Below are 56,919 nucleotides of genomic sequence, written 5' to 3' on the forward strand. Positions count from 1 at the left end.
CAAAGTCATCCTGCGCCTGCTTGTTCTGGTCCTGGCTCATATGGCGTGCCTGTTGGTTGTCCCGGTAATCGATGAGCTTAGCGTAGTCATGCGGCCCCTGAATCAACAGGACATGTTGGCCGGGCTCCGGGCCGCCTGTACAGTGCCGGCTCGTATTTTAAAAGAGTCTGATGATGGGCCATTCTGCCGGCAACCGTCGCCTGATCATGATGATGATGGCGCTGATCGTACTGACCCCCATGGGGGTCGATATCTTTTTGCCTTCGCTGCCCATGCTGGCGCAGGATTTTGCGCTGGATACGGCCGGCATCAAATGGTCCATCACCCTGTATCTCATCAGCATGGGGGCGGGGCAGCTGGTGGCCGGTCCGCTGGTGGATGCCCTCGGACGACGCCCCATGGCGATGGCAGGGGCGCTCGTTTATGGTCTGGCCGCAGGGCTGTGTCTGGTGGCCGATCAGATCACGCTCTTTTATATCGGGCGCCTGATGCAGGGATTTGGCGCCTCGCTTGCCACCGTGGTGGCATTTTCGTGCGTGCGTGATCGTTTTGAAGGCGAACGTCGGGCGGGTATTTACAGTTTTTTGAATGCGGCAGTCTGTGTGGTACCGGCGCTCGCCCCCTTGCTGGGAAGTGTGCTGGCCGCCTTCTGGCACTGGCGCGCCAGTTTTGTGTTCATGGTGGCGTTTGCTCTGGGCGTGACCCTGTTTTGTCTCTGGGGCCTTGAGGAGACCAGACCGCCAGGCCGACGGAAAAATCATTGGTCGCGTTATGGCCATGATGTTTTAGCCATTCTGCGCGATGGGCATTTTGTCTTTCATGCCATGATTGCCATGACCGGAATGACGGTCATTCTGATCTATGTCACCACGGCCCCCATATTACTGATTGACCAGGCCGGATTGAGTGAGCTCGCCTTCGGCGGCTGGTTTGGCGCCGTGGCCGCCATCAATGTGCTTTCCTATTTTCTGGCTCCCCGGCTGATCGCTCGTCTGGGCCAGCAACGCGCCATCCATGCAGGCCTTGCCATCATGGTGGCGGGTGGGGTTTTTCACGGCCTTTTTTACAGCCTTGTCGGACCGGGCGTGGCCACCTTCATGCTGCCCAACGCTGTCATGGTGACCGGTTTTTCATTGACACTTGGCGCGGCGTTGAGTCTGGCCCTTGAGCCCTATGCCGACAGGGCCGGACTTGCGTCGTCGCTTGCCGGGTGCTGCCAGATGGGGGGTGGGGCACTGCTGGCCTCGCTGCTGACCCTGCTACCGCTACCACCTCAATGGATGCTGGCCCTTACAGGGGTGCTGGGAGCAGGTGGCTTGCTGCTGGCGGCAATTCTTGTTTTTCATCGGCATCCGACGGTGTCATGACGGGTTACCTCTATTGTCGGCATGTCACCGATAAGTAAAAAAAGACAGCGTTTCATTATGACTACTGAGAAAAAGGGCTTCTGACGCTAGAATGGCGTTTAACCTAGCCTTCAACATGAACATGTTTTGTGTCGCTGTGGCATTTTTGAACGTATTGCGCGCTGAAAAGTGGCGTAAAATGCTGCGCTTGTACTGCTGGTATGAAAGTGCAGTGTCGTGGTAAACAGGCCTGCCCAGTTCAATAAAGCATACGCTGTCATGCATGGCTGCCCTGAGATTTTTTCCTGCATGACGGTCACCGTATGAACCATACCTTTTTATATATCAGGGCACTTCAAGGATGCTTATGAGGAATGTTGCTGTGACGTCTTATCTGAAAACCTCCGGTAGTTCCGCGGTTTACACTACCCTGAAAAAAAGTGCCATGCTGGCTTTCGGGGTGGCTTCACTGTTTTCCGCTCAGGCCGTGCTCGCATTTGACTTCAATGATGTCAGCCAGGAGGCTCAGGAGCTTGCACAGCGTGGCTACAGTGCGCCTCAAGGCAATCTCCCCGGTTCACTTTCCGGACTGAATTTTCAGCAGTATCAACAGATTCAGTACAAGCCTGCCCAGTCGCACTGGCGTAGCGAAAACCTGCGATTTGATCTTGGGTTCTTTCATGAGGGAATGCACTACAACACGCCCGTGACCATCAACGAAGTCAATGGCGATGATGTGCAGGAACTGAAATTCTCGCCGGACAATTTCAACTACGGCAATCTTGATATCGACAAGTCGAAGTTCAAGGATCTTGGTTTTGCCGGTTTCAAGATCAATTATGGGGACAACCCCGACAAGAAAAACGAGTCGATGGTGTTCCTTGGCGCCAGTTACTTCCGGGTGGCCGGCAAGAACCAGCGCTATGGTCTTTCAAGCCGCGGGCTGGCCGTGGATACCGGACTTAACTCGGGAGAAGAATTTCCTCGCTTCAAGGAGTTCTGGGTCGTCAAGCCGCAGGGGGATGATCGCTACCTGACCATCTATGCGCTGCTCGATTCGCCCAGCGCGACCGGTGCCTATCGCTTTATTCTGCGTCCGGGTCAGGACAGCGTGGTCGATGTGCAGTCGCGTCTTTTTCTGCGTCGTCAGGTCACCAAGCTGGGCATCGCGCCGCTGACCAGCATGTACCTGTTTGGGCCCGAGCAGCCGTCCGGGGACAGCAATTATCGTCCCGCCATTCATGATTCCAATGGCCTGCAGCTGGCCACCAGTGACGGGCAGTGGTTGTGGCGTCCGCTGGCCAATCCCAAACGTCTTTCAGTCGATACCTTCCCGGCCAACAATCCGCGCGGTATCGGGCTTTTGCAGCGCGATCACCAGTTTGACAACTATCAGGATATCCAGAATCGCTACGACCTGCGTCCCAGCGCCTGGATCGAGCCACAAAACGGCTGGGGTGACGGTCAGGTAGAGCTCGTACAGATTCCGACGCCGGATGAAACCAATGACAACATTGTCAGTTTCTGGCGTCCGACCCAGGAACTGCCGACCAATCAGCCGCTGGATTACAACTACACCATTAACTGGACGCTCAACGAGTCGCGCTATCACACGCCCGATCTGGGCTGGGTGGCACAGACCCGTCGCGCACGCGGTGAGGTGATTCAGGACAATCTGGTGCGCAAAAACGACGACAGCACGCTGTATGTGGTCGATTTCGTGGGGCCGAACCTCAAGTCGCCGGGCAGCAATGCCAATATCCAGGCCGATGTCGATCTGGGTGACAACGGTCAGGTCGTACGCAGTGAAGTGGTTCGCAACCCTGCCATGGGCGGGTATCGCCTGAAGTTGAGCGTCAAGGCCAACGACACCTCAAAGCCGGTCAACATGAAGGCTTTTCTTAAAAATGGTGATTCGCGCCTGACGGAAACCTGGAACTACGTGCTGCCTGCCAATGAGTGATGATGCCTATTCAAGCCCGGCCCGGGCGTATCTCGAGCGCCTGGCGCTCGGGACCCGGGAGCTGGGAAATCGACGAGAACTGCTGGCGCTGGCTTCTCAGGATACGCCCCTGTTTCAGATCCATGAGGAGCTCGGCAAACAGCATCTTTTACAGGACGACCCTTCCAGTGCTTCGGTGCTTCGGCGCCTGGAACTCGCCTACGGGACGGCACCGCTGGCACCGCCGGAGGTGCTTGGAACCGACAAGGCGGGGCGTGTCTGTCTCAAGACCATGCCGCCCATCGAGCGCACCTCGATTGCGCCTCACCCCTGGACCACCAGCCCGATCAAGCGCCTGAAAAAGGGCTATCATCTGCGCCGTGGCAATCTAAAGCCTCGCGAGCGCAAGACCCGTGCCCCCGAGGCACCCTCGGCGGCGCGCTGGAAAATGGTCGGGTCGATGCGCCGCTGGACCCTTCTGGCGCTGGTCATGGTGCAAAGTGCCGTGGCCGTCTGGTACATGAGTACCGTGCTGCCGTATCAGGGCGCGCAGCTGCTGGAAGTGGCTGAGCTGGTACTTTTTGCGCTGTTGTTCTGCTGGGTGTCGGCCGGTTTCTGGACGGCACTGATGGGGTTCTTTCAGCTGCTGAAGGGACGGGACAAATACAGTATTTCGGCCACCAGTGCCGGCGATGAGCCGATCGATCCTTCGGCCAGAACCGCGATTGTCATGCCGATCTGTAATGAGGACGTCAACCGCGTATTCGCCGGGCTCAAGGCGACCTACGAGTCCGTGCAGCGCAGTGGCAATATTGAGCACTTTGATTTCTACGTGCTCAGTGACAGCTATGATCCTGACACCTGTGTCGAAGAAAACCATGCCTGGCTGCGACTGTGCCGCGAAGTCGGTGGGTTCGGCCGGATCTTCTATCGGCGCCGTTCGCGTCGGGTCAAGAAAAAGAGCGGCAACATCGACGATTTCTGCCGTCGTTTTGGCGCCAAGTACCGCTATATGCTGGTCATGGATGCCGACAGCGTCATGAGCGGACGCTGCCTGACCCGTCTGGTACAGCTGATGGAAGCCAATCCGGACGCGGGTATCATTCAGTCAGCGCCGCTGGCCGCCGGCAGTAACAACCTCTATGCCCGACTGCAGCAGTTCGCTACCCGGGTATATGGACCGCTGTTTACGGCGGGCCTGCACTTCTGGCAGTTGGGAGAGTCCCACTACTGGGGGCATAACGCCATTATCCGCGTTGAGCCTTTCATGTATTACTGCTCGCTGGCACCGCTGCCGGGCAAGGGGGCCCTGTCGGGTGAGATCCTGTCACACGACTTTGTCGAAGCCGCACTGATGCGTCGTGCCGGCTGGGGTGTGTGGATTGCCTATGACATGCCGGGCAGCTATGAAGAGATGCCGCCCAACCTGATCGATGAGCTGCAGCGCGATCGGCGCTGGTGTCAGGGCAACATCATGAACTTCCGGCTGTTTCTGGTGCGCGGCATGCATCCGGTACACCGGGCGGTATTCCTGACCGGGGTCATGTCCTATCTGTCGGCGCCGCTCTGGTTCCTGTTTCTGATGCTGTCCACGGCGCTTCTGGCCGTACATACCCTGACCACGCCCGAGTATTTCACCGAGCCCATGCAGCTGTTTCCACGCTGGCCCGAGTGGCATCCGGGCAGGGCGGTGGCGCTCTTTTCCACCACGCTGACGCTGCTTTTTCTGCCCAAGATCCTGAGTGTCATCGTGATCTGGGCCAAGGGCCCGCGCTACTACGGCGGCGCAGTTCGGCTTGGCTTTTCGATGATCATCGAGTCGCTGATATCGATGCTGCTGGCGCCGGTACGCATGCTCTTTCATACCCGCTTTGTACTGGCGGCGTTGATGGGGATCGAGGTCAAGTGGAAATCGCCCCAGCGTGACTTCAGCGAGACGACCTGGAAGGACGCGTTCATGCGTCACGGCGGGCAGACCGTGTTCGGCATTATCTGGACACTGTTTGTTCTCTGGCTGGACCCGCTGTTTCTGCTCTGGCTGTGGCCTATTGTCGGAGCGCTGATGCTGTCGATCCCGGTGTCGGTGATCACCAGTAAGGTCGGACTGGGGCGGGCTGCCTTCAGAGGGCGGATGTTTCTGATTCCAGAAGAGTCCAATCCGCCGCGGGAGCTGCGAGCCACCTGGCGCTTTGTGCGTAATGCTCGCCGTCAGCCGCCGGCACCGACCTTTGTGCAGACCGTAGTCAATCCCATCGACAACGCACTGGGCTGCGCCATGGGGGTGGCACGCCATAACAAGTCCGAGGCGATCGAATCGCAGCGTCAGTCCATGGTGCGCCAGGCGCTGGTGGGTGGGCCCGACAAGATGTCCATCAAGGAAAAGCTGCTGGTGCTGGATGATCCGGTCATGCTTTCAAGGCTCCATTACCATGTGTGGGATCGAAGCCAGCAATATCCTGCCTGGATCGATGAAGCCTATGCCGATGATCCGCCACCGCGCTTTATCTAGACGGGCGGTCTGACGCAAAAAGGCCCTGCCATTGGCAGGGCCTTTTTCATGTTCGTACTGGTTGGTGTGAGAACGGGTAAAAAAGAAGCCATAAAAAAGGGCCCCCAATTGCCGGGCCCTCTGGATGCTGCACACTACTCGGCCATCAGGCCGTGTGGAAATCCAGGCCGTTTTCAGTGGCCTTGATGATGCCAACGCGCACAACAAAGTCACCGAAGTATTCGCCTGCTTCACGTTCCCTGGCGTAGCGATGAATCATCGGCGTCAGCTCTTCGAGAATGGTCTTCTCGTCGATGTTCTCGCGATACATCTTGTTGAGCCGGGTGCCGGTAAAGTCGCCGCCCAGATAAAGGTTATAGCGACCGATCGCCTTGCCGACAAAACCGATCTCGGCCATGAAAGGACGTCCACAGCCGTTGGGACAGCCGGTCATGCGCACGATGATTGGATCGTTTTCCAGCCCGGCGTCCTTCATGATGGCATCGAACTTGTCCAGCAGCGTGGGCAGATAGCGCTCGCTCTCTGCCATCGCCAGACCGCAGGTGGGGAAGGCCACACAGGCGATCGAATGCTGGCGCAGGGGAGTAACGTCCTTGAGCATGCGATAGCGATCGATGATGCCATCAATCTGCTCGCGCAGTTCAGGCTTCACATTGGTGATGATCAGGTTCTGATTGCAGCTCAGCACGATATCGCCGTCATGAATAGTGGCGATTTCACGCATCCCGGTCATGATCTGCATGCCGGCATGAATGGGGTTGTCATCTTCGTAGTCGCGAATACGTCCGTTCTCGACGAACAGACCGTAATGCCACTGCCCGTCCTCTCCCTGATACCAGCCGAGAATATCGCCGGTGGTAGTGAACTCAAACGAACGCTCTTCGCCCAGCGCATAACCCAGGTATTTTTCTAGCTCGGCCCTGAAGCCGTCGGCGCCCATGGTGTCGACGGTATATTTCAGGCGTGCATGCTTGCGGTTCTTGCGGTCGCCATTGTCCCGCTGAACCAGCATGATCTTTTCGGCTACGTCTACGGTTTGAGCGACATCGCAGTAACCGATGACCGTGCCCCGGCGCGGATAGGTCTCCGGCTCGCCGTGAGTGGAGCCCATGCCGCCGCCGACCGCAACATTGAAGCCCTTGAGTTCGCCATCCTCGACAATCGCGATGAAGGCGACGTCGTTGGTCAGAACGTCAGTCTCATTGTCCGGCGGTACGGCCAGGCCGATCTTGAACTTGCGCGGTAGATAGTGCTGGGTATAAAGCGGCTCGGTAACCTCTTCTTCAGGACCACCGGCCACACGCTCTTCGCCCAGAAAGATCTCGTGATAGGCGCGTGTGCGGGGCAGCAGATGGTTGCTGATCTCGGCGGCCAGATCGTAGACCTGCCGGTGCACCGCCGAGCGATGCGGATTGGCCGTCGAGGTGACGTTACGGTTGACGTCGCCGCAGGCGGCGATGGTGTCAATCATGGCGTCGTTAACCGTTTTCAGATGCGCGCGCAGATTGCTCTTGAAAACCCCATGATACTGAAAGGTCTGACGCGTGGTGATGCGCAGCGTGCCATTGGCATAGTGGCGTGCCACATCATCCAGGGTGAGCCACTGCTCGCTGCTCATGCGCCCGCCGGCAATGCGCAGACGCACCATGAAAGAATAGAGCGGTTCCAGCTTTTTCTTGCGGCGCTGATCGCGAACGTCGCGATCATCCTGCATGTAAAAGCCGTGGAACTTGGTCAGCTGAGTATCGTCAGAGCTGACAGCGCCGGTGGCGTTGTCAGCCATGTTTTCCATTAACCGTCCACGAAGGTAGTCGCTACCGACCTTGAGACTTTCGTTGGCGGCGTAGTCATCAAGCGACTCGTCACGGAGTTTGGCAATAATATCGGTCATGTTCAGTATACGTCCCGCTGGTAGCGTTTGGACTGCTGGAGATCGCGGATATACTGGGCTGCAGCGTCCTCATCAAGACCACCGTGCTCTTTTACAATATCCAGCAGTGCCTGGTGTACGTCGGCTGCCATGCGCTCGCCATCGCCACAAATATAGAAATGGGCGCCACGCTCAAGCCAGGCGTAGAGTTCCGCCCCCTTTTCCCGAATGCGATCCTGTACGTAGATCTTCTCAGCCTGGTCGCGTGAAAAGGCAACGTCCAGGCGCGTCAGCAGGCCCTTTTCTCGCCAGTTCAGCCATTCGGCCTGATAGAGAAAGTCGGTGTGAAAATGCTGATCGCCAAAGAACAGCCAGTTGTCACCTTCGGCATCGGCATCGTCACGTTCCTGCATGAAGGCGCGAAAGGGCGCTACGCCTGTGCCCGGACCTACCATGATAATCGGTGTGCTGTTGTCGTGCGGCAGTTTGAAGTTCTTGTTGCGATCAACATAGATCGGGATCTTGTCACCGGGCTCGACATGATCGGACAGATATCCGGTGGTGACCCCGTTACGGGCCCGTCCATGCGCTTCATAACGCACGACACCCACGGTCAGGTGAACTTCGTCGGGATCAGCGTTATAGCTTGATGCGATCGAATAGAGGCGCGGCGGCAGCTTGCGCAGGGCCTGGGTAAATGTAGCGGCATCCAGGTTGTCGACCGGGAACTGTTCGATCACATCAATGATGTGGCGGCCGTAGACCCACTCCTTGAACTCATCCCGCGCCTCGTCACTCAGAATGCGACGCAGTTCGGCGTTATCGCTGAGGTCGGCCCACTTTTCGAGAAACGGCCGCGTCAGCGTGGTGACTTCAAACTCGGCCAGCAGGGCATCACGCACCTTCTTGCCGGTATCGAGTTCGGTGTCATGGCTGATCCTGAGCTTTTCCAGAAGCTCATCGACGTAGGCGGGATCGTTTTGTGGCACCACGCCCAGCGCATCGCCGGGTTCGTAAACGAGACCGGAGTCCTCCAGTGACAGCTCGATATGACGGGTTTCCTTGCTGGAGCCATCGTCATTGAGAATCACCGTGTCGAGGATTTCGGCATAGAAGGGGTTCTTCTTGGACCACTGGCTTTCACCCGCCGATGCTGCCGGGGCGCCCTGTTCAGCCGCCGCCGTTGTGGCACCGGAAAGTTCGGCGTAGCGCGCCAGTACGGTCTCGATCCAGGCTTCCGCCGGCTCTTCGTAGTCAACGTCGCAGTCGACGCGATCACTGATACGCTCGGCACCGAGTTCGGCCAAGCGGGCGTCGAACTCCTTGCCCATCTGACAGAACTGATCGTAGCTTGAGTCGCCCAGTCCCAGCGCGGCAAAGCGATGGCCGTCGAGCTTGGGCGCCTTGCGGCCATTGATCAGCTCATAAAAGCCGATGGCCGTATCCGGTGGATCGCCTTCTCCTTGGGTGCTGACCACAACCATCAGGTTGGTGGGATCCTTGAGATCCTTTTTGGTGGCATCTGCCATATCGAGCAGACGAACGTTAAAGCCATGGGCCTTGGCGCGATCGCGCGCCTGTTCGGCCACGCCTTCGGCGTTGCCGGTCTGGCTGCCATACAATACGGTGATTTCGGGTAGTGCGGAGGCGGTCTGTGTTGCACCTGCAGGTGACGCAGCGCTCAGCTGGCCGCCGGACGCGTTGAGTCCGGCGAGATACCCACTCAGCCAGGTCATCTGATCGCGATCCATGCCGCCCAGCACGTCATTGAGACGCTGGGCCTGATCGCCATTCAGAGGACTGTTGGTATCGAGCAGGGGGCCTTGTGACATCGTGGATATCCTCATCTGTCCCCGGGGGAGGAAGGCGAATGCTAGCGACCTCCCCAATGAATTAAAAGGTATAAATTATAATGCTTTTATAATTTAAAGGAATTAAAGGCAGGTCAGGACTGCCGGCATTATCGTTTTGCTGCATCGAGCAACCCATGGTGCTGACAGGACTGTCCTGCGAGTGCCAGTAATGACGGTCAGCACGCGTGTCTTCAGCGCTGACGCGCCGTGTGGGCACAATACCGACGGTCTTTCCAGCAGGTGCGAGCAAAAGCGTCGGTGAATGTAGCATGCCTGCAGCGTCTGACATCAGGCCGTTACGATCGAAAATGCCGATGGCTTGTCCGGATAATAAAAGCGACGGAGTATACCTGCATCGAGCAGGGGGCACGAACCATTCACATCAATAATGGTCAGGAGGGCATTGGCGGGGATTTTCAACGAGACGTCCGCTGTCAGTGTCATCATGAAGATGAAGTACGCTGGATGGCGTGGTAATTTTCACTGTTTTTTGTCTGGCGTGCCGATACTTGTGTCTGCCATGGCGTGCTGTCTATATCACCTCGACGAGTGCCTGATACGACGGCGTTTATCCCGTCACTGCACCGTTGTTCCTCAACTCGATAAACAGGAGTGCGATATTGAATTTCTGGCTGATTGTGAATGGCAAGGGAGTCGGGAATCCTGAGCTGCGCGAGGCAGTGAATCGCATCCGGGATGAGGGCGTGAATCTTTCGGTCCGGGTCACCTGGGAGAGCGGCGATATTGCGCGCTTTCTTGAGGAGGCAGTGGATCAGCAGCTCGACCGCATTATTGTGGCAGGGGGTGACGGTACACTTCACGAGGCCACCAATGCGCTGATGGGGATCGATGCCTCGAAGCGTCCTGCGCTGGGCATCATTCCCATGGGAACAGCCAATGATTTTGCCACTGCCACGGGTATCCCGGGGCCGCCTCTTGATGCGCTCTCACTGGCGGTTTACGGCACGCCCCGGGCCATCGATGTGGCTCGTATCAACGACCTGTACTGTCTCAACATGGCCTCCGGCGGCTTTGGCGCCAAGGTCACCAGCGATACGCCGCCGGCCCTGAAAAAACTGCTGGGGGGAGGGGCCTATTCGCTGGTGGGCGTGATGCAGGCCTGGCGCTTCGAACCGTTTCGCTGTCATCTTCAGACCAACGATGGCAACTACGAGCGCGATCTGATCGTGCTGGCGATCGGTAATGGCCGTCAGGCCGGCGGCGGCCAGGAGCTGACGCCGCGAGCCCTGCTTAACGATGGTCTGCTGGATGTGCTGACCGTTGAAGCCTTTTCGCTGAGCCGAATAGGCAGTGCCATTCATGAGCTGAGAGAGCTCCCCACCGATGGCAAGCTGGTGCGCTACCATCAACTGACGTCGATGGATTTTCAGAGTGAAACGCCTCTGCCCATCAATCTCGATGGCGAGTTTCACGAGTTTACGCAGGCGAGAATCGAAGTCTGCCCTGGCGCCCTGTCGATCCTGCTTCCCGATGAGTGTCAGCTTTTGTACGAGGGCAAGCCCAGAAGCCGGCGGGGTCGCAGCAGCTAGCAGATTTTCGCCCTTCACTCGGCAACATCTGGCATTAACCTGAACGTTACAAAATGACGACTGCATGACAGTTATCGGAAGACTATAAATAGTAGGCTCATCAATTTAACACGTAGTATTGATACGTTTACGTGCATGAACTGGTCTACGCTTTCCAGAGTGCGCAGAATCGGCGTGAGCCGTTTCAGGGGCAGTATTGGTTACCGCTCCGGTGCCGTATCTGTTGACGTGGCTTTTATCTGAAGCAATCAGGGAGGTATTCATGAAAGGGAAAACAATCGCGGCAGCAAGCCTTGCCTTTACCATGGCGCTCGGTCTGAGTGCCTGTGGCCAGGACGATCCGGCTGATGAGGCAGGTGATCAGGCCCAGGAAGCCAATGAGACCAGCCAGTCCATGGATGGCGAGGGCGCCAATGCGACCTCTGATGGTGCCGCTGATCAGGCCGGTACCGACGATGGTGACATGAACGATGACACCATGGGTTCCGACACAGGCAGCACCATGACTGAAGATGGTGATACTGACACTGACGATTCAGGCACCATGCAGGGCATGAATGAAGCTCAGGAAAGCACTGATGAAAGCACCGGTGCACGCGAGGGCGGTACAGGTCACACGGCAACCAACTCCAGCTCATCGGGCACCATGAGTCAGGCAGAAGAAGCCGAGCAGATCAACAACTCCTCAAGCAATACGCAGTAACCCGACAGGGCAGGTCGCCATGCGGCCTGCCGGTTCGACCGGCAGAAAGCGGGTTTCAGAACCTGCCGATCGTCGAATATAAAACTGCCGGATATAAAAAAGCCCGCGCCATGGCGCGGGCTTTTTGCAAGGCGGGTGCTGATACAGGGATCAGTCCGTGGCCTTGATGTTGGCGGCCTGAAGGCCTTTCTTGCCCTGAGTCACCTCAAAGGAGACCTTCTGGCCATCCTGAAGCGACTTGAAGCCTTCAGCCTGAATCTCGGAGAAGTGCGCGAAGAGATCGTCGCCACCGTCGTCGGGAGAGATAAAGCCATATCCCTTTGTGTCGTTAAACCATTTGACAGTACCGGTTGCCATCTTTGATGTCCTTGCTCTATTTGCAGTGATACCGAGCCGCAGCCCGTTTATGCGTTGGGCTTTCAGAGGAATGTTGATCGAGGAATCGGTCAGACATTCTACCTGCAAAGCTACCTCTGGAAGCATGATTCAGTATCCTGAGAAAGGTCAAGTGCAATTTGCCAATCTTCAGGTGCATGCCATTATGCATTGGAACGATCAGCATTGGAGGCAGGACCGATGAACGTCCAGAACGTCGATTATCAAAATGCTCAGGCCGCGCAGCAGTTCACGCAGTCCCTGCGTGAGACCGGCTTTGGCGTAGTGCGCAACCACCCTGTACCGAAGGCGCTTGTAGAGCGGATCTATGCCGGGTGGGCAGCCTTTTTTGAAGATGAAGGCAAGCATCAGTGGCGTTTTGACCCCGCAACCCACGCCGGTTTTTTCCCGGCGAGTATCTCCGAGACCGCGAAGGGGCAAACGCAAAAGGATCTCAAGGAGTACTTTCATATCTACCCCGGGACGAAGGTGCCCGACAGCCTGCAGGCCGATATCGATGAGTACTATCGAATCGCTCAGGAAGTGGCCGAGACGCTTCTGGGCTGGATTGAAGCCAATACGCCTGAGGATGTCTCAACACGCTTTAGTGAATCGCTCTCCAGCATGATTCGCGACAGTCACCAGACGCTTCTACGCGTACTTTACTATCCGCCGTTTGAAGGTGGTGAGAGTGCCGGTGCCGTACGTGCGGGCGCGCATGAGGACATCAACCTGATCACCGTGTTGCCTGCCTCAAATGAAGCAGGACTGGAAGTCAAGGGACGCGATGGGCAGTGGTTGCCCGTGCCCTGTGATCCGGGCCAGCTGATCATCAACGTCGGCGATATGCTGCAGGAAGCCTCAAGCGGGTATTTCCCCTCCACCACACACCGGGTGGTCAATCCTGAAGGCGCCTCGCGTCAGCGCGCACGTCTGTCCCTGCCGCTGTTTCTGCACCCCAGACCGGAGGTGACGCTCTCCGAGCGCTATAGCGCCGATGGCTATCTCAAGGAAAGGCTCAAGGAGCTGGGCGTATCATGAGTGCTGTCACGTCACAGCCGCTTTGGCCGCTGGACTGGCGCCCCGGCAATCATACGGATGACCTGCGCTTTGCTCAGCAGCTGGTGGAGGAGACCATGTCTCCCTACTGGCAAAAGCGGCGCATGGTCTTCAGTCGCCAGCTTTTCAGGGATCAGTGGGTGCGTCTGGAAACGGCCATCATCATGCGTGATGAGCAAAGAGCGGGGCTGATTGCCTGGGATGTGGTGGACGGCATTCACCATCTTCGCGAACTGCACCTGACGGCGCCGTGGCGGGGCCAGGGCATCGGTGGTGAAGTACTGTCACACTGGATCGAGCGGCAGGAGTCACTGGGCGCGAGAAAGATGCGTCTCAAGGTCTTCACCGAAAATCCGGCGCGTCGACTCTATGCGCGCATGGGCTTTCAGGTCATGCCCAACTCGGGCGAAATATCGGGGCTTTTGCACATGGAGAGACGTACGTGACGTCTCACTATCGCACTTTCCGATATTGACTGTTTCACCGCCTGCCACCATATCGGGTGCAGTACCACTACCTTGAAGGGCAATCGCATGTCTGCACCCGAACACGCTCCAACGCAAACTACGCCTGCCACGCAGGGCACCCATAATATGCTCATGGGGTATCTGCTGTGGATTTTTGGTTTTACCGGTGCGCATCGTTTCTATTACGGCAAACCCGTGACAGGCACGATCTGGTTTTTCACCTTTGGTCTTTTCCTGATTGGCTGGATTGTCGATCTCTTTCTTATCCCGCTCATGGACCGTCAGGCCGACCTGCGATTTCAGCGCGGCAGCAGAAATTATACCGTTAGCTGGGTACTGCTGACTTTTCTTGGAGCATTGGGCATCCATCGCATGTACATGGGCAAGTGGATCACGGGTGTCATCTATCTGCTGACCGGCGGGCTTTTCCTGCTGGGCGTACTCTATGATTTCTGGACACTCAACGATCAGCTGTCGATAAAACACGAACGCGAGCGCTAGATCCCGATGCAGGCATCCTGTTATGGCCTCTGAATCAAAAGCCGTTATTTATGCTGCCATGGCCGGCAATCTGGCCGTGGCCGTGACCAAATTCGTGGCCGCTGCCATCACGGGCAGCTCGGCCATGCTCTCCGAAGGCATCCATTCCGTGGTGGACACCGGCAATCAGATTCTGCTGCTGCTGGGCATGCATCGTGCCCAAAAGCCCGCGGATCAGGATTTCCCGTTCGGCTACGGCAAGGAGGTCTACTTCTGGAGCTTTGTGGTCGCCATTTTGATCTTTGCGATCGGCGCCGGGGTCTCATTTTACGAGGGTGTGGTCCATGTACTGTCACCCGAGCCCATGTCGTCGCCTCTGATCAACTACATTGTGCTGGGGCTGGCGATTGTCTTTGAAGGGGCCTCCTGGCTTTTTGCCCTGCATGGCTTTCGCAAGGCCAAGGGCAAGTGGGGGTACGTTGAGGCAGTGCAGCGCGGCAAGGATCCTTCGCTTTTCATGGTGCTGTTCGAGGATTCGGCGGCAATGCTGGGGCTTGTGGTGGCACTGGGCGGCGTCTGGCTGAGCCAGGTGACCGGCAACCCCGTATTTGATGGGGTAGCCTCCATCGTGATCGGCCTGATACTGGCAGGCACCGCCGTATGGCTTGCCATCGAAACCAAGGGACTGTTGATCGGCGAGAGTGCCAACCGCCGTGTTGTGGAAGACATTCGAAAGACGGTTGGACGTCACGCTCAGGTCGAGGCCGTCAATGAAGTGTTGACCATGCATATGGGACCGAATTTTATTCTGGTCAATCTGAGCGTGCGCTTTAATCAAAGCATGCCGGCCGAGAGGCTCGAGCGAGTCATTGCCGAGCTGGATCAAAGCCTCAAACAGCAGCATGACGAGATCAAGCGGATCTTTATCGAGGCCGAGTCCAGTCTTGAAGGCGGTGTCTTTCGGCCGCGGGCCCTGACACCAGGTCCATTTGATAAAGATCGGCTCATTCACGACAGCAATACGGATATTCATGACACAAACCACCAGTCTCAGTGAACTGATGACCTCGCTGGATGAAGAGCACGAGGGCGATGATGTCAGTATCAACGATATTTTAAAGACCTTTGAATCCCGTGGGTTCGGGCCATTGCTGGTTATTCCCTCACTGCTGGCGCTGGTCTGTCCGGTCCCGGGTATTCCAACCGCCTGCGGATTGTTTATGGCACTGATTGCGGTTCAGCAGGTGTTCGGGCGTTCCCACCCCTGGCTACCGGAGCGTCTACGTGGGGTGTCCATTGACGCTGATCGTTTCCATCGGATGGTGGTTCGCGTCAAGCCCTGGGCCAAACGGTTTGAGACTCTTTTCAAGCCGCGGCTTGAATTTATGGATACCAACACAGCACGACGCGTGGTGGCCGTACTGGTCACGTTGTTGAGTCTGTCCATGGCGCCGCTGGAGCTTTTACCCTTCGCGGCCGCTCTGCCGTCTGGAATGTTGCTGTTGATTTCACTGGGCATGATCGCGCGTGATGGTCTGGTAATGCTGGTGGGGCTGGTCATTGCCGTGGTAGGCGCGCTATGGCTGGGAGTGATGCTATAGCTTTCTGTCATCATCATGGTGGCGCTATCTGACCATCTGGTAGAGAAGTTTTCGTCAGCTTTGTCAGTGTCTCGTGCCAGCGTCAGAGGGAATCCGGACGATGTCTTCGCATGATTGGGGCTGCTCAAGCGCCTTGTAGAGATGCCGCTACAGCAGATTCGAGACATCAGGCTCTGCAGCGGATATCCGGTGATTACCGGATTCATTTACCAACGCACTATGGATATTCATGGCAGAAACCACCAGGCTCAGTGACCTGATGACGGCGCTGGACGAGAAGCACGAGGGGAGCGAGGTCAGCCTCAATGATGTTCTGGAAACCTTCCATTCGCGCAGTTTCGGCCCGCTTCTGGTCATGCCACCACTGATTGCGCTGGCCCTGCCCATTTTTGGCCTGCCTACCGTCTGCGGCATCGTGACGGCGCTGGTCGCCATTCAACAGGTCATGGGCCGCCGCAATCCCTGGCTGCCCAAACGCCTGCGTCACCTTTCGATTAACGGTCAACGCTTTCATCGAACTGTAGAGAAGGTCAATCCATGGGTGAAGCGTCTGGAGCGTCTTTTCAGGCCTCGCCTGGCCTTCATGGACAACGATGTTACTCATCGCGTGGTGGCGCTGTTTATCGTATTGATCAGCCTGTCCATTCCCTTTGTCGAGCCCCTGCCAATGGGGCCGGCGTTGCCCTGTGCCATGCTGCTGCTGATAGCGCTGGGCATGTTGATGCGCGATGGCCTGGCAACACTGACGGGGCTGATCGTTGCCGTGGCGGGCATGGCATCGCTGTTGTTGCTGCTATAGCGCGGTTGTCGCAGCCATCAAAAAAGGGACCCGGCAGGGCCCCTTTTTTGATGCCGATACCTTCAGCGCTGAAGTGCGCCACTGTAGCGCGTCGTGCGCTCGTGCTCCGTCATCATGTGAACCCCCTGGGTAGATCCCTTTGCCAGTCCTTCAAAAATGGCACGATAGGTCAGTACCGCCTGGACGTATTCGCGTGTTTCGCGAAAGGGAATCTCCTCGATGAAAAGATCAAAGGGCTCATCACTGTCGGCCAGCCAGCGATCCACCCGGCCGGGGCCTGCGTTATAGGCAGCGGCCGCGGCAATACGATTGCCGCTGTAACGCGCCGCCATGTCGCGAATATAGGCACTGCCCAGCATGACGTTGGTTTCCGGATCTTCGAGGCTGGGCACCCCCTGCCACGGCACGCCAAGCTGTCGGCTGACATGCTGCCCTGTGCCGGGCATCAGTTGCATCAAACCGCGCGCGCCGACCGGTGACTGTGCCTGGGGGTTGAAGGAGCTTTCACGTCGTGCCAGCGCCATGAGAAGCCACGGGTCGACATTGCGTGCCTGTCCCCATTTCTGGAACAGATCGGCGTAGCCCTGCGGGAACCGCCAGTCGAGCGCGTCCCAGTGATCACCACGAATGGCGGCGTAAATGGTCAGGTCATACCACTGCTGGGTGAGGGCATACTGCGTCAGCGTCGGTCGCTGTGGCCCTGGCAGGTGGCGCATCAGGTAATACCACTCGGCCCGAGCCAGCCCCGGCTCGTTAATGCGATACAGCGCCGCAACGCGGCGCATCGAGGGCAGGGCAGCGGCGTCCTCCAGGTCATGCTCGGCGATCGTGATTGGCTTATTTTCAAGCGCGTAGGGCTGGTTGATGCGATCGGCGGCGGCAAAGCCGAAGAAACTGCGCTGGCTGGCCGCAATCTGCCATGCCTGACGTGCGCCTTCCTCGTTACCCAGCTGCTGTCGAGCGCGGCCCAGCCAGTATTGCCAGTGAGCGTCACGACGCTCGCTTTCCGCCATGCGCTCGATCCAGGCTGCAACCTCCTGCCACTGGCGATGCTCGAGCGCCTTGCGGGTGCGCAGCTCCAGCAGGTCCTGATCACCCAGCTGAGCCGTGGCCGTATCGGCCCACTGTGTATTGGCGTTGACCTCGCGTACCAGCGAGTAGAACGCCAGGTCGTGCTCGACATCATGACGTTGTTCATCGGTCAGCGGTGCGCGGGACTTGATCTCGCGCCACACCATCAGTGCCCGGGTCGTATCCTGGCGGACAAGGCGTGCCATGGCCGTACTGTAAAGTGAGGAGACGCCCGGGGCATCAAGGCTGACGAGCCCGGGCAGCTCGGTAATGCGACCGGGGTCGCTCTGCAGGCGCTCAAACGCGGCGCGCTGGGCGGACCAGTCCGACGGCAGCTCGCCCGGTAGATAGCGCTGCATGCCGTCGTCTCCCGCGCGCCAGGCGAGCATCAGCCGTGCCCAGACGTCGGCGCCGGTGATGGTGTTGTTGGCACGCAGCTGATCAAACAGCGGATCGCAGGTCGAAGGCTGTGAATGGCCGACCAGCCATAGCTCGCGCCCCCCGAGCGAGGCGCGTTCTGGTTCCTGATTCAAAAGCGCCCGATAGTACCAGCACTGACGCGTGGTGCTCTGCGGAACGCCATCGCTGACGGCCAGGAAATCATCAAACTGCTGACGCGCCCCCCAGGCATCCTGGGCCACGCCACGCATCCACTCTGACAGCACCGAATCCTGATGGCGCCTGAGATAGTCATTGATGGCCGAGGGGGATACGCCTGGCAGGCGTGACTTGAGTTCGTGATACTGGACATAGCCTTCCAGTACATGTCCTCGGACAGCGTCACGGTCGATCTGATCCCACTGCTGGGCGCGGGCGGCCTCAAAGGACTGGTTAAAGCTCTCGTCGCTGGCCAGTGACGGTGCAGCAAGCCCCGCCGCAAGCATGATGCCCAGCCAGCATCTGGTTAATGTCTGCGTAACCCTCACCCGAAAAACTCCTGTCAGCCACCGATATGAACCTGTCCAGGACAGGCATACTGCTTCCTGGGGGCCTAGACTAATCCAGGTGGCTGAATTTAACGATCCCGTTGGCAGAATCTTCAGCTCATCCGGCGTTGGGCAGGCAGACGCAGATAACGGCCTTTTTGAAACAGCACTTTTATTCGGAGTATTCATCCATGGCAAAAGGTCGACTCAATCCCATCGGTCTGATTCGTGGCCGTGGTCGCATCTATTGGCGCATCTTCAAGGCGTTTCGTACCTTCTTTCCCATGCTCAACGACTGGCGCAAGGGACGCTACCGGCCGCTGCCCAAAAAGGCAGTGGGGCTGATGGCGCTGGCGATCGTTTATGTGATCAGCCCCTTTGACCTGATTCCGGATTTCATTCCCTTCTGGGGATTGATCGATGACGTCATTATCAGCGGCTGGTTGCTGGCCAAGATCGATGAACAGCTTGATGACTATCGACGCTGGCGCGAAAGCACCGGCGAACCCGTCACGTAATGGCCGATCCTACCGAAACGGCAACCCTGTCCTGACGGATGCAGGGTCGTTTCTCTTGAAAAATCGACAACTTCCCCCATAACGGGTAACACACAGCACGACGCGGTCTGATCAAAAGGCAGACCGCGTGGCGTGTTTCACCCAGTCGATTATTGTCAGAAGAGAAATGTTGCCATGACGAGTGCGCAAGAGCAGACGCTCGGTTTCCAGACCGAAGTCAAACAGCTTCTTCACCTGATGATCAATTCCCTGTATTCCAACCGGGAAATCTTTCTGCGTGAGCTGATTTCCAACAGCGCCGATGCCTGCGACAAGCTGCGCTATCAGGCGCTGGAAAGTGATGCCCTGTACGAGGGTGATCCCGAGCTTCGCGTCGAGATCGAGTTTGATCAGGAGGCTAAAACCGTCACCGTTCGTGATAACGGCATTGGCATGAACCGTGAAGACGTGATTGCCAATCTCGGCACGATTGCAAGGTCCGGGACCGCCGAGTTTCTCAAGCAGATGTCCGGCGAGCAGCAAAAGGACGCCCGTCTGATCGGTCAGTTCGGCGTTGGCTTCTACTCGGGCTTTATCGTGGCCGACGAGGTGGTCGTGCGTACGCGTCAGGCCGGCACGTCCCAGGAGCATGGCGTGGAGTGGCGCTCGAAGGGCGAGGGCGAGTTCACCATTGTGGACATCGAGCGCGCCGCCCACGGCACCGAAATCGTTTTGCACCTCAAGGAAGATGCTCTTGAGTTTGCCGACGAGCATCGCCTCAAGGGGTTAGTGCGCAAGTATTCCGACCATATCGAAGTGCCGGTGCGTATGCCGACCGTTCAGGAAGGCGAAGACGAGACCGATGTCACTGTCACCTGGGAGACCGTCAACGAGGCTCAGGCGCTGTGGGTTCGTCCCAAAAGCGAGGTCAGCGATGACGAGTACAAGGCGTTTTACAAGCATGTGGCGCATGACTTCAGCGACCCGCTGACCTGGAGCCACAACAAGGTCGAAGGCAAGCTCGAGTACACCAGCCTTCTCTACGTACCGTCGCGCGCGCCGTTTGATCTCTATCAGCGCGAAGGCGCCCGTGGGCTGAAGCTCTACGTGCAGCGGGTATTCATCATTGATGATGCCGAGCAGTTTCTGCCGCTGTACCTGCGTTTTGTGAAGGGTGTGGTTGATTCCAACGACCTGTCACTTAACGTCTCACGTGAAATCCTGCAGCAGGACCCGCAGGTCGAGAAGATGAAGGGCGCACTGACCAAGCGCGCACTCGACATGCTCGGCAAGCTTTCCAAAGACAGTGATACCTATCAGAACTTCTGGAACCAGTTCGGTGGTGTGCTCAAGGAAGGCCCGGCAGAAGATCACACCAATCGTGAAAAAATTGGCGGTCTGCTGCGCTTTGCCAGCACCCACACCGATAGTTCGGCCCAGAATCAGTCGCTGGCGGATTACATCTCCCGCATGAAGGAAGGTCAGCAGGGGATTTACTACATCATTGCTGACAGCTTCAATGCCGCGCGGCACAGCCCGCACCTTGAGATCTTCCGCAAGAAGGGCATCGAAGTCCTGTTGCTGTCCGATCGCATCGATGAATGGCTGATGACCCACTTCACCGAGTTTGATGGCAAGTCGCTGATCGACATTACTCGTGGTGATCTGGATCTTGGCGATATCGACAGCGAAGAGGAGAAGCAGGCGCAGCAGGAAAGCGCGAAGGCCAAGGAAGGACTGGCCGAGCGTTTCCGCGAAGCGCTGGGCGATCAGGTTCAGGAAGTGCGGGTAACGCATCGCCTGACCGAGTCACCGGCCTGCGTGGTGCTGCCTGAAAACGAGATGGGCTATCAGATGCGTCGTCTGATGGAAGCGGCCGGCCAGCCGGTGCCCGAGGTCAAGCCGATTCTTGAGTTCAACCCCGATCATGCGCTGGTCTCTCGACTGGAAGGCAGTGAAGGGGACGCCTTTACGGATCTGGCCCACGTACTCTTTGACCAGGCCGTGATCGCCGAAGGTGGCCAGCTCGATGATCCTGCCGCCTATGTACGTCGCCTGAACGCCATGCTGACCCATTAACGGGTATTGGCTAAAAGAGAGGATGACGGCCGAATGGCCGTCATTTTCTTGTGGTTTCTTCCCGCGAATACGTATTTTACATGGTTATGCAATTTTACGGATTTTCGCCTCAGGTCGTCGCTTATGACGACACGGTAGGCAAATCATGTTAGCCTGCTGCCTTGTCCTGATACCGAGCCCTGTAACATGACACGAACGCATCGCCCGTTAACGACGTTGACGCTCGTGCTTGCACTCTCAGTTTTCAGCGTGTTCACACCCTCTCACGCCGATAGCAGCAAGCCCAGTTTCCACATGCCGGATCTGCGAGAACATCCAGCCGGCAGCGATCGAAAGATTGCCTTTTTTAATCTAATGATTCCGCTCATCGAGAAAGCCAACGATGAGATTCAGAATGATCGTGAATGGCTTTCACACATGCGTGAGCAAAAGCGCTGGACTGTTGGCTCACGAAAGCGCCTGGCCGCCATATGTGACGACTATGGTTTGAGCTGCAACAACGAGAAAAACGTCAATTGGTCGCGTCTGTTCGCCCGCGTCGATACCGTACCGATTCAGCTGGTATTGATTCAGGCCGTGGAAGAATCCGGCTGGGGAACATCGCGCTTTGCCCGTGAAGGCAATAACCTCTTTGGCATGCGCTGCTTCGGCAACAACTGTGGCCTTGAACAGACCGGCACCGGCAGCGGTTATCAGAGCTTCGCCACCGTTTATGACGGCATCGAAGCCTACATGCGCAACCTCAATACCCATCGTGCCTACGAGCATCTGCGTGAGCGTCGTGCGGCGCTGCGTGACAAGGGGAAAAACGTCAATGCGCTGGCATTGATTCCCTCGCTGCAGAACTACTCCATTCGTGGGGATGCCTACCTTGCTGCCCTGCAATCGCTTTTAAATACCAATGCGCCGCTGATTGAAGAGATGCGCGTCCAGGACAGTGACGATCCCGCCTGATTGATTGGATTGCCGCTCATGAAAAAGTCGCCCTGAGGCGACTTTTTCATTTTCGGGTGGCATGTCTGGCTCAGTGTGCCTGCGATGATGGCCAGGTCACGGTTACGGCCAGCCCGTGCGGCTCTCGATTGTCGATGACCAGTGAGGCTTTCTGACGCTGGGTCAGTTGCTTGACGATCGAGAGCCCCAGGCCGCTGCCCGTCATGCGCTGATTGGCGCGATGAAAGCGCTCGGTAATCTTTTCAAGCGACTCGGCAGGCACGCCGGGGCCATCATCAATGACCTGAATCATCGGCTGCCCGTGGCTCTTGTCTAGGTGCAGCATGACGGTGCCGCCATCGGGTGTGTAGCGAAGGGCGTTATCCAGCAGGTTGCGCAGCAGTACGCCGAGCTCTGTCGGGTCGGCGCGTACCTCAAGCGAGGACAGGCCACTCATCTCCAGTTGCTGATGTCGGTGATTGGCCAATGGCCACATCTCACCGGCCAGCTGGGAGGCGATGGGATAGAGATCGACCACGTCCAGCTGACGTTGTGGCGTTCGCTCCACGCGCGCCAGGGTCAGGAGTTGATCCACCACCCGCTGAAGACGCTCGATGCCCTGGCGCGCCTTGTCCAGTGAACTCTGGTAGTCCTGTTCGCTGGCGCGAGCGTTATCCAGATGAATCTTGAGACCCGCCAGCGGCGTGCGCAGCTCGTGAGCGGCATCCGCCGTGAAACGTCTTTCCCGGTCGAGCGCCATGCGAAGCCTTTCAATGAAGGCGTTGAGAGAGTCGCGAAGCCCTGTCAGCTCACGCGGCGGATCCTGTTCGATCGGCGTGAGGTCCTGGTGATAGCGCCGGGCAACTTCCGCCGAGAGATTGTCGATAGGACGCAGGCCGCGGCGAATGACCCACCAGAGTGCGATACCCAGCAGGGGCAGGATCAGCAAAAAGGGGATGCTGTTGCCCAGCAGGATCTTGTTGACCAGCTCCTGCTGAAAATCATCGCGCAGCCCGGTGGAGACCCAGACACCATGCTGCTTGTCGTAGATGCTGAAAACGCGCCACTCCTCACTATCATAGGTGACCCAGCGATAGCCGGTCTCCCTGGGGGGCGGGAAGGGGCCGTTGTCATTCCACTCGGCGCTGAGCATGCGTGGCGAGCGGTCACTGTTCCAGAAGCCCAGTGACAGCAGCCGCTCTTCTTCCCTAAATCGGCGCGGCGTGCTCACGGAGTGCGTATCCATGATAATGCTCGAATCACCGCTGTCTTCCATGCTGTAGAAGCGCGCTGCATGGCCGGGCTGGGTCAGTCGATCCGCCAGGGCCTGGTAGTCCTGCGAATCCATGTTGATATCGATCATGCCGGTCACGATGCGCCCGAACTGGGAGAGCTGTGCGTCAAACATCTCCTCGAGTTCGTGCTTTGTGATCAGCCATGCCGCCAGACCCGAGAGAATGGCACCCAGCAGTACCAGCCCCATGACGGCACGTGTCAGGTAACGGCGAATCGAGGTCATTCGATCTTGTCGTCCAGACGGTAGCCGATGCCGCGCAGAGTCACGATCAGGTTGCTGTCCAGCTTCTTGCGCAGGTGGTGGATATGCACTTCCAGCGCATTGGATTCGATCTCGTCACAGCAACCGTAGAGCAGCTTCTCCAGATGGGGCCGGGTAAAGACCTGCCCGGGGTGCTGGGCCAGCTCATGCAGCAGGGTGTATTCGCGTCGGCTGAGCTTGACCAGTTGATCCTTCCAGCTGACCTCATGGCGCGCGTGATCGATATGTAGCGGGCCAATGCGGATACTCTGTTGCGTACGACCGCCCTGGCGGCGGCTGATGGCGCGCAGTCTGGCCTGAAGCTCATCGACGTCAAAGGGCTTGAGCACGTAATCATCGGCACCGGCATCCAGTCCCTGGATGCGGTCTTCCAGGCTGTCACGCGCGGTCAGGATCAGTACCGGGATATCATGGGCGGCACGAATCCGGCGCAGAACTTCCATGCCATCAATGCCGGGCAACCCCAGATCCAGAACGACGGCCTCGACCTGGCCCTGTTCAACATGTTCGAGCACGCCTTCGCCTTCGGTCAGCCAGGTGACCTGGTGGCCTTCACGGCGAAGGGCGGTCTCCACGCCGTCACCCAGCAATAAATCATCTTCGACAAATAATACCTGCATGCTGTTGGGCTCCTGGTTGGAACGTTGTAAGGGCGGTATGGGGCCTGCTTTAGGCAACGATGAAGAGTGGCGCAATGTTCTCATGATCCTCGTCCCGTGTGTTGGTGCAAGTCATTGATTCGGCTTTCTGACCCCAAAAGTATTCATTGGTGCCCAGGTTTGCATCATGCCATGTTCTTCCTGGCTGATAACTGGCATGGTCTGCATCAAAAGGGTTCCGGCCTGCTCTGCGAACAGGCGGGGCGTGCGTTACCCGAGCGGCCGGTCAAGCGTTACACTAAAGCCTGCTTATCGTCGATCAACAAGGATTACCCATGGCAGTCGAGCCTCAGGTCAGTACAGATGATATTCGTGTGCCTCCGGTGGCCGTGCTGGGAGGCGGCAGTTTTGGCACGGCGCTGGCCAGTATTGCCTCCAGCGGCGGTGCCAGGGTACGCCAGTGGATGCGTGACGCAGCACTGGTCGATCATGTGAATACCCATCATGTCAATTATCGCTACCTGCCTGATTTCAGCATTCATCCTGATGTCGTGGCCTCGACTGATCTGGCCTGGGTGCTGAAACAGGCGCGACTGGTACTGATCGCCATTCCTTCCGGCGGGTTTCGCCAGGTGGTGCGCCAGGCCGCGCCGCATTTTGCTGACAATGCCATTCTGGTCAGTACCACCAAGGGAATCGAGACCGACAGCTTTCTTCTGATGAGCCAGATTCTGGAGCAGGAGACCCAAAGTGCGCACATCGGCGTGCTCTCCGGTCCCAATCTGGCCGCTGAAATCGCTCAGGGGCACCTGAGTGCCAGCGTCATTGCCAGCGACGATGAATCAACCCGGTCAAGGGTGCAGGCGGCACTCTCGTGTGATCATTTTCGTGTCTATGCCAGCAATGACCGCTATGGTGTTGAGATGGGCGGTGCGCTCAAGAACATCTATGCCATTGCCGTAGGCATGGCATCAGCACTCGGCATGGGCGAAAACACCCGCAGCATGCTGATCACCCGGGCGCTGGCCGAAATGAGCCGCTTTGCGGTGGCTCAGGGCGCCAGTCCCATGACCTTTCTGGGGCTGGCGGGCGTGGGTGATCTGATCGTGACCTGCTCCTCCAAATTGTCGCGCAATTTCCGGGTCGGCTACGCGATGGGTGAGGGGCGAACGCTCGATGAAGCCACCGCGGCGCTGGGACAGGTGGCCGAAGGGGTCAACACGGTGTCGTTGATCGTCAAAAGGGCCGAGGAAGACCATATCTATATGCCGTTGGCGACCGGGCTTTATCGGGTCATGTTTGAAGGCGTTGCACCGCGCGAGATGGCTACGGCACTCATGCGCAGTGAACAGAGCAGTGACGTCGAATTCACGCTGCCGCGAGAGGATACGCGGCGTGCTCAGCAGCAAACCGCAGCCAGGGATATCCCATCATGAAAATCTACGTAATGCGCCATGGTGAAGCCGCCTCCGGAACGCCTGATGCGCAACGGCCGCTGGACGTTACCGGACAGCAGGAAGTTGCCCGTATCGCTGATTGGTTCGTCTCGATACTGGGAGAGCAGGGGCATCAGCTGAAGATCGTGGCCAGCCCCTACGACCGCGCCCAGCAAAGCGCTCGCATTATCGGCCGGGCCCTGCACGTGGACGACATCATGACGCTGCCCATCATGACCCCTGATGCACCGCCGGCCACAATGATCGAATGGCTCACTGACAACGTCGACCCTCGTGAGGACGATGCGCCCTGGCTGTTTGTCAGCCACATGCCGCTTGTCGCAGAGCTGGTCGGCCAGCTGGTGGATGGCAGCCCCAATGCCCGGCTGCCCATGGGCACGGCGGACGTGGTCGAACTGGATGCTCAGGTCTGGGCGGCCGGCTGCGCGACGCTTGCACGCCACGTTACGCCTGCCAACGCAACGCTTGAGTAGCGCCTTGGCGCTGCCGTGATGACGGGCGTGTCAGCCCGTCATACCGGTAATCTGCAGGATGAAAATACCCAGTGTGATGGTCACGCTGCTGGCCAGTGTGGTGATGGCCACTGTATTGGCGGCAAGCCTTGCGTTGCCACCCATCGCTCGGGCCATGACAAAGCTGGCGGCCGCTGACGGGCTGCCCAGAAACAGAAACAGCAGCACCAGTTCCCGCCCTTCAAAGCCTGCCAGCCAGGCGATCAGCACCGTTGCAACCGGCATCGATACCATCTTGATCACACTGGCCCCCAGCGCCACGCCGCTGGCCTCGCGAATGGCCGTCATCGACATGGTCCCACCAATGCTGATCAGCGCCAGCGGCAGGGCCAGGTTGGCGAAATACTCCCCCGAAGTGTGCAGCCAGTTCGGCAGCGCAAGGCCGGTGGCGGCAAAGGAAAGGCCCGCCACCACGGACAGGATCAGCGGATTTTTGACAATCTTGAGCGCAATGCTGCGCCAGCTGCTCCGGGCCTGTGGCTGATACCAGGCCAGCACGATGACGGCCAGAACGTTGTAGAGCGGAATGATGGTCGCCACCAGTACGCTGCCGGCGGACAGGCCGAACTGGCCATACATGCTGCCTGCCAGTGCCAGCCCCACGATGCCGCCATTGCCGCGAAAGGCCGCCTGCACATAGACACCGCGATCTTCAAACGCGACCCGCCGGGTGGCCCACCACCAGATGAGCAGAAAGCTGGCCACCGTGGCCAGTGCCAGATAGGCCATCAGGTCCGGTATCAGTGCCTGCGACATGTCCGCATCGACCAGCGACAAAAAGAGCAGGGCAGGCATGGCACCGCGAAACACCAGCGCCGAGCTGGTATTGATAAAGGCGCTGTCAATCCATTTGAGACGCTTGAGCGCGATGCCCAGAAGCACCATGGCAAAAACGGGAAACGTGACGTTGAGGGTTTCAGCAAAAAGGGCTGAGGGGTTCATGCAGGGCTACCGTATGGCGACAGGGGCCATGACATTATGGCCTTTCTCATGAATCCGGGCCGGCAGGGCGCGGTCATGTCATGGAGAAGACCTGTGGGAAAATCGTATCGGGAAGGATGGTTAGAGCGTTACAAACCCGGTGATCAGACCGGCCAGAACCACTGCGAAAAAGAGGCGATTACGCAGGCGGCGGGAGGCATCAGACATTCACGACTCCGGAACAGATGGGGTGAAAGAGACGTTATCATACGCGTCAGGCGCAACATCGGCGACCCGAAAGTCCTGTGACACTCGGTCGCGACGCTTTGGCATCATGGCGAGTACGGGCCACACGGCGCCTGTTTAACAGCTCCCATGCATGCAGGGAGTGCATCACATCGTTAGCCGTCGTATTGTTTTGTGTTTGATGACGATGGAGCGAGCAGGATGAGCGCAAGACCGCGAGAGTGCCATTTGGCCGATAACCGTCTGGCCGGTCTGGTATGGGAGCGGGAAGGACTGTCGATACAGGCGCCGACCTGGGTGGCCCTGCACGGCTGGCTGGACAATGCCGCGACCTTCACACGACTGGCACCGCTGCTGGTGGAAAAACTCGATATCCGCATCGTGGCCATCGACTTTGCCGGCCATGGCAAGTCTCAATGGCTGGGCAAGGGCACCGATTACGCGCTCTGGGACTACCTGCACGATGTGCTGGATGCGCTTGACGACCTGGGCGTCGAGCGGGCCACGCTGCTGGCGCATTCGCTGGGCGCCTGCGTGTCGTGTCTGCTGGCCGCGGCACTGCCCGAACGCATTGAACGGCTGTGGCTGATCGATGGGATCGGCGCGTTAACGACCCCGGTCGATCAATCGACACGTCAGCTGCGCAACGGCGTGCTGGGCGTGCGCCGGCCGCTCTCGCCGCCACCGTCCTACGCAACGCTTGAAGCGGCGCTCGAGGCGCGCGTGGCGGGCGCCATCACGCCGCTGGATCACGACACCGCCGAGCCGCTGATCGCGCGCAGTCTGATCCAGGACGACACGCGCGTGCGCTATCGCACCGACCCGCGACTGCTGCGACCCTCGCAGGTCAAGCTGACGCCTGCGCAGTCACGCGACATGCTGCTGGCCATTCAGGCGCCCGTGGATCTGATTCAGGCGGACAACGGCATCGTTGGCAATCATCTGGACCGGGAGGGCGTGCGTCATGACATGACTACTCTGACCACCCATCGGGTGCCCGGTGGCCATCATCTTCATCTTGAGCCGCAAAGCGTGGCAGGCGTGGCCAATGCGATTCTCGGGGCCTACGGCGTGGCGTAGTCCTCACGCGTGCGGCGCAGCAACACATAGACGGCGCCGGTGCCGCCGTCGCGGTCCTGCGCCGAGCAAAAGGCCAGCACTTCGGGGAGTTCGCGCAGCCAAGCGTTGACGTGACTCTTGATGACGGGATAGCGCGCCGCGCCCGACCACGCCTTGCCATGAACGATCAGCACGCAGCGCGCCCGGTTGACGCGGGCCTCATGCAGAAAGGCTTCAAGCTCGCCTCTTGCCTGTTCAAGGTCATAACCGTGAAGATCCAGCCCCGCCTGCCAGGCGATCGCCCCGCGCTTGAGCTGGGCCAGCGTTCGCTGGGGGAGGTCACTCAGGGCAAACATGAGTGTCTCCGAGGGACGTACCGCATCCACGCGCCCATCGGAGGTGCGAGAGAAGGTGGCCGTCACCGAGCTGCCGCTGCTGGCTGCGGCCTCGCGGCGATGACGCAGTTCGCTGCGTTGCGGCCTGCGACCCGTATCGGCGCGGTCATGATGGACGGGGCGAATATCGCTGCCCTGCATGGCCTCGCGAAAGGCTGCCCGGTCGTCATCGTCAGGTTGGCGGTTACCGGTCATGCCTGCTTCTCCGCTGGGTGGTGTTGACCGTCATGCTGATGGTGGCGTCGACGTCATGAATTCAGGCGGTGATTATAGGGAATCGAGGCCCGATGTGCAGGCGTGTACCGATGCGCCGGTACGACATAACGGGTACACTTTCGCCTTTTCTTCACTTTATGATCACTCGACAAGGCCGCCGCATTCATGAGCGACGTTTCTGCCCGCATGCCTGTACCCGCCGCCGCGCCACTCTCTCTGGATGATGACACCCTGATCGATGAGCTGCTTACCGTGCGTGATTATCTGCGCCTGGCGGTCAGTGTCTTCAATGCCCATGACCTTTATTACGGCCATGGTACCGATAGCGCCTGGGACGAAGCCGTGGCGCTGGTGCTTGGCGCGCTGCGTCTGCCCCACGATGTTGACCCGGCGATTATTGATGCTCGGGTCCTTCGTATCGAACGTGCCCGCATTGTCACGCTGTTGCGTGCGCGCGCCGTCGAGCGTCGACCGCTGCCCTATCTGCTGGGGGAGTCCTTCTATGCCGGCTTTGCATTCAATGTCGATGAGCGCGTGCTGATCCCGCGTTCGCCGATTGCCGAGCTGATCGAGTCAGGCTTTGATCTGTGGTTTGATGAGCGCGACCCGGCGCATATGCTGGATCTTTGCACCGGCTCGGGCTGTATCGGGATCGCGGCTGCACTGATGATGCCCACGACCCATGTCATGCTCTCGGATCTTAGCGATGACGCCATCGAGGTGGCGCGGGCCAATATCACTCGCCACGATGTTGGCGCCCGTGTGAAGGCGGTGGCCGGTGATCTCTTTGCCCCGGTGGCCGGGCAGCGCTTTGATCTGATCGTCAGCAACCCGCCCTATGTGGACGCCGGTGATCTTGGTGGCATGCCTGCCGAGTTCGGCCATGAGCCGACACTGGCGCTGGGGGCCGGCGACGACGGACTTGAGATCGTTCGGCGCATTCTGCGCGAGGCCCGCGATTATCTGACCGACGATGGCGTGCTGCTGGTTGAGGTCGGCAATTCCGAGCGCCATGTGATCGAGACCTGGCCGGAAGTGCCCTTTCTGTGGCTCGAGTTCGCCCGCGGCGGTCACGGCGTGTTCGCGCTGACGGCGGCACAGCTGGATGAATGGGCGTCGACGCTGTCGCGCTGATCTGTCGGATTGATAACCCCGGTTTGAATTTTGATCTGTCGTGCGGCCGGTGACCGGTCGGCACGGCGCACTATCAGGAACACAACATGTCCGGTAATACCTTCGGCAAACTCTTTACGCTGACCACCTTCGGGGAAAGCCACGGCCAGGCGCTGGGGGCCATCGTGGATGGCTGCCCGCCGGGTGTGCCGCTTTGTGAGGCGGACCTGCAGCGCGATCTGGATCGCCGTCGCCCCGGCAGTTCGCGTCATACCACGCAGCGCCGTGAAGCCGACGAGGTGCGCATTCTGTCGGGCGTGTTCGAGGGGGTGACCACCGGCACGCCGATCGGTCTCATGATCGAAAATACCGATCAGCGCTCGAAGGATTACTCGAAGATCAAGGATCAGTTCCGCCCGGCGCACGCGGACTACACCTATCACCACAAGTACGGTATTCGTGACTATCGCGGTGGCGGTCGCTCGAGTGCGCGTGAAACCGCCATGCGGGTGGCGGCCGGGGCGATTGCCAAGAAGTATCTGGCGGCAAAGGGCATCAGCGTGCGCGGCTACATGAGCCAGCTCGGCCCGATCACCATTGACTTCAAGAGCTGGGACGGGGTCGACGACAATCCCTTTTTCTGCCCTGACCCGGATCGCGTGCCGGAGCTTGAGGCCTTCATGGATCAGCTCCGGCGCGACCAGGACAGCGTCGGCGCCCGGATTACGGTAGTGGCCGAAGGCGTGCCGGTCGGGCTGGGCGAACCGGTGTTTGATCGCCTGGACGCCGAACTGGCGCACGGCCTGATGAGCATCAACGCGGTCAAGGGGGTCGAGATCGGGGCCGGCTTTGGCAGCATCGCCCAGCGTGGCAGCGAGCATCGCGATGAGATGACGCCCGAGGGCTTTCTCTCCAATCACGCCGGCGGGGTGCTGGGCGGCATCTCCACCGGCCAGCCGCTTGTGGCGCATCTGGCGCTCAAGCCGACCTCCAGCATTACCACGCCCGGCCGCTCGATCGATGTGCATGGCGAGCCGGTCGAGGTCATCACCAAGGGGCGTCATGACCCCTGCGTGGGCATTCGTGCCACACCAATTGCGGAGGCCATGATGGCGCTGACCCTGATGGATCATCTGCTGCGCCAGCGCGGGCAAAACGGTGAGGTCAGCGTCGAGACGCCTCGACTCAAGCAGCGCTAGCACTGTCCGTCAGTGGGCCTCTTCTGTTGTATCTTCGTTTTCCTGGCAGATTCAAGGGCCCGCTTCTGGTGGGCCCGGGGTTATGGGGTTCTTGTTGCCGGAATCGGCGTCTTCACGGGAAGCATTTATCCCGGGATTGTGTTGAAACGCGCGCCGTGATCAACGAAGAAAGCACAGAAAGTTACGCTGGGTTACTCTAGACGCCGTCGACAGGACCCGGAATGGGAGAGTGGCGGTATGTCCTCAATGGATACAATATCTTCGATGAGAGGCGATATGTTGCACGATTCCAGCGCACGGACCGGCGTGTTCGGCCGGTTGCATCAGGAAGCATCCGCTGCCGCCCGGGATGAACCCCTGCTGGCGGAAATGCTGACCACCTACGTGGTGTCGCAGCCTCATCTTGAAGGATGTCTGACCGCCGTGATGGCCTCGGCGCTTGCCGACCGCACGCTCTCCAGCGAGGCCCTGACCCACTGTTTCAGGGAGCTTTATCAGGCCCGTCCTGCATTGATCGATACGGCGGCACGTGACATGACCGCGGTCATCGAGCGCGACGCCGCCAGCAGTGAATATCTGCCCATTCTGCTCTATCTCAAGGGCTTTCAGGCGCTTCAGGCGCACCGCCTTGCCCATGTGCTGTGGTGTGACGGTCGACGCATGCTGGCCCGTGCACTTCATGACCGCAGCACGCAGGCCTTTGGTATCGATATTCATCCGGCCTGCCGGGTAGGCCACGGGGTGATGCTCGATCACGGCACGGGCATTGTCATCGGCGAGACTGCCGAGATCGGCGATAACGTCTCGATCATGCAGGGCGTTACGCTGGGCGGTACCGGCAAGGAGAGCGGTGATCGCCATCCCAAGGTGCGCAGCGGCGTACTGATCGGCGCCGGGGCCACCGTGCTGGGCAATATCGAGATCGGTTACGGAGCCCAGATCGGGGCCGGCAGCGTGGTGCTGGCCGACGTGCTCGAGCATACGACGGTGGTCGGTATCCCCGCGCGTCAGGCCGGTCGGCCGCGCTGTCCGAGTCCGTCGGTCACCATGGAGCACGGCAGCTTTCAGCACGTCGCAAGCCCCCAGTGGTATCAGCAGGGCAGCTGATAGGGTGTTGAAGGCAAGGGACAACAGGGCCGGTCACATGACCGGCCCTTTTTTATGGCTGTCAGGCGGGATCAGAACTGCCAGCCGACGCCGAAGTAATAGCCCCAGCCGGTGCTGCGCACCCGGAAGTCGCCGAAAGCCGGCTCACTACCGTCGTTCCACTGGCCGCCGTTATGGAAATAGCGGGCCACGGCCATGAAGCGAAGGTGGGTGAAGGAGTAGACAAAGGCGTTGGTGGCCACGACCGATTCGTTGGTGCGTGTCGGGTCATCGTCGCCCAGATCCGAGCCAAAGTCGTAGTTGGTAAAGCCGGCATAGAATAGGCTGGCACCGTTATCAAAGCTTGCCAGCGGGTAGCTGTACTCGAGCTGCGCGCGATAGCCATCCCAGCTGTTTTCGTTATCTGCCCCGTAGTTCTCCCACTGATATTTGCCGTAGAAGTTAAACGAGACATCCAGCGGCGTGCCGGTGTCGATGTCGCTGCCCAGGCCGGTATAGAGTGTGTTCTGGCGATTGTCGCTGTTGTGCCCCCAGTCATAGATCCAGTTGGCCGCCAGATACCATTCGCTGATGGGCCCCAGGCTCAGATCGCGCCCGCTGAGCTCGTTAAGCGACAGTCGTGGCTTGATCTCGGCAAAGATCGGCGAGCCGTTGTCGAAAATACCGCTGTCGGCGGCATTGCCGATGCCAAAGAATTTGGGCATGTCGATATAGCCATACAGATCCAGCGGCCCCTTGCGACCAAAGAACTCGTACTCCAGATAGACATCATCAATCTTCTGCGGGCCGAAGCGGATGTCCTTGCTGCCGATGACGGTGACGTTCTGGTTGTACCAGTCCGACAGATAGGCGCTGCGCGGCGCATCCTCGGTCGTCTCGTAGCTGGCGGTCTCGCCCGAGGCGGCCGGGTCCGTGGCGGTCTGCTCATCGGCCTGGGCCGACAGTGGCAGCAGCAGGGCGGCAGCGATCAGAGCATGGGGCACGCCACAGGACGTACGCAGGCTTGCCCGACATGTGAGGGGCATGCGTAGAGGGTTGGACATGATCATTCCTTGCAATACGTTGTGTTGTTATTGGTCAGGTTATCGTTGTGGTCGGCAGGCTCAGCCCGCCGGCTGAGATGGCATCACGCCGGGCATGATGATGCAACTACTGCGTTGTGCCATGGCGGTGGTTCAGACCTGGTCAGGCGCCTGTCGGGACGCCTCCAGCAGGTCGATCATGGCGCGGGCGGCGTTGGAAAGCGTGCGGTTTTCGTGGAACAGATAGCCCAGCGGACGCTCGATCGGGGGGTGGTCGATATCGAGTCGATGAACGCTGTCATCAATCAGGGTTTCGGGTAACACGCTCCAGCCCAGCCCAATGCTGACCATCATCTTGAGCGTTTCCAGAAAGTTCGTGGACATGGCCACGCCCACGTCGAGCCCTTCGCGGGCAAAGGTGTTGACCACCATGGCCCGGGTGAAGGTCTGCTCGCCGGGCAGCACGGCGTCCACCCGGCTGAGCTGTGACAGCGTCAGTGAGGGTTCACGGGCCAGGGCGTGATCCGGTGCGCAGACAAAGCGCAGCTGGTCGACCCACAGGGGGATGGCCACCAGCGGCGCCGCCGTTTGAGGGGCCAGGGTGGCCAGTGCCAGCTCCAGCGACCCATCGAGTACCCCCTGGTAGGCCTGCTCGGAATCCATGAAGCGCATGTCCAGCCGTACGTCCGGCCAGCGCCGGGTGTAGTCGCGCAGCACCGGCGGCAGACGATGCAACCCGATATGATGGCTGGTCGCCAGGCTCAGCCGACCGCGCACCGTCCCGCTCAGGCGAGTCAGTGCCCGCTGGGTATCCTCGAACATCCCCAGAATCTCCCGAGCGCGGGGCAGCAGCGTATGGCCGGCTTCGGTCAGCGCAATGCGCCGGCCGATGCGATCAAAAAGACGGGCATCCGTCTGCGATTCCAGCGTGGCAATGCGCTTGCTCACCGCGGACTGCGTCAGATGAATCTGCTCGGCGGCCAGGGAAAAGGAGCCGCATTCGGCCACCGCGACAAAGGCCCGCAGGCTTTCGGTTTCCATCGATTCCTCTCCGGAATGCATGGCATGAATAGGATGAATTGCTTTCATGGTATATCGCGGCGTAGGCTGGGCGCCATACAGGTGCTGAGAGCCCACTGGATAACAAGAGCTCCATAGCACTGCAGACCGTGAACGCGCCTTGAGCGCAGGGAGAGACGACATGGCAGGACAGACGCTTTATGACAAGCTCTGGGCATCGCATCTGGTGTCCAGCCGCGATGACGGCACGTCACTGATCTATATCGACCGTCATCTGCTCCATGAGGTGACGTCGCCGCAGGCCTTTGAAGGGCTGCGTCTGGCCGATCGCCGCCCCTGGCGCATCGATGCCAATATCGCCACCGCCGATCACAACGTGCCGACCTCTCTGAAAGAGCGTAGCGCCGGTATTGCGGGTATCGAGGACAACGTCTCGCGTATTCAGGTCCAGACGCTGGATGACAACACCACCAGCTTTGGCATCGAGACGTTTGGCATCAACGACGTTCGTCAGGGCATCGTGCACATCATCGGCCCCGAGCAGGGCGCGACGCTGCCGGGCATGACCGTGGTCTGCGGGGATTCCCATACTGCGACCCACGGCGCCTTCGGCGCGCTGGCCCACGGCATCGGCACCTCCGAGGTCGAGCATGTGCTGGCCACCCAGTGCCTGATCCAGCGCAAGATGAAGAACATGCAGGTGCGCGTGGAAGGCCAGCTCGGGCTGCACGTCACCGCCAAGGACATCGTGCTGGCCATCATCGGCGAGATCGGCACGGCCGGCGGGACCGGCTACGCCATCGAGTTTGCCGGCAGCGCCATTCGCGATCTCTCCATGGAAGGTCGCATGACGATCTGCAACATGGCGATCGAAGCAGGCGCCCGCGTGGGACTGGTGGCGGTGGATGACACCACCATCAATTACGTCAAGGGCCGCCCCTTCGCCCCGACGCCCGAGCAGTGGGACGCCGCTGTCGAGAGCTGGCGCTCGCTGGTCTCCGATGACGACGCCGCCTTTGACAAGGTGGTCACACTCGACGCCGCCGCCATCGAGCCGCAGGTCAGCTGGGGCACCAGTCCTGAAATGGTCGTGGGCATTCACGGCAGCGTGCCCGACCCGGCAGCAGCCGAGGATGAGACCACGCGTCGCGGCCTCGGCCGCGCCCTGGAGTACATGGGGCTGCACGCCGGCCAGAAGATTACCGACATCCGACTGGATCGCGTGTTCATCGGCTCGTGTACCAACGCGCGCATTGAGGATCTGCGTGCGGCGGCGGCTGTGGTCAAGGGCCGCGAGGTGGCCGGCAGCATCAAGCAGGCGATGGTGGTGCCGGGCTCCGGGCTGGTGAAGCGTCAGGCCGAGCAGGAAGGGCTGGATCAGGTGTTTATTGACGCCGGTTTCGAGTGGCGCGAGGCGGGCTGCTCGATGTGTCTGGCCATGAACGCCGACAAGCTGGGCGCCGGCGAGCACTGCGCCTCGACCTCGAATCGCAACTTCGAGGGGCGTCAGGGCTACGGCGGGCGCACGCATCTGGTCAGTCCGGCCATGGCCGCTGCGGCCGCCGTGACCGGTCACTTTGTCGATGTCCGCGAGTTCGTTGACACGCCCGTGCCGACCAAACGCGCCGCCGGGCTTTAAGCGCTCGACCACGCCATTTTCAAGGAAATACGCCATGAAAGCCTTTGTCCGCCAAAAGGGTCTGGTTGCGCCGCTGGATCGTGCCAACGTCGATACCGACCTGATCATCCCGAAGCAGTTTCTCAAGTCGATCAAGCGCACCGGCTTTGGCCCCAATCTCTTCGATGAGCTGCGCTATCTCGACGAAGGCTACCCGGGTCAGGACTGCTCGAACCGACCGATCAATCCGGAGTTCGTGCTCAATCAGCTGCGCTATGAGGGCGCCAGCGTGTTGCTGGCGCGCAAGAACTTCGGCTGCGGCAGCTCTCGCGAGCATGCGCCCTGGGCGCTGGAAGACTTCGGCTTTCGCGTCATTATCGCGCCGAGCTTTGCCGATATCTTTTTCAACAACGCCTTCAAAAACGGCCTGCTGCTGATTCAGCTGGATGAGGCCACGGTGGACCGCCTGTTTGACGCCGTTGAGCAAACGCCCGGCTATCGTCTGGATGTCGATCTGATCGCGCAGAAGATCATGACCCCCGAGGGGGAGGCGATCGAGTTCGAGGTCGACCCGTTTCGCAAGTACTGCCTTGAAAACGGCCTGGATGATATCGGCCTGACGCTGACCGATAACAGTCACGCCATTCGCGAGTTCGAAACGCGCCATCGCGCCTCGCAGCCGTGGCTGTTTCGCGGGGAAGCGGCCAATCAGGCCTGAGGCAATGGTCCTTGCAGATTTACGGGTGTCGGCGGGCCGTAGCGCCCTGACACCCGGTATTTCCTTTATGTCAGAAACGCACCATGCCCGAACGGGGATGGCGTCAACGGAATTCAGGTCATGACACAACGTATTCTTGTACTGCCGGGTGACGGCATCGGTCCCGAAATTACTCGCCAGGCGCGCCGCGTACTGGACGCCTGTCGCGAGGCGGGCCTGGATATCGACATCGAGGAAGCCCCGGTCGGCGGTGCCGAAATCGACCGCTCCGGCGTGCCGCTGGCCCCCGAGACGCTGGAGAAGGCCAAAGGAGCGGACGCCATTTTGCTGGGCGCCGTGGGCGGGCCGAAGTGGGACACCATGCCCGATATTGCCAATCGCCCGGAGAAGGGGCTGCTGGCGCTGCGCAAGGAGCTCAATCTCTTTGGCAATTTGCGTCCGGCGCTGCTGTACCAGCAGCTGGTGGAAGCCTCGAGTCTCAAGCCGGAGGTGGTGTCCGGTCTGGATATCATGATCGTGCGCGAGTTGACCGGCGGCATCTATTTCGGCCAGCCGCGTGGACGCGAGACGCGTGAAGACGGTACGCGCTACGGCTATAACACCTACGTTTATGATGAGCACGAGATCCGCCGCATCGGGCGGGTAGCGTTCGAGATGGCGCAAAAGCGCGGCAAAAAGCTCTGCAGCGTCGACAAGGCCAACGTGCTGGAAGTCACCATTTTGTGGCGCGACATCATGAACGAGCTGGCACCCGAATATCCGGATGTCGAGCTCTCGCACATGTACGTGGATAACGCCGCCATGCAGCTGGTGCGTGCGCCCAAACAGTTTGACGTGATCGTCACCGGCAACATGTTCGGCGATATTCTCTCCGATGCCGCCGCCATGCTGACCGGCTCGATCGGCATGCTGCCCTCGGCCTCGCTTAACGAGAGCGGCCAGGGCATGTTCGAGCCCTGTCATGGCAGCGCGCCGGACATTGCCGGGCAGGGGCTGGCCAATCCGCTGGCGACTATCCTGTCGGTGGCCATGATGCTGCGCTACTCCCTGGGCGCGCCCGACATGGCCGCGCGCATCGAGCAGGCGGTGGGGGCCGTACTGGATCAGAACCTGCGCACCGCGGATATCGCCTACGAGGGCACTCGCCAGGTCACGACCGAGGAGATGGGCGACGCCGTGCTCGCCGCCTTCAACGCGGCCTGACACCCTCGACATCGCTGGATCATGGGTGCGCCCAATCCGTAGACGGCAGCGAGCCGGGGTGCTCGCTGCCGTTTTTCATTATGGCCTTGATGGATGGGCGTTGAGTGGCATTGTCGAGGATCGCCCGGGTAGACTGACAAAACATTGCCCCGGGTCCACAGGAGAGAACATGCCGTCATTGGAAGGTCGCTGGTGTATCCGCCGCGCCGAGCCCCGCGACGCTGAAGCTGTCGCCGAGATATTCAATCATGACGCGGTCTATCCCTGCACCATGCAGCTGCCCTGGACCGGCATCGAGCGCTGGCGTGCCTTTCTGGAACGGGGTGAGACGGGACAACATATCTGGCTGTGTGCCTGCGATCCACAGCGGCCGGACAGGGCGCTGGGGCTTATTGGCCTGCATCCGGTCAGCGACTCGCCCCGGGTGGCCCATGTTCGTACGCTGGGGCTTAGCATTCATCCGGAGATCGCGGGGCAGGGTGCGGGCGGCCAGCTTCTGAGGGCCGCCATCGACATGGCAGACAACTGGCTGAACGTCACCCGCCTGAGCCTTGGCGTCTACAGCCATAATCAGCGGGCCATCGCGCTTTATGAGCGTCACGGCTTTGTGCGCGAAGGTTTGAGCCGCGGAGTGGCCTTTGGTCATGGCCGCTATCTGGACAGTCTTGAAATGGCGCGCCTGCATCCACGGCTTGTGCGGGAACTCGAGGCACAGGGCGAGTGTGATGCGACGCCCTCCAATCATTTATCACAATAGGGGAACACGAGATGTTGAGAACCGGATTTGTCGGCTGGCGAGGGATGGTGGGCTCCGTACTGTTGCAGCGCATGCTGGAAGAGGACGGCTTCAAGCAGATCGAACCGGTCTTTTTTACCACCTCTCAGGCGGGCAAGCCCGGGCCTGACGTGGGTGTCGACGTACCTGCGCTCAAGGACGCGTTCGATATTCAGGCGCTGGCCGAACTGGATGTGATCGTGACCTGTCAGGGCGGCGATTACACCGCCGAGGTATATTCGAAGCTGCGCGAATCCGGCTGGAAGGGCTACTGGATTGATGCCGCCAGCAGCCTGCGCATGAACGATGACACCGTGATCGTGCTGGATCCGGTCAATCGACATGTGATCGATCAGCGCCTGGATGATGGCTTTAAAACCTTTGCCGGCGGCAACTGCACGGTCAGTCTGATGCTGATGGGGCTGGGTGGCCTGTATGAGGCCGGGCTCATCGAGTGGATGACCTCCATGAGCTATCAGGCGGCCTCCGGGGCCGGCGCGCAGAACATGCGCGAGCTGCTCAATCAGATGTCGATGGTGGGCAATGCGGCCCGCGCCGAGCTGGAGGATCCGGCCTCCGCGATTCTGGACATCGATCGCAAGGTCAGCGAGGCCATGCGGGGCAGTGATTTTCCCACGGAACATTTTGGCGCGCCGCTGGGCGGCAGCCTGTTGCCGTGGATCGACAGGAAAATGGACAACGGCCAGAGCAAGGAAGAGTGGAAGGGCGGCGCCGAGAGCAACAAGATTCTTGGTCTGGCACCCAACGAGATCCCGGTCGATGGGCTCTGCGTGCGAATCGGCTCGATGCGCTCTCACGCGCAGGCCTTCACGATCAAGTTGACACGCGATGTGCCGATAGACGAGATCGAGGATCGAATTGCACGTCATAACGACTGGGTCAGCGTGGTGCCCAACGACAAGGACGCCACGCTTGCGCGCCTGACACCGGCCGCCGTGACCGGCACGCTGGAGGTACCGGTGGGGCGTCTGCGCAAGATGGCCATGGGCGGCGAATATCTCTCGGCCTTTACGGTCGGTGATCAGCTGCTGTGGGGTGCTGCCGAGCCCCTGCGGCGCATGCTGGCACTGCTGGTCGAGCGCCACTGACGCACCCGCCATCGTTATGCACGCCAGGGCGCCTCATTGAGGCGCCCTTTTTTATTGATGGCTCTTGAAAGAGTGACTGGAGAATGTGATGGCCGACCGGCCCTGTCGTTTGCGTTTACGAAGCTGCCTGTTGAGCGCGCTGCTGCTGTCGGGCTCGATGACGGCCCATGCCGTGGGCCTTGCTGAACCGCAGGTCATGTCCGGTTTCAACGAGCCGTTAAAGGCACGCGTGGCGCTATTGGATACCGGCAACCTGCGCGCCGACGACGTTCGGGTCGCGCTGGCGGACAGCGAGCGCTGGCAGGCCATGAATCTGGCGCGAAGTGCCGATACCGATACGCTGCGACTGGCTGTCAACGGCCGCCCCGGCCATCTCTATCTGGAGGTTCAGGGCAGTCGTCCACTTGCCGCGCCTTGGCTGGATGTGGTGCTTACCCTGAACTGGCCCCAGGGCGAGTTGACGCCGCAGCTCACCCTGCTGCCGTCGACCGGGCCGGGGTCTGGCGCAGAGGCTGCCGGCGCCAACGCGTCATCTGCCGCACAGGGCGCGCGTCACGGCGCGGCGGTGGCCAGTGATGCGCGCGATCAGTCCGGCGCTCGTCAAACGCATGAAACTCCAGCATCGGCGCCGGATAATTCGCGTATTGCAGCGCTGGAAGGCAGGCTTGACCGTCTTGAGCAGCAGCTGCGCGCCAGTCGTGAGGCACAGGCCGCGCTGATGTCGGATCTTGAGTCCGTCAGAACGCAGTCACTCGCCCATCAGGATTCGTTTGATACCGCCGAAATGGCGTCGCTGACGTCGCGTCAGCAGGCACTGGAAACCCGTCTGGATCGACTGGATCAGGAGGTGCTGACCGCCGGTGTATCAGCTCCCGAGTCCATTTCTCCGGAGGATGCGCCACAACAGGACGCCTCACCCGGGGAGGCGGCAGTGGCACCGGCCATTGAGTCCCTGGTCCCTGAACGCGACCGCAGCTTTGTCTGGACCTGGGCACTGGCGGCGTTTTTGTTGATGCTGGCGGGAGTATGGGCAGGGGTGCGCCGCTGGCGGCAGCAGCGCTATCGCCTGGTCAGCGCAGCCGAGCTCTCGCCGATGGCGGGGGCCGACGCTCATTCGGCGAGTGCGGCTTCTTCAGGCGGCCAGGAGGGCGATGCTCGGGAAATAGGCATTGTCGGCGCCGAAGAGGATGAGGTCTCCAGGGCCCATCGTGCCCAGGTTGAGGCGATCTGCAGTGAAGCCGAAGTGTTTCAGCGCCATAACCGGCGTGATCACGCCATCACCATGCTCAAGGAGGGGCTTGAGCATTATCCCAACGATTTCCAGCTGATACGGGCGCTCGCCGCGCTGGAAGCGACCCCTGACAACGATGAGCCCCGTGACGGCAGGGACGACGATCGAAGGCATCCGGCGGCATCGACATCAACATCCACGTTTGATGAGACGCCGGCGCTGGCGCCGGCTTGGTCACTACAGACTTTCCCGGAGCAGGAAGAGGTCATTGAACCCGGGTACGGGACTGCATACGGCACCCACACGAAGAGCGCGGATGTTGCCATGACACCGTCCGCCGGGTTTCCACACGACTGGGCGCTGGAAGAGGTGGCGTTCGAGGGCGTCGATACGGATAATGAGCGCCCCGATGCCGGTCGTTCCCATCGTCACGCCTGACCAGGGCGTTTCGATCTCGATCCTTCAAATCCTTACATGAGGGCTGCCGGTCAGGAGTAGCTTGCTTCTCGCGGCCGGGCGTCCCTGCATTACCGAGTCACATGTCCCTTTTTACACGACTGGATGAAACCGAACGCGTCAGCGGCCGTATCGCGCTGGGGCTTGAGTATCGCGGTACGGCCTATCAGGGCTGGCAGCGTCTGGGCCATGGCCCCTCCCTTCAGGCCTCCCTCGAAAAGGCACTTTCCCGCATTGCACAATCGCCCATCGAGGTGATGTGCAGCGGGCGGACCGACAGCGGCGTTCATGCCACCCGTCAGGTCGTGCATTTTGATACCACAAGCGCTCGCACGCTCAAGGCCTGGGTCATGGGCACCAATGTCCATCTGCCGCGTGACATGTCGGTGCGCTGGGCGCGCGTCATGCCGTATGACTTTCACGCCCGCTTTTCAAGCCTTGCGCGCCGCTACCGCTACGTGATTCTCAATCAGCCCGTGCCGCCGGCACTGGATGCCGAGCACATGACCTGGCATCGAACCCCGCTGGATGAAAAACGCATGCATGAGGCGGCGCAGACGCTAATCGGCGAGCATGATTTTTCCGGCTATCGCGCCGCCGGCTGTCAATCCAGTACGCCCTGGCGCCATGTGCATTTCGTTGAAGTCACGCGTGCCGGGCCGCTGGTCGTGATCGATATTCAGGCCAATGCCTTTTTGCATCACATGGTGCGCAATATCGCCGGCGTGTTGCTGACCATCGGTGATAAGCGACGCGATATTTCCCGGGCGCGTGACATTCTGGAAGGCCGGGATCGCACCCTTTCCGAGGCAACGGCGCCGGCACAGGGTTTGCACTTCGTGGATGTGTACTATGATCCACGCTTTGAGCTGCCCTCGGAGCCTCTGGGTCCGGCTGAGTTTTACTTCAGCGGCGAGTGGACCGGCGAGCGGACACTGCCTGCTTCGAACTATCAGCGGCCGGTCTATCGCGGTGAACCGGCAGGACACTTGTAATCGCCAGGACGTTTGTAATCGCCAAGACGTTTGTAATCGCCAGGACATCTGTAAATGCGAACCCGAATCAAGATCTGTGGACTGACCCGTGAAGCGGATGTCGATGCCGCAGTAGAGGCCGGCGCCGATGCGCTGGGCTTTGTCATGTGGCCCGGCAGCAAGCGGGCACTGACGGTTGAGCAGCTTGAGCGCCTGGCTTCACTAGTGCCGCCCTTTGTGACCCGGGTGGGGCTTTTTGTGGATCAGGAGCCCGATCTCATTACCGACTGCGCGCCCTGGCTCGACATGCTTCAGTTTCATGGCAATGAGCCGCCTGAAGCCTGCGACCTTTACGGCATGAGCTGGCTCAAGGCACTGCGCATGCGCGATGATATTGACCTGCATCAGGAAGCCGCGCGCTATCACCAGGCGCGCGGTCTGTTGCTGGATGCCTATCGCCCCGGCGTGCCCGGCGGTACCGGGGAAACCTTTGACTGGTCGCGTGTCCCGCACGATCCGGCGCTGCCGATCATTCTGGCCGGTGGCCTGACGCCGGACAATATTGCCGAGGCGATCCATCAGGTGGCGCCCCACGGCGTAGATATCTCCGGCGGTGTGGAAGCCAGCCCCGGGTGCAAGGATCATGACCTGATCAGACGCTTCATTGATCGAGCGCAGGGCGCTGACCGCTCCCCGGCCGCGTCCTGAGCCTGATGCTGACAGGCGGTGGCGGGGGCTATGCGGGTATCGTTGTACGCCGGGCTGGCCCTCGCTACCGTCGATGATTGATAATGGGGGAATGCGCCACATGCCTTTTTTGGCGCGCCCATTTTAAAAGACTGACCATCAACGATATGGAAGCCCTTTCTCGATGAGCTGGCTCGACAAGATTGTTCCTTCAATGGGGCGTACTGCCCGTACCGATCGTCGCAACAACATCCCCGACGGCCTGTGGCGTAAATGTCCCAATTGTGAGGCTGTCCTTTATCGGCCCGAGCTTGAGCGGCATCACAATGTCTGCCCCAAGTGTGATCACCACCTGCGCCTGAATGCACGTCGTCGTCTTTCCTGGTTTCTGGACAGCGACGGCCGCGAAGAGGTGGCCGCTCAGCTTGAGCCGGTGGATCGTCTCAAGTTTCGTGACTCCAAGAAGTACAAGGATCGTCTGGCCGGCGCGCAGAAAGCGACCGAAGAGAAGGATGCCCTGGTCGTCATGAAAGGCTCGCTGGACGGCCTGCCGGTCGTGGCCGTGGCGTTCGAGTTCGAGTTCATGGGTGGCTCCATGGGCAGCGTGGTCGGCGAGAAGTTCGTGCGCGCCGCCACGATTGCCCGGGAAGAGAAGCGGCCGCTGGTCTGCTTTGCCGCGTCCGGCGGCGCGCGCATGCAGGAAGCCCTTTTCTCGCTGATGCAGATGGCCAAGACCTCGGCGGCGCTGGAGCGTCTCAGCGGCGCCGGCATCCCCTATATCTCGGTGCTGACGGACCCGGTCTTTGGCGGCGTATCGGCCTCGCTTGCCATGCTGGGCGATCTCAACGTTGCCGAGCCCAACGCCCTGATCGGCTTTGCCGGCCCGCGTGTCATCGAGCAGACCGTGCGTGAAAAGCTCCCCGAGGGCTTTCAGCGCAGCGAGTTCCTGCTGGAGCACGGCACGGTTGACATGATCATCCATCGCAGCGAGATGCGTATCCGGCTGGGGCGTATCCTGCGCACGCTGACCGATCGTCCCTCCGAGCCTGCCGTCACCATGCTGGAAGACGTGGAAGGTGATGATGGGGCACCCTACAGCGCCGAGCCTGCACGCTGATCACCATGTCACGTACATTGACACAGTGGCTGGCCCACCTGGAACGGCTGCATCCGGTCGCCATCGATCTGGGGCTTGAGCGCATTCGTACCGTGGCCGAGCGTCTGGGGCTGTTGTCCGCCCCCATCGCCCGGCAGGTGGTGACCGTAGCCGGCACCAATGGCAAGGGCTCGACCGTGGCCATGGTCGAGGCCGTGGCGCAGGCCCATGGTCTGAGTACGGCCAGCTATACCTCACCGCATCTGCTGCGCTATAACGAGCGCCTGCACCTTGATGGGGAAGAGGTCAGTGATGACGCCCTGATCGATGCCTTCGAGCGCATCGAGGCCGTACGCGCGGATACCGGGCTGACCTACTTCGAAATGGGGACGCTGGCGGCACTGGTCATCATTCGTGACCGGGCGCCGGATATTGCCATTCTGGAAGTGGGGCTGGGCGGTCAGCTGGATGCCACCAATATCATCGATGCCGATGTCGGCATCGTCACCAGCGTGGCGCTGGATCACGCCGATTTTCTCGGCACTGATATTGAAAAAATCGGTACCGAGAAGGCCGGCATCCTGCGTGCCGGCCGACCGGCCATTCTGGGCAGTCGCCGGATGGTGGCCAGTGTGGCGGCACATGCCGCCTCGCTGCCGGTGTCGCGTTGTCTGACGCTGGGTCAGGACTTTGACTGGCATCGCGATGACAACGGATGCTGGCAGTGGCAACGCCCGGACGAGACCGCTGCGTCGGCACTATCGCCACTTCCCGACCCGGGCCTGCCGCTGGACAACGCCGCCAGTGCGCTGACCGCGCTCGAGGCTCTGGGTCTGTCGCTTGACGCCTCGCGGCTGGCGCAGGCCTTTTCCGGCATGTGCCTGGCCGGGCGCATGCAGCGCATCGGCCGTTACTGTCTGGATGTAGCGCACAACCCGCACGCCGCCACCTACGTGGCCGATCAGCTAATGCTGCGGCCCGTGACGCGGCGCGTGGCACTGCTGGGTATGCTGGGCGACAAGGACGCCGAAGGGGTGGTCGAGGCGCTCTGGCCGGTCGTGGATGACTGGCTGGCGGTGACACTGTCAGGGGCACGTGCGCGGGGTGGTGAGACGCTGGCGGAACTCATTCGTGCCCGTGGCGGGCAGGTCATTGCCGTGGCCGAGAGCCCGACAGCGGGTATCGACTGGCTGGAACAACATTCACAACATGATGACGTACTGGTTTGCGGCTCCTTTTTTACCGTGGCAGAAGCACTGGCTCGGCTCGAAAGGGGCGAGGGAACCGCGTAACAAGGAGAGAGTCGCATGAAATACGGCATGCGTGAGCGCATCAGCGGTATCGTCATTATCGTGGCACTGGCCCTTATCCTGCTGCCCATCCTGTTTGGCGGCTCAAGTGATGAAGAAGAAAGCACCGACGACTCGTCGGTCACCATCGAACAGCCCATCGAGATGTCACAGCGCGATGTGGCGGCGCCGCAGTCGCCACTGGCCGACGATGAAGGCCGCGCTGATAACATGAACGAGCGCCCCGGCCAGGCCAGTCAAAGCAATCAGCTGTTCCCGGACCGGCAGCGTGAATCGACGCCTGCCCAGGCGCCGGCCCGTAGCGAGCCGTCAGCACCACAGACCGACTCGCGTGATACCAGTACCACACGCGCCAACAACGGTAGTGGGTCCTCGACCAGCAGCACCGCTTCTTCGGCCAGCAGCAGTCGGTCTGCGACCACCTCGCGGGACAGCAATGGCGGCAGCACGCAGCGTCAGACACAGCAGCGCAGCGATGACTCTTCGGGTGATCCGATCATGGCCGCGGCCAATCGTAACAGCGCCAGCGCCTCACAGCCCTCCGGCAGCGGTGGCTGGGCCGTACAGGCCGGCAGTTTCGGACAGCCCGAAAATGCCGATCGCCTGATCGAGCAGCTCAAGTCGCAGGGCTTTGCCGCCTACAAGCAGCCGCGCGGCGAACTCAACACGGTCTATGTCGGTCCCTTTGGGTCTACCGAGGAGAGCGAGCGGGCGCGCGCCGAACTGCAGGAGAAGGCCAATATCAAGGGGCTGATCGTTCGCCGTGAAGGTGGTCAGTGAGCTGGACCTGGATTGACTGGGCCTTTGTCATCATCCTGGGATTTTCGGTCCTGTCGGGGTTTGCGCGCGGCTTCATCCGCGAAGGGCTGGGGCTGGCAGCATGGATTGCTGCCCTGCTCGCGGCCCGCGCCCTGGCAGAACCCGCCGCCGGCCTTTTTTCCGACTATATCGACAGTCAACAAATACGATTGGTGATCGGCTTTGTGCTGGTGGTATTTGTTGTGCTGTTACTGGCCAACATGGCCATCAGGCTGCTCCACGCCATGATCGAATGGGTGGGGATGGGGTTTTTCAATCGGCTCCTGGGGGCCGCCTTTGGCCTGCTGCGGGGCGGTTTCGTTCTCATCCTGATTGCGGCCGTGGTCGGGCTGACGCCGCTGAGTCAGAGGGCCGAGTGGCAGCAGTCGACTTTTTTACCCTGGGTCGAGCAGGGGCGTGATATGGCCATCAGGCAGTATCAGCAGCTCGACAGGGATCAGTTCCTCATGGATGAAGCATCGCAGCGCGCTCGTGAACTGCAAGGGCATCTGCCAGCGCAGATGTCGCAATGATCAAGCGATCAGTACGGCCGGCACCACGCCGGCAATCACCGACAGCGAGGATGTAACGCATGTGCGGTATCGTGGGCCTGATGGCCAACTCGATGGTAAACCAGGCAGTCTATGATGCGTTGACGGTGCAGCAGCACCGAGGGCAGGATGCTGCCGGCATGATGACCTGGGACAACGGACGCTTTTTGCTGCGCAAGAGCAATGGCCTGGTGCGCGACGTTTTCCATACGCGTCACATGCAAAGGCTCAAGGGCAATATCGGCATCGGCCACGTGCGCTATCCGACCGCCGGCTCTGCCAGTGAGTCGGAGTCGCAGCCCTTCTATGTGAACTCTCCCTACGGCATTGCGCTGGTCCACAACGGCAATCTGACCAACTCCGAACAGCTGGTGGCCGAGCTTTTCAACGCCGATCTGCGCCATATCAATACCAGCTCGGATTCCGAGGTGCTGCTCAATGTCTTTGCCCATGAGCTGGGCAAGCAGGGGCACCATCTGGAAGCCGAAGACATCTTTGATGCCATCCGCCGGGTCCATCGTCGCTGCAAGGGCGGTTATGCGGCAGTATCGATCATCAATGGCAAGGGGCTGGTGGCCTTTCGTGATCCGCACGGCATTCGCCCGGTCGTATTCGGTCAACGCGACACGCCTGAAGGCCCGGAGTACATGATTGCCTCCGAGTCGGTGGCGCTGGATGTGGCAGGTTTTGAATTGATCCGCGATCTGGCCCCGGGTGAGGCCCTTTATATCGATATGGCGCGCAATCTGCATACTCAGCAGTGCGTTGAAAATGCCCGGCTCACGCCCTGCATTTTCGAGTATGTCTATCTGTCACGGCCGGATTCGATCATCGACGGTGCCAATGTGTATGCCACCCGCATGCGCATGGGACAAAAGCTGGCCGAGAAGATCAAGCGTGACTGGCCCGACAACGACATCGATGTCGTCATCCCCATTCCCGATACCAGCCGCACGGCTGCGCTGGAGCTGGCGCTGCATCTGAACGTGGCGTATCGCGAAGGCTTCATGAAAAACCGCTACATCGGGCGGACCTTCATCATGCCGGGGCAGACCCAGCGCCAGAAGTCGGTGCGTCAAAAGCTTAATGCCATCGATATCGAATTTGCCGGCAAGAATGTCCTGCTGGTGGATGACTCCATTGTGCGCGGCACCACCTGCAATGAAATCATTCAGATGGCGCGGGAAGCAGGGGCCAAAAGTGTCTATTTTGCCTCCGCCGCGCCGGCCGTGCGCTACCCCAATGTCTACGGCATCGACATGCCGGTGGCCATGGAGCTGATTGCCTTTGATCGCACTACTCAGGATGTGGGTGAGCTGATCGGGGCTGACCGGCTAATCTATCAGGATCTTGACGATCTCAAGGAAGCCGTCAGGGAGATCAACCCGACCCTTGAGGAGTTTGACTGCTCGGTCTTTGATGGTTGCTACGTGACCGGCGATATCGATCCGGACTATCTGGCCCGCCTCGAGATTGCCCGCAGCGATGCCGCCAAGCAGCAGTCCAGCGGCGGCCATGCGCAGGTGGATCTGCATAACGATGTCGAGGAAGTTGACTGATCTTCGCGCCCGCGGCAGGGTAAGACAACGCTGAAGGGGATTCATTGAATGACCGGGCCACGCGCCCGGTCATTTTGTTCATGACGATTACGGCCGAGGCTGCCGCGGGCATTGTTCAAGGGATGCCACGGCCTTCGACCATTCAAGGAAGCCACCATGTTCGAGAAAGACGCCCAGAATGATCACCTGCATCCGGATACGCTGGCCATTCGGGCCGGCCATCAGCGTACTCATGAGCAGGAGCACAGCGAACCGATCTTTCCCACCTCAAGCTTTGTCTACGAAAGCGCAGCCGAAGCGGCGCGCAAGTTTTCCGGCGAAGAGGCGGGCAATGTCTACTCGCGCTTTACCAACCCCAGCGTACAGACCTTTGAAGCGCGTCTGGCCGCGATGGAAGGGGCCGAGGCCTGTGTGGCGACGTCTTCCGGCATGGCGGCCATCATGTCGACCGTGCTCGGGCTGCTGGAAGCCGGTGACGAGATTGTCGCCTCGCGGGCGCTGTTCGGCTCCACGGTCAGCCTGTTTGCCAAATACTTTGGCAAGTTCGGCGTGGTGACCCATTTTGTCGAGCTCTCTGATCTGGAGGCCTGGAAAGCGGCCATGACGCCGCGCACCAAACTGCTCTTTGCCGAGACGCCGTCCAATCCCCTTTCCGAGATTGCCGATATTCGCGCGCTGGCCGATATCGCGCATGAGCATGGCGCCTGGCTTGCCATCGACAACTGCTTTTGTACCCCGGCGTTGCTGCGCCCGATGGAGCACGGCGCGGATCTGATCATCCACTCGGCCACCAAGTATCTGGACGGGCAGGGGCGTGCCATTGGCGGCGCCGTGGCCGGCCGTGCCGATCTGGTGAAGGAAGTGCACGGTGTGGTGCGTACCTGTGGTCCGAGCATGAGCCCCTTCAATGCGTGGATTTTCACCAAGGGGCTGGAAACGCTGGGGCTTCGCATGCGCGCACACTGTGACAACGCCCTGGCGCTGGCGCAGTGGCTCGAGGCGCATCCCGGCGTTGAAAAAGTGCACTATAGCGGGCTGACCTCGCATCCGCAGCACGAGCTGGCCGCGCGTCAGCAGAGTGGCTTCGGCGCCGTGCTGGGTGTGGAGGTGAAAGGCGGTCGTGAAGGGGCCTGGTCAGTGATCGATGCCACGCAGCTCCTGTCGATTACCGGCAACCTGGGGGATCTCAAGACCACCATCACCCATCCGGCCACCACTACGCACGGGCGTTTGAGTGATGAGCAGCGTGCCACGGCCGGCATTACGGAAGGGTTGATCCGCATTGCGGTCGGTCTTGAGCATCTCGAGGACATCAAACAGGATCTGGCGCGCGGGCTGGACGCACTGTAAAACGGGGCGGTGCCATCAGGGCTTCAGGCGGTGATTGAAGCCCTGAGGCACCGGTCAGTCTCAGGCCATCGGGTCATAGCCCTGCAGCATGCCGATCCGCGGCATGTTGCGCTCCCATACAGGGGGCTCTCCCACCACCTCCTGCAGGCACTCGATAAAGCGCTGGGTCTTGAGCGTCATGAACTCCCGATGCGGGTAGACCATGTAGATATCGGGACTGGGCGCCAGGCGCAGCTCGGGCAGAATCGGAAACAGCTTGCCGTCCCGGAAGGCGTCTTCAAGCATGAAGGCTGGCATGACGCCATAGCAGAGCCCCACCAGCATCGCCCTGACCATGACCTCGGGATCATTGGTGCGAAAGCGGGCATTCAGCGCGCCGCGCACAACATGATTGCTCTCGTTGTAGTAGTGGAGATAATCCAGCGAAAGGTCGTCACGCGAATAGGCGGTGGCCGGTAGTAATAGAAGCTCATCGACGCTTTCGGGCAGCCCGTGTTTTTGAACGAATTCCGGACTGGCGCAAATGACCTGGTGATTGCGTGCCAGGGGGCGGGCAATCAGTGAAGAATCCTGCGGCTCGCTGATGCGAATGACCAGATCATAGCCGCCGGCGATCACATCGACGTAGCCATTGTCGAGCTGGAGCTCGACCCGTATGTCATTGAAGCGTCTCATGAAAATACCGGCGGCCGGCGCCACGTAGCGTCTGCCGAAATCCGTCGGCGCATTGATGCGCAGCACGCCTCGCGGGGCACTCTGGTAGGCCTCTGCCACATGGCGGGCATCCTCGAGCGCGGTGCGCAGGCTCAGGGCGCGCTGGTAGATCTCCCTGCCGGCGTCGGTCAGATGCACCACGCGGGTCGAGCGATTGAAAAGCCGCACTTCCAGTTCTTTTTCAAGATGGCGGATCTGGCGTGAGATGACCGAGCGATCGACATGACGAAGATCGGCCGCGCGCGTGAAGCTTCCGGCATCGACCACCTCGGCAAGGAGTAAAAGACGGCTGGACAGATCCATGGATGCTTACAATCTCCTGCGGGAATGTTGCGCTTTCCACAACACAAAGTTGTTATAGAGTGCATCGATCAGAAGTGCTTTCAGGCGGAGAATATATCTATCGATACGGGCGCTGCCGGAGGCAGCCCCGAGATATACCACACTGAAAAGGGACATGACATGACACGCACACTTCTGATCGCCGCACTCTCGCTGACCACACTGATGGCGCAACAGAGCATGGCCTCGACCGCCGAAGGCGATTTCATGAAAGCCAATAACGCGGCTGCCCTGAATACCGACAGCAGCACGCTTTCGCGTTCGGCCGTCAACACTGCCAGCGGTCTGACCGGCACCTATTACGCCGCTCAGGGGGCACCGCATCGCTTCCAGTTCAATGTGGAAAACGATGGCCGGGTTCAGCTCGCCAGCCGTTCGCTGGCAGGCACGCACAACGCCGCCTATCGCCTTAATGCCCTGGTTCTGGATCAACAGGGACAGGTGGTGGCCAGCAGCGCCAGCGATGTGCAGGGTGATTTCAGCATCGACAGTGCTCTGGACGCCGGGCAGTACACCCTGGTGGTGGATGGCAATACCACCCAGAGCCGTTCAAGCTCTGACAGCAGCTACGAAATCCTCACTTCGCTGTAACCCGAAGCCTCCCGTCATTGACGGGCGGTCAGGAAAGAATGATCGAAGCTGTCAGGGAGGCATGATCGGAAAAGCAGGCACAGCCTGCTTTTTTTTGTGCATAAGGTTAGACTGCGCGCCGCATTCACGTTCATCCCATCAACTCTGGAGGTGCTGTGGCATCGCCCCAAACCCGAGAAATGGGTAAAACCCTCTGGCGTCAGACCCTGCCCATGGCCATGGGTGTCATGGCGCTGCTGGGCTTCAATCTGATTGACAGTATTTTCATCGCCCGCCTGGGCACCCAGCCGCTGGCAGCGCAGTCGTTCACCTTTCCGGTGGCCACGGTCATCATTGGGGTACAGGTCGGCTTTGGCATTGCCATTGCAGCGTTGATATCACGGGCGCTGGGCGCCGACGAGCAGGCTCGTGCCCGGCGTCTGGGCAGTCTGGTACTGCTGGGCGGCAGCGCTGCCATGCTGTTGCTGCTGCTGGTGCTCTGGCTGCTGGAATCGATCATCTTTCGTCTGCTGGGGGCCAATGAAGAAATTCTGGCATTGATCAATCAGTACTGGGGCCCCTGGCTTCTGGCCAGCTGGATCGGCGCGCTGCTGTATCTGGGCTACAGCCTCTTTCGCGCCCATGGAGAAACGCGTCTTCCCGGGCGCATGATGGTGCTGACGAGTCTCATCAATCTGGTACTGGATCCCATACTGATCTTTGGCGTGGGGCCCTTCGAGGGCTGGGGTCTGGCGGGGGCGGCCTGGGCGACGCTGATTGCCTTTTCCATTGGCCTTGTGGTTCTGGCACGAAGTCTTGCCCGGCGCGACTGGCTGGCCGATACGGGTCTTCGCGAGGAGGCCCGCAGCTCGCTGGGGCGCTTTATGGGGGTTGCACTGCCGGCCATGGCCTCCCAGCTGTTGCCGGCGGTCTCGGCGCTGGCGGCCACCGGGATCGTGGCGCGACTCGGCGAGGCCGCGGTGGCCGCCTGGGGGCTAGCCGCGCGTCTGGAAACCTTTGTCATTCTGGTGGTGCTGGGATTGACCATGTCCCTGCCGCCCTGGCTCGGGCGCAGCTATGGGGCCGGACGCTGGCAGGAAATCCGGGCGCTTATGAATCTGGCGGCACGCGTGGTGCTGATCTGGCAGCTGCTACTGGGTCTTTTGTTGAGTGCGCTTGCCATGCCGCTGGCAGGTCTTTTGGCTGGTAATGACGAAGTACGCGGCATGCTGGCAACGCTTTTGTATTTCATGTTGCCCAGCTACGCCTTTTTAGGGATCTGCATGCTGGTGGTGTCGGCCTGCAACGCACTGGGCTGGCCGCGTCGGGCCGTGACGGTCTCCTTCATGCGTCTTTTTGTCTGCTATCTGCCCTGTTTGAGCCTGGGGGCCTGGCTGGGCGGCTTCATGGGTCTGGGCATTGGCGCTGCCGTAGGCAATGTGCTGGCCGGCGTGCTGGCCTGGTGGAGCTATCGCCGCATACTGGGCGACAAGGGGCGTGAGCCGGAAGGTGCCGTCCCGGTCGGATGACATGAGCATCCTGCGTAAACGTCCGGCGTGAAAGAGGGTCGGCGTTGTGTTTATAGTATTAGTACTCTTTCATGGCTGATATTGCGGAGGCGGATATGCGCAGGAGTCCCAGAGGATATCGCAATGGGCTGTCGGGGCTTGCCGTCGTGGTGATGCTCTCGGGCTGTGCTCAGCACTCGGCACAGGAAAACGGCGTCACCCAGGCCGGCGACTCATCTCTGGCCAGTGGTAGCGTGCAGGATGTCGATCGCGTCTTTGAGCAGGCAAACGCCGATCCACGCAGCGGCCTCGACGCTCTGGATCTTGAGCGCATCGGCCTTGGCAATTACTGGAACATGCTGGATGAAAACGGCGACGGGCAGGTCTCGCGTCAGGAATTTCGACGGCGTTTTGACGACCCTGCCATCCAGCGCCAGCTGCAGATGACGGCGCCATCTTCACAGCAGGGGCGCTTGGAGCCGGGAACGGCACCTGCGACATTGAGCACGCCCTCGGCGGCGGCCTGGGGTGTCGCGCCCCCCGAGACATCGCCCGAGTCAGAGACACCGGGGGCGTCGACCGACAGCCGTAGTGAGCAGGCGCTGTCCCCCTGAGAAGGCCAGACATGAAAAAAGCGAGCCATCAGGCTCGCTTTTTTTGTAACCATCCCCGGAGCTTATTTGACGACCGTGGCAATGGCGCGCGCCACGTATTCCAGCGAGTCTCCGGAGAGCCCGGCAATGTTGGCACGTCCCGAGCCGACCATGTAGATGCTGAACTCATCGCGCAGTCGTTTGACCTGTGCCTGCGTCAGACCGGTGTAGGAGAACATGCCCCGCTGTTCGGCGATAAAGGCAAAGCGCTCTTCAAGACCGTGCGGACGAAAGGCGGCCACAAAATCACTGCGCAGACCGTTGATACGCCCGCGCATCTCGGCAAGCTCCTGTTGCCACTGCTCGGTCAGCGTCTGCGAACCCAGGATCTCGGCGACGACTGCCGCACCGTGAGAGGGCGGTGTGGAGTAGTTCTCGCGAGCGGCAATGGCGATCTGGGTGCGTACGTTCTGCATCTGCTCATGATCAGCGGCCAGTACCATCAGTGAGCCGGTGCGTTCGCGGTAGAGGCCAAAGTTCTTCGAGCACGAGGTCGTGATCAGCAGTTCATCGAGCGCCTCGACAAACAGACGTACGCCAAAGGCGTCCTGATCCAGGCCGTCACCAAAACCCTGGTAGGCAAAATCGATCAGCGGCAGCAGTCCGCGCGATTTGACCACTTCCAGAATCTCGCGCCACTGATCTTCTGACAGATCAAAGCCGGTCGGGTTATGGCAGCAGGCATGCAGCAGCACGATATCGCCTTCAGGCACTTCCTCGAGGGCGGCCAGCATGGCCTCGAAGTCCAGACGATTGTCGGCGTTGACGTAAGGGTAGCGTTTGACCTCGATGCCGGCAGCTTCAAAGATGGCCGGGTGATTGGGCCAGGTCGGGTCGCTCAGCCAGATGGCTCGATTCGACAGGTGCGACTTTAAAAAGTCGGCGGCCAGGCGCAGGGCACCGGTGCCCCCCGGGGTCTGGGTGGTGCTGATCCGCCCGGCGCTCAGCGCTTTAGAGTCTTCACCCACCACCATTTTGGTGACCGCCTCGGTATAGCGCGTATCGCCATGCGAGCCAATGTAGCTTTTGGTGGCTTCCTGCTGATAAAGCTGCTCTTCCGCCTTTTTGACCGTGGCAAGCACCGGGGTACGGCCCTTGTCGTCACGATAGACACCGACCCCGAGATCAACCTTTTGCGGGTTGGTGTCCTGTTGATAGGCCTCGATCAGGCCGAGGATGGCGTCCCCGGGAACTCGCTCGATACGCTCGAACATCTTGAATGACTACCTCGTCGGGTTGGCGGTCATGAATGAATAGGCATGTAGGTGGCACACGAGAAATAATGCCACTGCAGGGCCGTTACTGCCACCGCCGATGACAGGGCCGACCCTGGCCCGCACGCGATGGCTAGCGAGGGGCGTCGTAGCGCCCGGGCCGACGTTTGGAAAAGACGATCTGCCAGAGCTGAAGATCCCGTGCCCTGAAGGCACCGGCGCAGCTGGCCAGATAGTAACGAAACATGCGCTGGGTACGCTCGTCGTAGGGCAGCGAGGGCCAGGCCGCCTCGATGTTCTCAAGCCAGGCCATCAGGGTACGGTCGTAGTCTGCGCCGAAATTCTGCCAGTCCTCCATGACCATTCTGTCCTCGGTGGGCGTCACGATCTGGGCGATTGAGGGCAGCACTCCGTTGGGGAAGATGTACTTGTTGATGAAGGGGTCAGCACCGATCTTCGAGTTGTTGGAACCGATGGTGTGCAGGACGAAAAGACCATCCGGCGCCAGCAGACGCTCCACGGTCTCAAAGTAGGTCTGGTAGTTCTTGTGCCCGACATGCTCGAACATGCCGATGGAGACGATGCGGTCGAAACTGCCCTGCAGATCACGGTAGTCCTCGAGCAGGATCTCGACATCCAGTCCTTCGCAGCGCTTTCGGGCAAGCTCTGCCTGCTCTTTGGAAATGGTGATGCCTGTGACGTGGACACCGTAATGGCGTGCGGCGTGTTCGGCAAAGCTGCCCCAGCCGCAGCCGATATCGAGTACCCGCATGCCGGGACGCAACTGCAGCTTGCGCGCGGCCAGATCCAGCTTGGCGACCTGGGCTTCATGCAGGGTGGTGGCCTCTTTCCAGTAGCCGCATGAGTAGCACATGGTTTCATCCAGCATGGCCTCGAACAGGTCATTGCCGAAATCATAATGCTGCTCGCCCACCATGAAGGCGCGTGTTTTGCTCTGCAGGTTGGTCAGGCTGGTCTGAAGCTGATAGAACAGCTTCTCGCGACGGGTATGGGCACGATCGCCCAGGTTGGCCAGTAGAACGCGCTCGATGAACTGGTCAATGCGCTCACATGTCCACCAGTTGTCCATGTAGGATTCGCCCAGTCCCAGCGACCCCTGGCGCACCACCCGACTATAGAAATCGGGGTTATGGATCTGCAGGTCCCAGGGCTTGTTGCCGTTGAGCGCCACGCCCGTGGGCTCAAGCCATCCTTCGATCAGACGGCGTGAGCGTGTATCAGTATTGGTCGTTGAATTGTCAGCGGTATTGCTGGTCATGACATTCTCCCCTGGTAATGGTTCATTACCCCCACAATGCCTCCCTGAATATGAGCGGGTGACATACCTGCCTATGTCAAAGGAACCCTTGAGTGTGGTTTTCTTGCATCAGCCTTAAAATTTAATCGACAATTCTCCATTTTTCAGCCCTTGTTTCTATAAAGGAGGTTTACATTTCAACCCTGTCGTGAAGGAGAAACTGCATGAAGGTCATGATCGATCTATGTGTTGTGCCGCTGGGTGTTGGTGTTTCGGTGGGGGCCTATGTGTCGGCCTGTCAGGAGGTCATCGAGCAGGCAGGACTCACACATCAGATGCATGCCTATGGCACCAACATTGAAGGGGAGTGGGAGGAGGTCTTTGAGGTGGTAAGGCGATGTCATGAAGTGGTTCATGACATGGGAGCGCCACGCATCACGACCTCCATGCGCATCGGAACGCGCACGGATCGTGAGCAGAGCATGTCAGACAAGATCGAGAGCGTGCAGACGCATCGCCAGGACGGCAGGGGGGATGTCAGTGACAGCGAAGCGTCAGGGTGACGTGCCGGATATCGCCTTCCGGGGTGGCGGCTTCCAGGGCGTCCGTAGTGGAGCTGGCGTCGGAGTCGTCGTCCATGGTGGCCATGGCAGGTGGGGTCACCTCCATGTCCACCATGCTGGCCTGTCGGCCACCGCGCGCGCGACACTGATGTTGTCCGGTCTCCATGGCATTGGCTCG

Annotated in this window: 53 protein-coding genes (2 of these 53 running past the window's edge); 38 read left to right on the forward strand and 15 right to left on the reverse strand. The window is 60.0% G+C overall.

All coding sequences use genetic code 11. The features are described 5' to 3' along the window. A protein-coding gene (locus tag C8D72_RS02900) for a formate/nitrite transporter family protein (protein ID WP_115852890.1) crosses the window boundary here: on the reverse strand, positions 1-40 show its start. The gene continues 941 nt to the left of window position 1, outside the view; 40 of the gene's 981 nt are visible here — the first part of the coding sequence; its start codon is at positions 38-40; the stop codon falls past the left edge of the window. 130 nt (positions 41-170) lie between these two features. Here C8D72_RS02900 and C8D72_RS02905 point away from each other — a divergent pair, with 130 nt between their 5' ends. The 3 genes from C8D72_RS02905 (at position 171) to mdoH (ending at position 5,797) form a co-directional block, all read left to right on the forward strand. After that, positions 171-1,367: a multidrug effflux MFS transporter gene (locus tag C8D72_RS02905; protein ID WP_115852891.1), complete on the forward strand. Its 1,197-nt coding sequence runs from the start codon at positions 171-173 to the stop codon at positions 1,365-1,367. 361 nt (positions 1,368-1,728) lie between these two features. After that, positions 1,729-3,309, forward strand: coding sequence for a glucan biosynthesis protein G (locus tag C8D72_RS02910; protein WP_245955121.1), 1,581 nt, complete (start codon positions 1,729-1,731; stop codon positions 3,307-3,309). Beyond that, complete coding sequence (mdoH, locus tag C8D72_RS02915) at positions 3,302-5,797, forward strand: glucans biosynthesis glucosyltransferase MdoH (RefSeq protein ID WP_115852892.1); 2,496 nt, start codon at positions 3,302-3,304, stop codon at positions 5,795-5,797. The genes C8D72_RS02910 and mdoH overlap by 8 nt, the downstream gene beginning before the upstream one ends. A gap of 145 nt (positions 5,798-5,942) precedes the next feature. On the opposite strand, the gene C8D72_RS02920 is transcribed toward mdoH, so the two are convergent. Together C8D72_RS02920 and C8D72_RS02925 are read right to left on the reverse strand one after the other, a co-directional pair. Continuing rightward, on the reverse strand, positions 5,943-7,688 hold the full coding sequence (locus tag C8D72_RS02920) for an NADPH-dependent assimilatory sulfite reductase hemoprotein subunit (RefSeq protein ID WP_115852893.1): 1,746 nt from the start codon (positions 7,686-7,688) through the stop codon (positions 5,943-5,945). Between the two features lie 2 nt (positions 7,689-7,690). Continuing rightward, positions 7,691-9,499, reverse strand: a complete 1,809-nt coding sequence (locus tag C8D72_RS02925; RefSeq protein WP_115852894.1) for an assimilatory sulfite reductase (NADPH) flavoprotein subunit — start codon at positions 9,497-9,499, stop codon at positions 7,691-7,693. A gap of 641 nt (positions 9,500-10,140) precedes the next feature. Here C8D72_RS02925 and yegS point away from each other — a divergent pair. Further along, positions 10,141-11,070 (forward strand): lipid kinase YegS, encoded by a 930-nt coding sequence (gene yegS, locus C8D72_RS02930; RefSeq protein ID WP_245955122.1) that lies wholly within the window; start codon positions 10,141-10,143, stop codon positions 11,068-11,070. Positions 11,071-11,332: 262 nt separating this feature from the next. Beyond that, complete coding sequence (locus tag C8D72_RS02935) at positions 11,333-11,773, forward strand: hypothetical protein (protein WP_115852895.1); 441 nt, start codon at positions 11,333-11,335, stop codon at positions 11,771-11,773. Between the two features lie 150 nt (positions 11,774-11,923). Here the strand turns inward: C8D72_RS02935 and C8D72_RS02940 are convergent, their stop codons facing one another. After that, positions 11,924-12,130: a cold-shock protein gene (locus tag C8D72_RS02940; RefSeq protein WP_115852896.1), complete on the reverse strand. Its 207-nt coding sequence runs from the start codon at positions 12,128-12,130 to the stop codon at positions 11,924-11,926. 219 nt (positions 12,131-12,349) lie between these two features. Here C8D72_RS02940 and C8D72_RS02945 point away from each other — a divergent pair, with 219 nt between their 5' ends. From C8D72_RS02945 to C8D72_RS02970, 6 genes are all read left to right on the forward strand, one after another. Continuing rightward, the gene (locus tag C8D72_RS02945; RefSeq protein ID WP_115852897.1) at positions 12,350-13,189 is read left to right on the forward strand and encodes an isopenicillin N synthase family dioxygenase; all 840 of its coding nucleotides are present in this window, start codon (positions 12,350-12,352) and stop codon (positions 13,187-13,189) included. Continuing rightward, the gene (locus tag C8D72_RS02950; protein WP_115852898.1) at positions 13,186-13,653 is read left to right on the forward strand and encodes a GNAT family N-acetyltransferase; all 468 of its coding nucleotides are present in this window, start codon (positions 13,186-13,188) and stop codon (positions 13,651-13,653) included. Before C8D72_RS02945 ends, C8D72_RS02950 begins: the two co-directional genes overlap by 4 nt. Positions 13,654-13,740: 87 nt before the next feature. Next, a complete protein-coding gene (locus tag C8D72_RS02955) occupies positions 13,741-14,175 on the forward strand; it encodes an NINE protein (RefSeq protein ID WP_115852899.1) in 435 nt (144 codons plus the stop codon). 22 nt (positions 14,176-14,197) lie between these two features. Continuing rightward, positions 14,198-15,211 carry a cation diffusion facilitator family transporter gene (locus C8D72_RS02960; protein WP_115852900.1) on the forward strand — a complete coding sequence of 338 codons (1,014 nt, stop codon included), beginning with the start codon at positions 14,198-14,200 and terminating at the stop codon, positions 15,209-15,211. Next, complete coding sequence (locus tag C8D72_RS02965) at positions 15,186-15,755, forward strand: exopolysaccharide biosynthesis protein (protein WP_115852901.1); 570 nt, start codon at positions 15,186-15,188, stop codon at positions 15,753-15,755. Before C8D72_RS02960 ends, C8D72_RS02965 begins: the two co-directional genes overlap by 26 nt. Positions 15,756-15,984: 229 nt before the next feature. Beyond that, entirely contained in the window at positions 15,985-16,554 is a 570-nt protein-coding gene (locus C8D72_RS02970) for an exopolysaccharide biosynthesis protein (protein ID WP_115852902.1), read from the forward strand. 62 nt (positions 16,555-16,616) lie between these two features. On the opposite strand, the gene C8D72_RS02975 is transcribed toward C8D72_RS02970, so the two are convergent. Continuing rightward, positions 16,617-18,551, reverse strand: a complete 1,935-nt coding sequence (locus C8D72_RS02975; RefSeq protein WP_245955123.1) for a transglycosylase SLT domain-containing protein — start codon at positions 18,549-18,551, stop codon at positions 16,617-16,619. Between the two features lie 191 nt (positions 18,552-18,742). Between C8D72_RS02975 and C8D72_RS02980 the strand changes: the two genes are divergently transcribed. From C8D72_RS02980 to C8D72_RS02990, 3 genes are all read left to right on the forward strand, one after another. Beyond that, positions 18,743-19,069, forward strand: coding sequence for a YkvA family protein (locus C8D72_RS02980; RefSeq protein ID WP_245955124.1), 327 nt, complete (start codon positions 18,743-18,745; stop codon positions 19,067-19,069). Between the two features lie 174 nt (positions 19,070-19,243). Then, on the forward strand, positions 19,244-21,127 hold the full coding sequence (htpG, locus tag C8D72_RS02985; RefSeq protein ID WP_115852903.1) for a molecular chaperone HtpG: 1,884 nt from the start codon (positions 19,244-19,246) through the stop codon (positions 21,125-21,127). A 186-nt stretch (positions 21,128-21,313) separates the two neighbouring features. After that, positions 21,314-22,081 carry a protein bax gene (locus tag C8D72_RS02990; RefSeq protein WP_115852904.1) on the forward strand — a complete coding sequence of 256 codons (768 nt, stop codon included), beginning with the start codon at positions 21,314-21,316 and terminating at the stop codon, positions 22,079-22,081. Positions 22,082-22,151: 70 nt separating this feature from the next. Here the strand turns inward: C8D72_RS02990 and C8D72_RS02995 are convergent, their stop codons facing one another. Then, the gene (locus tag C8D72_RS02995; protein ID WP_115852905.1) at positions 22,152-23,579 is read right to left on the reverse strand and encodes an ATP-binding protein; all 1,428 of its coding nucleotides are present in this window, start codon (positions 23,577-23,579) and stop codon (positions 22,152-22,154) included. Further along, on the reverse strand, positions 23,576-24,238 hold the full coding sequence (locus C8D72_RS03000) for a response regulator transcription factor (protein WP_115852906.1): 663 nt from the start codon (positions 24,236-24,238) through the stop codon (positions 23,576-23,578). The genes C8D72_RS02995 and C8D72_RS03000 overlap by 4 nt, the downstream gene beginning before the upstream one ends. Before the next feature lie 314 nt (positions 24,239-24,552). Between C8D72_RS03000 and C8D72_RS03005 the strand changes: the two genes are divergently transcribed. After that, on the forward strand, positions 24,553-25,653 hold the full coding sequence (locus tag C8D72_RS03005; RefSeq protein WP_115852907.1) for an NAD(P)H-dependent glycerol-3-phosphate dehydrogenase: 1,101 nt from the start codon (positions 24,553-24,555) through the stop codon (positions 25,651-25,653). After that, a complete protein-coding gene (gene sixA, locus C8D72_RS03010; protein ID WP_245955125.1) occupies positions 25,650-26,147 on the forward strand; it encodes a phosphohistidine phosphatase SixA in 498 nt (165 codons plus the stop codon). The genes C8D72_RS03005 and sixA overlap by 4 nt, the downstream gene beginning before the upstream one ends. Before the next feature lie 30 nt (positions 26,148-26,177). Here sixA and C8D72_RS03015 read toward each other — a convergent pair whose 3' ends face one another. Next, a complete protein-coding gene (locus tag C8D72_RS03015; protein ID WP_115852909.1) occupies positions 26,178-27,128 on the reverse strand; it encodes an AEC family transporter in 951 nt (316 codons plus the stop codon). Between the two features lie 426 nt (positions 27,129-27,554). Between C8D72_RS03015 and C8D72_RS03020 the strand changes: the two genes are divergently transcribed. Next, positions 27,555-28,433, forward strand: a complete 879-nt coding sequence (locus tag C8D72_RS03020; protein WP_115852910.1) for an alpha/beta hydrolase — start codon at positions 27,555-27,557, stop codon at positions 28,431-28,433. Here C8D72_RS03020 and C8D72_RS03025 read toward each other — a convergent pair. After that, a complete protein-coding gene (locus C8D72_RS03025) occupies positions 28,418-29,002 on the reverse strand; it encodes a Smr/MutS family protein (RefSeq protein ID WP_115852911.1) in 585 nt (194 codons plus the stop codon). The genes C8D72_RS03020 and C8D72_RS03025 overlap by 16 nt on opposite strands. Before the next feature lie 186 nt (positions 29,003-29,188). On the opposite strand from C8D72_RS03025, the gene prmB reads away from it, so the two are divergent. The 3 genes from prmB to cysE all read left to right on the forward strand — a co-directional run bounded on the left by prmB (position 29,189) and on the right by cysE (position 32,442). Next, positions 29,189-30,157, forward strand: a complete 969-nt coding sequence (prmB, locus tag C8D72_RS03030) for a 50S ribosomal protein L3 N(5)-glutamine methyltransferase (RefSeq protein ID WP_115852912.1) — start codon at positions 29,189-29,191, stop codon at positions 30,155-30,157. Between the two features lie 86 nt (positions 30,158-30,243). Further along, positions 30,244-31,335 carry a chorismate synthase gene (gene aroC, locus C8D72_RS03035; protein ID WP_115852913.1) on the forward strand — a complete coding sequence of 364 codons (1,092 nt, stop codon included), beginning with the start codon at positions 30,244-30,246 and terminating at the stop codon, positions 31,333-31,335. A gap of 276 nt (positions 31,336-31,611) precedes the next feature. Further along, complete coding sequence (cysE, locus tag C8D72_RS03040) at positions 31,612-32,442, forward strand: serine O-acetyltransferase (RefSeq protein ID WP_115852914.1); 831 nt, start codon at positions 31,612-31,614, stop codon at positions 32,440-32,442. A 71-nt stretch (positions 32,443-32,513) separates the two neighbouring features. On the opposite strand, the gene C8D72_RS03045 is transcribed toward cysE, so the two are convergent. Further along, the gene (locus C8D72_RS03045; RefSeq protein ID WP_115852915.1) at positions 32,514-33,485 is read right to left on the reverse strand and encodes a nucleoside-specific channel-forming protein Tsx; all 972 of its coding nucleotides are present in this window, start codon (positions 33,483-33,485) and stop codon (positions 32,514-32,516) included. A 132-nt stretch (positions 33,486-33,617) separates the two neighbouring features. Beyond that, positions 33,618-34,505, reverse strand: coding sequence for a LysR family transcriptional regulator (locus tag C8D72_RS03050; RefSeq protein WP_115852916.1), 888 nt, complete (start codon positions 34,503-34,505; stop codon positions 33,618-33,620). Between the two features lie 160 nt (positions 34,506-34,665). Here C8D72_RS03050 and leuC point away from each other — a divergent pair, with 160 nt between their 5' ends. The 14 genes from leuC (at position 34,666) to C8D72_RS03120 (ending at position 49,919) form a co-directional block, all read left to right on the forward strand. After that, positions 34,666-36,123, forward strand: coding sequence for a 3-isopropylmalate dehydratase large subunit (leuC, locus tag C8D72_RS03055; protein WP_115852917.1), 1,458 nt, complete (start codon positions 34,666-34,668; stop codon positions 36,121-36,123). Between the two features lie 34 nt (positions 36,124-36,157). Further along, positions 36,158-36,820: a 3-isopropylmalate dehydratase small subunit gene (gene leuD / locus C8D72_RS03060; RefSeq protein ID WP_115852918.1), complete on the forward strand. Its 663-nt coding sequence runs from the start codon at positions 36,158-36,160 to the stop codon at positions 36,818-36,820. A gap of 120 nt (positions 36,821-36,940) precedes the next feature. Next, on the forward strand, positions 36,941-38,023 hold the full coding sequence (gene leuB / locus C8D72_RS03065) for a 3-isopropylmalate dehydrogenase (protein WP_115852919.1): 1,083 nt from the start codon (positions 36,941-36,943) through the stop codon (positions 38,021-38,023). 169 nt (positions 38,024-38,192) lie between these two features. Next, positions 38,193-38,780 carry a GNAT family N-acetyltransferase gene (locus C8D72_RS03070; RefSeq protein WP_115852920.1) on the forward strand — a complete coding sequence of 196 codons (588 nt, stop codon included), beginning with the start codon at positions 38,193-38,195 and terminating at the stop codon, positions 38,778-38,780. Between the two features lie 11 nt (positions 38,781-38,791). Continuing rightward, the gene (gene asd, locus C8D72_RS03075) at positions 38,792-39,907 is read left to right on the forward strand and encodes an aspartate-semialdehyde dehydrogenase (protein WP_115852921.1); all 1,116 of its coding nucleotides are present in this window, start codon (positions 38,792-38,794) and stop codon (positions 39,905-39,907) included. 88 nt (positions 39,908-39,995) lie between these two features. Beyond that, positions 39,996-41,576: a type IV pilus assembly protein FimV gene (locus C8D72_RS03080; protein WP_115852922.1), complete on the forward strand. Its 1,581-nt coding sequence runs from the start codon at positions 39,996-39,998 to the stop codon at positions 41,574-41,576. 101 nt (positions 41,577-41,677) lie between these two features. Further along, positions 41,678-42,589: a tRNA pseudouridine(38-40) synthase TruA gene (truA, locus tag C8D72_RS03085; protein WP_115852923.1), complete on the forward strand. Its 912-nt coding sequence runs from the start codon at positions 41,678-41,680 to the stop codon at positions 42,587-42,589. A 54-nt stretch (positions 42,590-42,643) separates the two neighbouring features. After that, complete coding sequence (locus tag C8D72_RS03090; RefSeq protein ID WP_115852924.1) at positions 42,644-43,276, forward strand: phosphoribosylanthranilate isomerase; 633 nt, start codon at positions 42,644-42,646, stop codon at positions 43,274-43,276. A gap of 163 nt (positions 43,277-43,439) precedes the next feature. Further along, entirely contained in the window at positions 43,440-44,372 is a 933-nt protein-coding gene (gene accD, locus C8D72_RS03095) for an acetyl-CoA carboxylase, carboxyltransferase subunit beta (protein ID WP_115852925.1), read from the forward strand. 5 nt (positions 44,373-44,377) lie between these two features. Continuing rightward, entirely contained in the window at positions 44,378-45,643 is a 1,266-nt protein-coding gene (folC, locus tag C8D72_RS03100) for a bifunctional tetrahydrofolate synthase/dihydrofolate synthase (protein ID WP_115852926.1), read from the forward strand. Between the two features lie 15 nt (positions 45,644-45,658). Then, on the forward strand, positions 45,659-46,441 hold the full coding sequence (locus C8D72_RS03105; RefSeq protein ID WP_115852927.1) for an SPOR domain-containing protein: 783 nt from the start codon (positions 45,659-45,661) through the stop codon (positions 46,439-46,441). Next, the gene (locus C8D72_RS03110) at positions 46,438-46,992 is read left to right on the forward strand and encodes a CvpA family protein (protein ID WP_115852928.1); all 555 of its coding nucleotides are present in this window, start codon (positions 46,438-46,440) and stop codon (positions 46,990-46,992) included. Before C8D72_RS03105 ends, C8D72_RS03110 begins: the two co-directional genes overlap by 4 nt. Positions 46,993-47,051: 59 nt before the next feature. Then, positions 47,052-48,569 (forward strand): amidophosphoribosyltransferase, encoded by a 1,518-nt coding sequence (gene purF, locus C8D72_RS03115; protein ID WP_115852929.1) that lies wholly within the window; start codon positions 47,052-47,054, stop codon positions 48,567-48,569. Between the two features lie 156 nt (positions 48,570-48,725). Then, on the forward strand, positions 48,726-49,919 hold the full coding sequence (locus tag C8D72_RS03120; RefSeq protein ID WP_115852930.1) for an O-succinylhomoserine sulfhydrylase: 1,194 nt from the start codon (positions 48,726-48,728) through the stop codon (positions 49,917-49,919). Between the two features lie 60 nt (positions 49,920-49,979). Here C8D72_RS03120 and C8D72_RS03125 read toward each other — a convergent pair whose 3' ends face one another. Further along, entirely contained in the window at positions 49,980-50,936 is a 957-nt protein-coding gene (locus C8D72_RS03125; RefSeq protein ID WP_115852931.1) for a LysR family transcriptional regulator, read from the reverse strand. Positions 50,937-51,095: 159 nt separating this feature from the next. Here C8D72_RS03125 and C8D72_RS03130 point away from each other — a divergent pair, with 159 nt between their 5' ends. The 3 genes from C8D72_RS03130 (at position 51,096) to C8D72_RS03140 (ending at position 53,667) form a co-directional block, all read left to right on the forward strand. Beyond that, positions 51,096-51,566 (forward strand): hypothetical protein, encoded by a 471-nt coding sequence (locus C8D72_RS03130; RefSeq protein WP_115852932.1) that lies wholly within the window; start codon positions 51,096-51,098, stop codon positions 51,564-51,566. A gap of 179 nt (positions 51,567-51,745) precedes the next feature. Next, positions 51,746-53,074, forward strand: a complete 1,329-nt coding sequence (locus C8D72_RS03135; protein WP_115852933.1) for an MATE family efflux transporter — start codon at positions 51,746-51,748, stop codon at positions 53,072-53,074. A 95-nt stretch (positions 53,075-53,169) separates the two neighbouring features. After that, complete coding sequence (locus C8D72_RS03140; protein WP_115852934.1) at positions 53,170-53,667, forward strand: EH domain-containing protein; 498 nt, start codon at positions 53,170-53,172, stop codon at positions 53,665-53,667. Between the two features lie 62 nt (positions 53,668-53,729). Here C8D72_RS03140 and C8D72_RS03145 read toward each other — a convergent pair whose 3' ends face one another. Together C8D72_RS03145 and cfa are read right to left on the reverse strand one after the other, a co-directional pair. Next, positions 53,730-54,920 carry an amino acid aminotransferase gene (locus C8D72_RS03145; RefSeq protein WP_115852935.1) on the reverse strand — a complete coding sequence of 397 codons (1,191 nt, stop codon included), beginning with the start codon at positions 54,918-54,920 and terminating at the stop codon, positions 53,730-53,732. A 133-nt stretch (positions 54,921-55,053) separates the two neighbouring features. Then, positions 55,054-56,199 (reverse strand): cyclopropane fatty acyl phospholipid synthase, encoded by a 1,146-nt coding sequence (cfa, locus tag C8D72_RS03150; RefSeq protein WP_115852936.1) that lies wholly within the window; start codon positions 56,197-56,199, stop codon positions 55,054-55,056. Positions 56,200-56,402: 203 nt separating this feature from the next. On the opposite strand from cfa, the gene C8D72_RS03155 reads away from it, so the two are divergent. Continuing rightward, positions 56,403-56,741, forward strand: a complete 339-nt coding sequence (locus tag C8D72_RS03155; protein WP_115852937.1) for an MTH1187 family thiamine-binding protein — start codon at positions 56,403-56,405, stop codon at positions 56,739-56,741. Here C8D72_RS03155 and C8D72_RS17310 read toward each other — a convergent pair. Further along, positions 56,716-56,919, reverse strand: the 3' portion of a protein-coding gene (locus tag C8D72_RS17310; RefSeq protein ID WP_147301492.1) for a hypothetical protein. The gene runs 156 nt beyond the window's last position; only the last 204 of its 360 coding nucleotides appear in the window; the start codon falls outside the window, past its right edge; the stop codon is at positions 56,716-56,718. The two genes, C8D72_RS03155 and C8D72_RS17310, sit on opposite strands and share 26 nt — an antisense overlap.

This window comes from Kushneria indalinina DSM 14324, assembly GCF_003385845.1.
In the GTDB taxonomy this organism is placed as follows: domain Bacteria; phylum Pseudomonadota; class Gammaproteobacteria; order Pseudomonadales; family Halomonadaceae; genus Kushneria; species Kushneria indalinina.

Bases quoted from the DNA above. Each gene is read 5' to 3' on its own strand.
- sixA (WP_245955125.1), top strand. From the start codon at position 25,650: ATGAAAATCTACGTAATGCGCCATGGTGAAGCCGCCTCCGGAACGCCT.
- C8D72_RS02945 (WP_115852897.1), top strand. From the start codon at position 12,350: ATGAACGTCCAGAACGTCGATTATCAAAATGCTCAGGCCGCGCAGCAG.
- C8D72_RS02955 (WP_115852899.1), top strand. From the start codon at position 13,741: ATGTCTGCACCCGAACACGCTCCAACGCAAACTACGCCTGCCACGCAG.
- C8D72_RS03140 (WP_115852934.1), top strand. From the start codon at position 53,170: ATGCGCAGGAGTCCCAGAGGATATCGCAATGGGCTGTCGGGGCTTGCC.
- C8D72_RS02920 (WP_115852893.1), bottom strand. From the start codon at position 7,688: ATGACCGATATTATTGCCAAACTCCGTGACGAGTCGCTTGATGACTAC.
- C8D72_RS02940 (WP_115852896.1), bottom strand. From the start codon at position 12,130: ATGGCAACCGGTACTGTCAAATGGTTTAACGACACAAAGGGATATGGC.
- C8D72_RS03045 (WP_115852915.1), bottom strand. From the start codon at position 33,485: ATGTCCAACCCTCTACGCATGCCCCTCACATGTCGGGCAAGCCTGCGT.
- htpG (WP_115852903.1), top strand. From the start codon at position 19,244: ATGACGAGTGCGCAAGAGCAGACGCTCGGTTTCCAGACCGAAGTCAAA.
- cysE (WP_115852914.1), top strand. From the start codon at position 31,612: ATGTTGCACGATTCCAGCGCACGGACCGGCGTGTTCGGCCGGTTGCAT.
- C8D72_RS03145 (WP_115852935.1), bottom strand. From the start codon at position 54,920: ATGTTCGAGCGTATCGAGCGAGTTCCCGGGGACGCCATCCTCGGCCTG.
- leuB (WP_115852919.1), top strand. From the start codon at position 36,941: ATGACACAACGTATTCTTGTACTGCCGGGTGACGGCATCGGTCCCGAA.
- C8D72_RS02965 (WP_115852901.1), top strand. From the start codon at position 15,186: ATGACACAAACCACCAGTCTCAGTGAACTGATGACCTCGCTGGATGAA.
- C8D72_RS03005 (WP_115852907.1), top strand. From the start codon at position 24,553: ATGGCAGTCGAGCCTCAGGTCAGTACAGATGATATTCGTGTGCCTCCG.
- C8D72_RS03105 (WP_115852927.1), top strand. From the start codon at position 45,659: ATGAAATACGGCATGCGTGAGCGCATCAGCGGTATCGTCATTATCGTG.
- C8D72_RS03120 (WP_115852930.1), top strand. From the start codon at position 48,726: ATGTTCGAGAAAGACGCCCAGAATGATCACCTGCATCCGGATACGCTG.
- C8D72_RS03025 (WP_115852911.1), bottom strand. From the start codon at position 29,002: ATGACCGGTAACCGCCAACCTGACGATGACGACCGGGCAGCCTTTCGC.
- accD (WP_115852925.1), top strand. From the start codon at position 43,440: ATGAGCTGGCTCGACAAGATTGTTCCTTCAATGGGGCGTACTGCCCGT.
- C8D72_RS02960 (WP_115852900.1), top strand. From the start codon at position 14,198: ATGGCCTCTGAATCAAAAGCCGTTATTTATGCTGCCATGGCCGGCAAT.
- C8D72_RS02950 (WP_115852898.1), top strand. From the start codon at position 13,186: ATGAGTGCTGTCACGTCACAGCCGCTTTGGCCGCTGGACTGGCGCCCC.
- folC (WP_115852926.1), top strand. From the start codon at position 44,378: ATGTCACGTACATTGACACAGTGGCTGGCCCACCTGGAACGGCTGCAT.
- C8D72_RS02905 (WP_115852891.1), top strand. From the start codon at position 171: ATGATGGGCCATTCTGCCGGCAACCGTCGCCTGATCATGATGATGATG.
- C8D72_RS02935 (WP_115852895.1), top strand. From the start codon at position 11,333: ATGAAAGGGAAAACAATCGCGGCAGCAAGCCTTGCCTTTACCATGGCG.
- aroC (WP_115852913.1), top strand. From the start codon at position 30,244: ATGTCCGGTAATACCTTCGGCAAACTCTTTACGCTGACCACCTTCGGG.
- C8D72_RS02995 (WP_115852905.1), bottom strand. From the start codon at position 23,579: ATGACCTCGATTCGCCGTTACCTGACACGTGCCGTCATGGGGCTGGTA.
- mdoH (WP_115852892.1), top strand. From the start codon at position 3,302: ATGAGTGATGATGCCTATTCAAGCCCGGCCCGGGCGTATCTCGAGCGC.
- C8D72_RS03020 (WP_115852910.1), top strand. From the start codon at position 27,555: ATGAGCGCAAGACCGCGAGAGTGCCATTTGGCCGATAACCGTCTGGCC.
- C8D72_RS02980 (WP_245955124.1), top strand. From the start codon at position 18,743: ATGGCAAAAGGTCGACTCAATCCCATCGGTCTGATTCGTGGCCGTGGT.
- prmB (WP_115852912.1), top strand. From the start codon at position 29,189: ATGAGCGACGTTTCTGCCCGCATGCCTGTACCCGCCGCCGCGCCACTC.
- C8D72_RS02990 (WP_115852904.1), top strand. From the start codon at position 21,314: ATGACACGAACGCATCGCCCGTTAACGACGTTGACGCTCGTGCTTGCA.
- C8D72_RS03130 (WP_115852932.1), top strand. From the start codon at position 51,096: ATGACACGCACACTTCTGATCGCCGCACTCTCGCTGACCACACTGATG.
- cfa (WP_115852936.1), bottom strand. From the start codon at position 56,199: ATGACCAGCAATACCGCTGACAATTCAACGACCAATACTGATACACGC.
- C8D72_RS03070 (WP_115852920.1), top strand. From the start codon at position 38,193: ATGCCGTCATTGGAAGGTCGCTGGTGTATCCGCCGCGCCGAGCCCCGC.
- C8D72_RS03000 (WP_115852906.1), bottom strand. From the start codon at position 24,238: ATGCAGGTATTATTTGTCGAAGATGATTTATTGCTGGGTGACGGCGTG.
- truA (WP_115852923.1), top strand. From the start codon at position 41,678: ATGTCCCTTTTTACACGACTGGATGAAACCGAACGCGTCAGCGGCCGT.
- C8D72_RS03090 (WP_115852924.1), top strand. From the start codon at position 42,644: ATGCGAACCCGAATCAAGATCTGTGGACTGACCCGTGAAGCGGATGTC.
- leuC (WP_115852917.1), top strand. From the start codon at position 34,666: ATGGCAGGACAGACGCTTTATGACAAGCTCTGGGCATCGCATCTGGTG.
- C8D72_RS03135 (WP_115852933.1), top strand. From the start codon at position 51,746: ATGGGTAAAACCCTCTGGCGTCAGACCCTGCCCATGGCCATGGGTGTC.
- purF (WP_115852929.1), top strand. From the start codon at position 47,052: ATGTGCGGTATCGTGGGCCTGATGGCCAACTCGATGGTAAACCAGGCA.
- C8D72_RS02925 (WP_115852894.1), bottom strand. From the start codon at position 9,499: ATGTCACAAGGCCCCCTGCTCGATACCAACAGTCCTCTGAATGGCGAT.
- C8D72_RS02970 (WP_115852902.1), top strand. From the start codon at position 15,985: ATGGCAGAAACCACCAGGCTCAGTGACCTGATGACGGCGCTGGACGAG.
- C8D72_RS03125 (WP_115852931.1), bottom strand. From the start codon at position 50,936: ATGGATCTGTCCAGCCGTCTTTTACTCCTTGCCGAGGTGGTCGATGCC.
- C8D72_RS03050 (WP_115852916.1), bottom strand. From the start codon at position 34,505: ATGGAAACCGAAAGCCTGCGGGCCTTTGTCGCGGTGGCCGAATGCGGC.
- C8D72_RS03015 (WP_115852909.1), bottom strand. From the start codon at position 27,128: ATGAACCCCTCAGCCCTTTTTGCTGAAACCCTCAACGTCACGTTTCCC.
- leuD (WP_115852918.1), top strand. From the start codon at position 36,158: ATGAAAGCCTTTGTCCGCCAAAAGGGTCTGGTTGCGCCGCTGGATCGT.
- asd (WP_115852921.1), top strand. From the start codon at position 38,792: ATGTTGAGAACCGGATTTGTCGGCTGGCGAGGGATGGTGGGCTCCGTA.
- C8D72_RS03155 (WP_115852937.1), top strand. From the start codon at position 56,403: ATGAAGGTCATGATCGATCTATGTGTTGTGCCGCTGGGTGTTGGTGTT.
- C8D72_RS03080 (WP_115852922.1), top strand. From the start codon at position 39,996: ATGGCCGACCGGCCCTGTCGTTTGCGTTTACGAAGCTGCCTGTTGAGC.